Raw genomic sequence first — 55,166 nt, 5'->3', positions numbered from 1 at the left:
CAGCGGTCGGTTCGGCTTCCGTGACCCGGGCCGAAGTCGTGGCCGCGGTCCGGGCCGCGGTGAAATCACGGAGTTGGGCCGAGGCCTTCGTCGCCACTCAGGTCTGGGGGTACGGCCTCACGGGCTACGGCCCCCACCGCACGGGTCACGTGCTCGCCCGGGACGGTGCCGAGGCAGCCTTCGAGGAAGCCGTGTCCCTGCTCACCGCCGAAGGTGCGGCCGCATCCTACGAGCGGCTGAAGGAGCTGGACGGTCTGGGGCCGGCGTTCCTCACCAAGTTCCTCTACTTCGCAGGCCAGGCGTTGCCCGAGGTCAAGGGGCTGCGTCCGCTCATCCTCGACAGCGTGCTCGCCGGGGTTCTCCGCCGGCACGCCACGAAGGTCGGGGGCGCGGCCGGCTACGCATGGGCAGCTCCGATCGCCGACCGCATCTGGCGCGACGGCAACTGGACCTCCCACCGCTACCAGGTCTACCTCCAGTGGATGCACGCGGCCGATGAGCAGCTGACGGCTGCACCGATCGAGTGGCCCGCAGCGCCGGACGTCCTCGAACTGGCCCTCTTCAGCGCGGCCTGGCAACCCGAGTAGCCGGACCACCGGAGCCGTGGACGAGACGGGTCGACGCCGTCAACGCGTGCTCGCCGTGAACGGGCCCACGGCCGGGTCCCGGACGCGCATACTCGGAGCATGGCTGACACCACCACAGTCGAGGTCGACACCGATGTGCACGAGCGGCTCACCGCACTCGCCACGGCCCGCGGACTGAGCCTGCGCGCGTACCTCGCCGAACTCACCGCCGCCCAGGAGAACGAGGCCGCTCTCGTCCGTGCCGCGCACGCGTTCGAGCGGGCGGTCGAACGGCCCGGCTTCCGCGAGGGTTTCGAGCGGGACTTCGGCTCCGGCCGCGAGGGCACCCGGGTGGCGTAAGCCGGTTTCCCGTCGCCTCCGGCTCCCTGGGCGACCTCGGACTCCTGCCGCACCCGGGCCGGCACGACTCCGCGACCCGCCCGCCCCCGGGCTCGGACGGTCTCGTGAGGCTTGCGCGCAACGGGGCTCCGGAACGGCCTGACCGGGCGGTCCGGCCGCCCCGGAGGCCGGAGGCCCTCGCGGCCGAGAGGCCGCCCGGGCGGATCGTCCTTATGCTCGGAAGAGAGCCCTGACCCGACTCCTGGAGGGCGGCTGCGATGACCGAGTCGAACGACGCGGCCCAGGCCGACCGCGCACTCAAAGCCAAGCACCGCGCGATGTGGGCCATGGGCGACTATCCGTCCGTGGTCTCCCACGTCATTCCGGACCTGGGCGCCGTGCTCGTCCGGGAATGCGGAGTGAGCCGCGGGGACCGGGTACTCGATGTCGCCGCGGGCTCCGGCAACGCCTCCATTCCGGCCGCGCTGACCGGCGCCGACGTCGTTGCCTCCGACCTCACCCCCGACCTCCTGGAGGTCGGGCAGCACCTGGCCGCCGTACGCGGGGCCAAGCTGGAGTGGCGGGAGGCGGACGCCGAGGCGCTGCCGTTCGCGGACGGCGAGTTCGACACCGTGATGTCCTGCCTCGGCGTGATGTTCGCGCCGCACCACCAGACCGCCGCGGACGAGCTGCTGCGGGTCTGCCGGTCCGGGGGCACCATCGGGCTGCTCAACTGGACCCCGCAGGGCTTCATCGGTCGGATGTTCGCCACCATGAAGCCGTACGCTCCCCCTCCCCCGCCCGGGGCGCAGCCGCCGCCGCTGTGGGGCGACCCGGAGCACGTGCACGAGCTGCTGGGCGACGGTGTGACCGATCTGGTCGCCCGCCGCGAGACGGTCCGGGTGGACCGGTTCACCCAGCCCTCGGACTTCCGCGAGTTCTTCAAGGCCCTCTACGGGCCGACCGTCGCCGTCTACCGGTCGATCGCCGAGGACCCCGAGCGGGTCGCCGCACTGGACCGGGACCTCGACGCGCTCGCCGCCGAGCACACCGTGGACGGGGTCATGCAGTGGGAGTACCTGCTGCTGACGGCTCACCGCCGAGGCTGACCTGCAGCTCTGGGTGGGCGTCCCACCACGCCTTGTGGAAGCCGTTGTTCTCCACGTTCGCCAGATAGGCGCGGGCCGCGGCGCGGTAGAGCAGTTCCGCCCGGCCGGCCGAGACCGCCGAGCGGTTCCACGCGAGACGGATGCGCCCGGTGATCGGCGTGCCCGCGAGCGGGCGCATCACCGTACCGGCCACCTGCGGGGCCGTGGGCTGGCTGAGCGAGATGGCGCGGCCCGCGGCGATCAGGTCGTACTGCATCATGCGGTCGGTGATCCGGTAGCGCAGTGACGGGGTGAACCCGACGTTCGCGCAGGCCGCGATGAGCGCCTCGGGTCCGCCGTCGTCCTCCTCCACCAGGGTCAGCCAGGATTCACCGGCGAGGTCGGCGAGGTCGACGTGGTCCCGGCCGGCCAGGGGGTGCCCTGCCGGGAGGCGGATGCAGAACGGCTCCTTCGGTACGAGCGTCCGCGCGAGGACTCCCGTGGGGAGCGGCACCTCGTGGTCGTTGACCTCGCCGTAGACGATGGCGTCGTACCGTCCGGTGCCCAGCATCCGGGCCAGCGCGGTCACCGAGTGCTCCAGGTTGACCGTGATCTCCTGACCTGACATGAACAGGTCAGTCTGGGCGAGGAGTCCGTCGACCAGTACGAGCAGGATGCATCCGAGCCTGAGCGGGCCGCCGGTGCCGATCGCCCGCGCCTCCGCGCCCAGCGCGTCCATCTCGCTGAGCACCCGCCGCGCCTTGGCCAGTACGAAGTGACCCAGCGCGGTGGGTTCCACGCCGCTGCGGCCCCGCACGAAGAGCTCCCCGCCCGTGACCCGCTCGATCCGCCGCAGTTGCGCCGAAAGCGCCGGCTGGGACACCCCCAGCCGCCGCGCCGCGCCCCCCAGGCTGCCCGCCTCCGCTATCCGGCAGACGGCTTGCAGGTGCCTCAACTCCAGCTGCATCCGGGCAGCGTACGCAGCGCGCCGCCACCGCACCATAACGCGGACCTTATGTCCGCCGAGATGACCCAAAGCCGTCATGTACACGCTCATACTCGGCCGCGAACGAACACTCATCCATCCAACCCCCCACGATCGGAGTGGACGTTGCAGCCCACCAGATGGACGGCGGCCCTGGCAGCGATGGTGCTGACCGCGGGCCTCGCCGGAACCCTGGCCGCCGGAACGGCGTCGGCGCAGCAAGCACAACCCGCCCCGTCCCAGAAGGACACCCCGGCGGCGCGCGCGGTCGCCGCCGCCGACCAGGCCGTCGGCAGCGGTCTCGACACCCTGGTCAACTCCTCGCAGGAGCAGTACGAACGCCGCCAGGTCACCCCCTGGGTCAAGGACCTGTTCTCCGTGGCGTACGAGCGCAGCTACCGCGGCCTGCCCGTGGTCGGCGGCGACGCGGTGGTGCTCGCCGACGGCGCGGGCAAGGTCCGCGCCCTCCAGTCGGCCTCCTCCGTACGGATCGACGTCTCGACCCGGGCGACGGTCAGCGCCAAGGACGCCGAGTCCACGTCCCGTTCGAAGCTGGCCTCGGTCGACAAGGTCGACAGCAGCCGGCTCGTCGTCCGGCTGAAGGACGACAAGCCGGTACTGGCCTGGGAGACCGTCCTGATCGGCCGGACCAAGACGGCGCCCAGCAAGCTGCACGTCTTCGTGGACGCCCGCACGGGCGCCTTCGTCGACAGCTACGACGACGTGGTCGCGGGCACCGGCAACAGCAAGTGGAACGGGCCGAACCCGCTGACCATCGACACGACCAACTCGGGCGGCACGTACTCGCTGCGCGACCCGAACCGCACCGGCCTGAGCTGCGCGGACTACAGCAACGGCACGGTCTTCTCGAAGTCCTCCGACGCCTGGGGCACCGGCAACCCCACAGCCAAGGAGACCGGCTGCGTCGACCTGATGTTCGCCGCGCAGAAGCAGTGGGACATGCTGGGCCAGTGGCTGGGCCGCAACGGCGTCAGCGGGAACGGCCGCAGCTTCCCCGGCAAGGTCGGGCTGGGCGACCTCAACGCCTACTGGGACGGCAGTTCGGTCACCATCGGGCACAACCAGGCCAACGAGTGGATCTCCAGCCTGGACGTGGTGGCCCACGAGTACGGGCACGCCATCGACTCCAACACCCCCGGCGGCACCAGCGGCCAGGAAGCCGGGCTCGGCGAGGGCACGGGGGACATCTTCGGAGCACTGACCGAGGCGTTCGCCAACCAGTCTTCTCCGTACGACGCTCCGGACTACACCGTCGGCGAGACGATCAACCTGGTCGGTACCGGCCCGATCCGCAACATGTACAACCCGTCGGCCGTGGACAACGACCCGAACTGCTACAGCTCGTCGATACCGAACACCGAGGTCCACGCCGCGGCGGGCCCGCTGAACCACTGGTTCTACCTGCTCGCCGAGGGCAGCAACCCGGGCGGCGGCAAGCCGAACAGCCCCACCTGCAACTCGTCCACGGTGACCGGCGTGGGCGTCCAGAACGCCGGAAAGATCTTCTACGGCGGGATGCTGCTCAAGACGAGCAGCATGTCCTACAAGAAGTACCGGACGGCGACGCTCAGTTCCGCCAAGTCGCTCGACACCACCTGTGACCTCTTCAACAAGACCAAGGCCGCCTGGGACGCGATCAGCGTGCCCGCCCAGACCGCCGATCCGACCTGCACCCCGAGCGGTCAGAACAACGACTTCTCGATGTCGCTGAACCCCACGTCGGGCACCGTCCAGCCGGGCGGTACGGTCACCACCACGGTCGGCACCGCCGTCACGACCGGCACCGCCCAGTCGGTGACGCTGACCGCCACGGGCCTGCCGGCCGGGGTGAGCGCCTCCTTCAGCCCCGCCACCGTGCAGTCCGGCCAGTCCTCGACGCTGACCCTGAGCGCCACCGCGAGCGCCACGCCGGGCGCGGCCACCGTGGTCGTCAAGGGCCAGGGCAGCACCCTCTCGCACACCGTCGACTTCGCGCTCAACGTCGGCGGCACCCAGCCGCCGAACGACCCGCCGAACATCGACGTGGCCAACGTGCAGGCGCACCTGGCCCAGCTGAACACCATCGCCTCCCAGAACGGCGGCAACCGCCGCGCGGGCAGCGCCGGTTACACCGGGTCGGTGGCGTACATCAAGGGCAAGCTCCAGGCCGCCGGCTACACGGTCACCGAGCAGAACTGCACCTCCTGCACCTACCCGTCCAACAACCTGATCGCCGACTGGCCGGGCGGCCCCGCCGACCAGGTCGTCATGTTCGGCGCGCACCTCGACAGCGTCTCGGCCGGCCCCGGCATCAACGACAACGGCTCGGGCTCCGCGACCCTGCTGGAGAACGCGCTCGCACTCGCCCAGAAGAACCCGACGATGACCAAGCACGTGCGCTTCGCCTGGTGGACCGACGAGGAGCAGGGCCTCAACGGCTCCGAGTACTACGTGGGCCAGCTGAGCAGCACGCAGAAGGCGGCCATCAAGGGCTACTACAACTTCGACATGGTCGGCTCCACCAACGGCGGCTACTTCATCAACAACATCAACTCCACGACCGCCGCGCCGCTCAAGGCGTACTGGACCTCCCTGAACCTCGCTCCCGAGGAGAACACCGAGGGCCAGGGCCGCAGCGACGACTACTCCTTCCAGCAGGGCGGCATCCCGACCTCCGGCTACGCGGCCGGAGCCAGCGCCCGCAAGACCTCGGCGCAGGCCGCCAAGTGGGGCGGCACCGCGAACGCCGCCTACGACTCCTGCTACCACAGCTCCTGCGACACCACGAACAACATCAGCGCCACGGTCCTGGACCGCAGCGCCGACGGTGTCGCCTACGCCGTGTGGAAGACGGCGGTCGGCGGTGAGACGCCCGCGCAGGACTTCTCCATCGGCGTCAGCCCGACCGCGGGCAGCGCGGCCCAGGGCGGCTCCACCTCCGCCACGGTGAACACCTCCACCGTCAGCGGCGCCGCCCAGACCGTCTCCCTCTCCGTCTCCGGCGCGCCCGCCGGGGTGAGCGCCACGCTCAGCCCGACGTCCGTGCAGTCGGGCAGCTCGTCGACGCTGTCCGTCCAGGTCGGGGCGAGCACCGCGCCCGGCACCTACACCCTGACGATCACCGGCTCGGGCACCGTCAGCCACAGCACCACCTACACCCTGACCGTGACCGGCACCGGTGGCTGCACTCCGCGCCAGCTCGTGGTCAACGGAGGCTTCGAGAACGGCTCCTCCCCGTGGACCGCGACGGCGGGCGTCGTCACGAACCAGTCCGGCCAGGTCCCGCACGGCGGCGGCTACTTCGCGTGGCTGAACGGGTACGGCTCCAGCCACACGGACAGCGCCTCGCAGTCGCTGGCCATCCCGTCGGGCTGCGCTTCGTACCAGCTCTCGTTCTTCCTGCACATCGACACGGACGAGACGGACCCCGTGGTCTACGACAAGTTCACCGTCTCGGTGGGCGGCCAGACCCTGGAGACCTTCTCCAACCGGACCCCGACGTCCGGCTACGTCCAGAAGACCTACAACCTGGCGCAGTTCGCCGGCCAGACCGTCACCCTGAAGTTCAACGGCGTGGAGGACCAGTCCCTGCAGACCTCCTTCGTCGTGGACGACGTCACGGTCCAGGTGAGCTGACGCCGAACCACCGCATGAGCACGTGAAGTCCGGCCCGGTCCCCGCCTGCGCGGGGACCGGGCCGGACCCATGTGGCCGAGGTCAGGGCCGGACGGCCAGGGCCTCGACCTCGAACAGCACGTCGGGCGCGGCCAGGCTCGCGACACCGATGAGGGTCTGCGTGGGCGGCTCCTTGCCCCAGATCTCCTGCACGGCTCCGGCGATCGGCCCGAGCTTGCCGACGTCGTGGTTGACCACGTACGTCCTGAGCTGGACGACGTGGCCGAGGTCGAGCCCGTGGGCGGCGAGGGCGACGGAGATGTTGCGGAACGTCCGCTCCACCTGCTCGGCGAAGTCGTCCGAGACGACCCGGCCGTCCGGGCCCGATCCGTACTGCCCCGAGACGAGCACCAGTTCCGCACCGGCGGGTACGGTGACGGTGTGGCTGTAGCCGAACGGGACCGGGTCGTGCAGGCCGTCCGGATTGACGATGGCGTGTGCCATGTGGATCACCCTTCGCGTGCGATGGAGCCTGTATCTGTGTGCCGCTCACAAGCCTCGCAACCAATCACGACATCCTCTGTCGTGTATTCCCGTAGGGTTTTGGCATGCGCGCCGACCGGTTGGTATCGCTGGTGCTGCTGCTGAGGCAGCACGGCCGGCTGTCCGCGGCCGCGCTCGCCCGGGAGTTGGAGGTGTCCACCCGTACCGTGCTGCGCGACATCGAGGCGCTGTCCGCGGCCGGGGTCCCCGTGTACGCCGAACGCGGTCGGCACGGCGGTTTCGAGTTGCTGCCCGGTTTCCAGACCGAGCTGACCGGGCTGAACCACGACGAGGCACTCGCCCTGCTGATCGCCGGTTCACGGCGCGGCGCGCAGGCGTTCGGACTCGGCTCGGCCCTCGCCTCGGCCATGCTGAAGGTGGTCGACGCGCTGCCCGGTGGCCAGCGGGCCATCGCGGCCGGTGCGGTCGAGCGGTTGCTGATCGATCCCGAGACCGACCTCCTGTCCCGCCGGCAGGCCACCGAGGAGGTGCCCGACGCGGTCGTGGCCGAGGTCCGGCGCGCGGTGCTCGCCGGGCACAGGCTGCGCATCCGCTACGCGGCCGTGGAACAGGCCCCGAAGTGGCGCACGGTGGATCCGATCGGCCTGGTCACCGTGCGCGACCAGGGCTATCTGCTGGCCACCCGGTCCGGCGCGGACCGCACCTACCGGCTGTCCCGCATCCTGACCGCCGAGGAACTCGCCGAACCGGCAGAGCGACCGGACCGCGTCGACCTGGAACGGACCTGGCGGGAACACGGCACGCGGTTCCGGACCGGCGGCGACCAAGTCACCGTGCTGGTACGGCTGGACCCGGCACGGCGGGAGGAACTGATGGGCACGGCGCTGGCCGTCCGCTCCGAGGAGCCCATCGCTGACGGCCGGCTCCAGCTGGAGGTGACCTTCCAGGACCGGCGGCACGCCGAATGGGCGCTGTGGCGGCTCGCGACGCACGCGGAAGCCCTGTCCCCGCGATGGCTGCGCGACTCCCTGCACGACCGCGCCACCACGATCGCCAACCGCTACGGAGCGTCCCCCTGAGAGCAGTGGGACCCGCTCGCCGGAGTCCGGTCTCACCCCGCGGCGCGCCGGCCGCGGCCGGGCTCCGTCCGCGTGGCGCCGACCGCCGCCACCGCCCAGGCCGCGACCCACACCGCGCCGACGGCAAGTGCCGCGAGGGCGGCCCCCATCGCGGGAGGCGTGGCGCCCAGGCCGGGGGCCAGACCGGCCGCCCGCGCGCCGAAGCCTAAGACCCCGGCCCCGACCATCAGGATCCCGGCCCAGGAGACGAGGACCGTGCCCCGCCGGAGCCACCCGGCGGCCGGCGGGCGGACCAGCAGCAGCGCGACCACCGCCATCAGGAGGCCCAGACCCGCGTTGCCCAGTTGGGCGGTCGTGACGTCGCTGATCGACGCGTACGCCTCGGGCGGGGCCGGAAAGCCCGGCATGCCCAGTTCGCCGTCCCGCGCGAGGTCGACCTTGCTGATGGTGTAGGCCAGGGCACCGGCACAAGCCGTGAGCGCGGCGGCCCGCTGCGTCCTCGCCCTCGCCGTCGTCCTCGCCGTCGCCCTCGCCGTCGTCCTCGTCCGCGTCGCTGAGTTCATGGCTTCATCCTGGTGCGGAGCCTGCCGCGCCACGTCCTCCGAACGTACCGGCCTCCTCCCCCACCCGGGGGAGGAGGCCGCAGGACCGGGTCGACGGATCGCGCTACGGGCGCCCCTGGGCCCGCCCGGAGCGTTTGCCTCCCTCCGGGGCGACCATGGCGGTCAGTCCGAGGTCCAGTTCCGCACCGTCGACGAGCAGTGCCTCGATCGCGCGCGTGCGCGGGTCGATGTCGGCCTCCACGCCCTGACCGCGGTAGCGGGGGTAGCCGGAGGCTCCGGTCTCGCCGGTCGCCTCCACCAGGGCCACGCGCAGGGCCCGGTCGGCTGCCGAGCCGCCGCGCAGGTTCTCGATGTGCTCGGGTACCAGCAGGATCTCGAAGCTCTGCGGCTCAGGGGTCATGTCCCGAAACTACCCGATATGCCGCCCCGGGGCAGGCGGGCGCGCGCCCGCTCTCGTACCCTCTGCGGGAGCCCCACCAGCGGAAGCAGAGGAACACGATGAGCGGCGATTCCCCGAGCAGGATCCTCCTTGTGGCGAAGGACGGCACCCTCCGCAGCCTGCTGGAGCGCCTCCTCGTGGCCCGGGGGCATGTCGTGATCGACGGCGGGAGCGGGAGGGACACCGTCGCCCTGCTGGGCAGCGAGGGCCCGGTGGATCTGGTGGTGTGCGAGCGCACCGGGCCCGGCCTGGACGAGGTGGCGCTGTTCGAGGAGATCCGCCGCCACCCCGACCACGGCCCCGTACCGATCCTCGCCCTGCCGCCGGCCGACCCCGAGTGCACGGCCCGTGCGCTGGAGGCCGGGGTGAACGACTGCCTCGCCAAGCCGTTCCACCCGACCGAGTTCCTGACCCGCGTCGAGCGCTTGGCCGCCCGCCGGGAGCCATAGGCAGGCGATCCCCCGCCCTTGCACACCACAGAGCCTCCGGCCCGGTCTGCGGGCCCGGAGGCTCTGTCCTGCCGTTACGGATCCGTACCCACCCCGGCGACCTCAGGGCCGACGCGCGCCTGTGGCGTGCGGGTGAAGCCGGGGCCCCGTGGGCACTCGCGCAGGCATCGGAGGCCCCGGCTCGAAAAAGGGGACTGCGTCAGCTGCCGGCCGAGAGGTTGCCCGAGAGGACCGGGATGTTGTCCAGGATGTGCGAGAGCGGCTCGTCGCCCTTGGCCTGGGTGGAGTTCTCGGTGCACTGCTGGTTCTGCGGGTTGGACAGGACGTTGATGTCCTGGACGCCGATGTTGACCGCGGCAAGGATCGACTGCGCGTTGAGCTTGGCGGGCAGGCCGATGCAGGGCTTGTTCAGGGTGCCCTGGACCACCCCGAGCTGCGGGCTCAGGTCGCCGTGGGTCTTCTGGTTGCCGTAGATCTGCTGGGAACCGTTGCCGTTGACGGTGTTGATCCCGTTGTCGTTGCCGATGGCCATGGCCGGGGCTGCGACGGCGGCGCCCGCGCCGAGGATGGACGCGGTGGCGGCGGCGGTGGCCATCATCTTCTTGATCATCATTGGTCCTCGCTGTTGCACAAGTGCATGGGGGTGAGCACCTTGATCAACGGCCGCGATCACTCCAGGTTCCTCTGCTTCACCCGATCAGCTCCGCATGAACTCCGGGCGAGGCCTACGCCGCCGGTACGACCGAGGCCCGGATGGCCTGCGCCCACTCCTGCAACAGCGAGGCGTGCCGGACGCGCTCCGCGTCGGTCAGTCGACCCTCGGCGCGGGCGAACAGGCCGCGGATGTCGGCGTTGATCTCGGAGAGGGGGCGCTCGGGGACCGGGCGGGCGTCACTTTCGGGGGTCGGGCTCACGTGATCAAGAGTAGGCGGAGGGTCTGACAACGGTGTGCGACGTCCGGCATGCGGACATTCTCCTACTGGTCCGACCGTCCGAAAATCCTTGACGGCTCGACCACGGAACCCGGCGCACCGACCCCACCCACCTGACGGAGCATCGGGCAGGCCACTTTCCCGCAATTGGCCTTGCCCCGGCGAACATTGGCCTCGATACGTTCTCGGCATGCGTATCCAGATAGTCGACGCCTTCACCACCCGTCCCTTCGCCGGGAACCCGGCCGGCGTGTGCCTCCTGCCCGCCGGCGCCTGGCCGCAGGACTCCTGGTTGCGGCAGGTCGCAGCCGAGCTGAACCACCCCGAGACGGCCTTCGCGCTGCCGCTTCCCGCCGGGGAGGAGGCCGACTGGGAGATCCGTTGGTTCACCCCGTTGGTCGAGGCCGATCTGTGCGGGCACGCCACATTGGCCACGGCGCACACGCTGCGCCGCGAGGGATTGCTGACCGGTGGCTCCGTGCGGTTCCGCAGCCGCTCCCACGGGCTGCTCATCGCGCACGCCGGGGCGGACGGGGAGTTCACCCTGGACTTCCCCGCAGCCCCGGCGGACGAGGTACCCGTCCCCACGGGTCTCGCCGAGGCGCTCGGCGTCCGGCCCGAGAGCACGTTCCGCACCGGCGCACTGGGCGATCTGCTCACCGTGCTGCCCGACGCCGCCACCGTCCGGACCCTGCGTCCCGATCTCGCGGCGATCGCCGCGCTGACCGTGCGGGAGGGGCTGCGCGGGATCATCGTCACCGCGGCCGCGGAGGGGACCGGACGGGGTTACGACTTCGTCTCCCGCTTCTTCGCGCCCGCCAACGGCATTCCCGAGGACCCGGTCACCGGCAGCGCCCACACCTCGCTCGCCCCCTTCTGGTCGGCGCGGCTGGGCGGCCGCGACGGGCTCGTGGGGCTCCAGGCCTCGGCGCGTACCGGTGTGGTCAGGACCGCCGTGCGCGGGGACCGCGTTCTGCTCAGCGGGCATGCGGTCACCGTGCTCGACGCGACCCTGACCGTCTGAGCGCCCCGGTCCGCCGCCGGCGGTCGGCCGCGGTCCGTGACCGAAACGTCGCCTGCCCGAGTCCCTCCCGGGCTCGTGGGGGTGGGTTCCGGTTGTTAGGTTCCGGCGAAACGACTTCGGGGGAGCGCGATCACATGCCCACATCCGGGGGATCCGGCCGGATCCTCACCGCCACGGCCGTGGCCGCAGTCCTGCTGGCGGGCGCCGCCGGGTGCGCGGACAAGGGCGGCGGGTCGTCGGCGGGCACGGCCGCCTCGGCCACCGCGTCCGCCTCCGCGTCCGTGCCGGTTTCCCCCGCGGTGACGGCGACGGCACCGGCGACGACCACCGCCTCCGGGGCGCCGTCGGTCTCGGCTTCCCCCTCCGCTTCTCCCACTCGTACGCCGGCTCCGCCCCCGGCGGCTCCGACCCGGCTGTCGGTCTCCGTCGACACCCGGGGCGGCGCCCTCTCCCTCGTGCGCGGCGGGGCCGGGCAGGAGTTCACGGTCACCCTGCGGAACGGGAACTCCGCCGAGTACCGGCACGTGCTGGTCGCCTTCCAGATGGAGTTCCTCGTCGGCGAACCCGGGGACCGTCCGGGGAGCGGACCGGGCTTCCTGCTGGAGCGCCTCGACGTCGCTTCGGGCACCTGGCGCCCGGCGGACCTGCGCATCGCCAACGACGTCAAGCCGCTCTCGCTGTTCACGGGCGGTGCGCCGCTCGCCCGCGAGGCCGTGCGCGTCGAGCGTTACCGGATGCGCGCGACCTCCGGCGGGCCCACGGGCAGCAGTCCGGTGGTCGTGTCCTTCGTCGACACGGACGCCGACCGGGAGGTCGCGGCCCACGTAGTCCTCAAGCACAGCACGCGCTGAGTCCCCGCCAAGGCCGTCATCCGGCCACCGACAGCACGATCTTCCCCCGGTTTCCGCGCTGTTCCAGGCGCTCGTGGGCCTCGGCCGCCCGCTCCAGCGGGAACCGCGCCTCGACCGGGACCCGGTAGGTGCCCGCCGCCACCCGGGCGGCGATCTCGCCCAGGTCCTCTCGGGGGTCGTAGCCGTGCTCCAGCAGGTTGGTGAGCTGGAAGCCGTGGACGGAGGCGTTCTTCGGGTAGAAGTCGCGGGTGTCGACCGTGCTCGGCTCCAGTGCGACGTTGGCCAGGGCGACCACCCGACCCGCGTACGCCGCCATGCGCAGGCTCTGCCCGAACACCCGCCCGCCGACGGTGTCGAGGACCACGTCGGCGCCGAGGCCGTCCGTCAGCCGAGCCACCTCCTCGACCGGGTCCCCGGCCGACAGTGCGGACAGGTCGACCGTGTGGTGCGCTCCGAGCCCGGTGGCCCAGGCCGCCTTGGCCGCCGAGCTCGCGACGGCGATGACCCGCGCCCCGGCGTCGGCCGCGATCTGCACCGCCGCGCTGCCGACCCCGCTCGCCGCCGCGTGCACCACCACCGTCTCCCCCTCGGCCACGCGGGCCAGTCGGCGCAGGGTGTACCAGGCCGTGAGCCAGGCCACGGGGAGCGCGGCGGCCTCGGCCGCGGCGACCCCCTCGGGCAGCGCGACCAACTGCCCGACGGGCACGGCCGCCAGCTCCGCGTAGAAGCCGGGGGCGCCCGCGGCGCCCAGGGCCATGACCCGGTCGCCCACGCCGATGCCGCTCACCCCCGGTCCCGTCGCCACGACCCTGCCGGACGCCTCCAGACCGGGGAGGATCGGTGGGCGACCGGCCCTGTGGTAGCTGCCGGCGCGGGTGAGGGCATCGGCCCGGTTCACCCCCGCGGCTTCGACCCGTACGAGCACCTCGCCCGGTCCGGGTGCGGGGTCCGGCAGCTCCACGGGGACCAACACCTCGGGACCGCCGAACTCCTCGATCCGCACTGCGCGCATCCTGTTCCTCCCTCTCATCGCGACACCTGTTGAACCGGTTGAAGTGGTGTCACCTTGCGACACCACACGAACAGGTGTCAAGGGAGTAGAGTCGGTCCATGACCCTCACCCCGGCCGACCCGTTGCTCGCGTTCCCGTTCATCGGTGGGCGCCCGTGCCTCGATTTCGTCGCCACGCTCGGCAAGCGGTACACCGCTCCGTTCGAGCGCCTCACCGATCCGGACGCGCTGGGGCGATGGATCGGCGAGGCGGGGCTGCGGGTGGAGCGGGCCGGTGGGGAAGGCGTGCGGGTCACGGCGGCGGAGCTCGGCGCCGCGCGGGAGTTGCGGGAGTCGATCCACCGGGTCCTGCGGGCGGCGATGGGCGGGGGCGAGCCGGGGGCGGCGACGCCGGATGCGGGGGATCTCGTACGGATCAACGAGGCGGCGGCGCGGCCGGATCTCGCGCCGCGGCTCGCCCTCGCGGGGGCAGGCGCCGGGTGGGCCGTACGGAACGACGCGGGCGGCGCCTCGGCCCGCCACGACGCGCGGGCCGCGATGGCCACGGTGGCGCGCGACGCGGTGCTCCTGATCGGCGGGTCGCTGGTGGCGCGGGTGAAGGAGTGCGAGAACCCGGACTGTTCACTGCTGTTCCTCGACGACTCCCAGGCCCGGCGGCGGCGTTGGTGCTCGATGGAGCGCTGCGGCAACCTGGCGAAGGTCGCGGGCTACCGGGCGCGTTCGCGCACCGGAGGGCGCTCCTGAGCCGCCGTCGGTGTTCCGGCGCGCCGGAACGAATATGACCGAACGGTCACAGGATCGGCCGCGGGGAACGGCTGGGCCACCGCGCACATCTAGGCATGCGGCGAGGGCCCGTCGGGGGACTCGCCTCACGGTATCGGCAAGGACCGGCCGGCCCCCGGGCACCGCGTGTGCGCCGGGCGGGGACCGGGTGCGAGCGGCAAGGCGGGGCTGGGATGAAGGCAGTGACGGCGGCGGGCGATTCCTCGGACGGCGAGGAGATGGAACGGACCACCGTTCTGCGGATACCCGAAACGACCCCGGAGCCGGGGGCCGCCCCCGACCGGGAACCGGGCCGCGAGGCCGGGACGGAGCCCGGCGAGACGTCCGGCGCCGACGCCGAGGCCTCGGCCGAGCCCGAGCGCGCGTCCGAGCCCGGGCGTGAGTCCGGAGCGGAGCCCAACACCGGGGCGGGGTCCGAGGACGATACCGGGACCGAGGATGCGGCGGCGAGCGCGGCTCCCGCGGAGCACGGAGCTGAGGGCGAGGTCGAGCCTTCGGCCTCGGGCGAGGCCGAGTCACGCACCGAACCGGAGTCCGGGGCCGTCCAGGCCGGACCCTCGGGCGGCGGAGCGGACGTTCCCGACTCGGCGGGCCGGGTGGTGGGAGCCCCGGACAGCAGCGCGACTGCCGAGCGGCGGAACGATGGTGACACCGAGGCGGACGCGGACGCAGAAGCCGGCCACCCGGCAGATCGGGCGGACGGGGCGGCACCGGACCGGGAGGCGAGCGCCGGCGAGGCGGCAGACGCCGGATCAGTCACGGACGCGGGAGCAGACACCGAGGCTGCTCCGGCTGCGGAAGCAGACACGGACGAAGGGGATGGTCACCGCTCCGGCCCGGCGACAGCAGCAGACACCGAGGCGGACGCGGACACGGAGGCCGGTCACGAGCCGGGCCCGGACGCAGGCGAAGGCACTGGCGCGGACGCGAGCACGAGCACCGACGCGGACGCGGGCGCGGGTGCGGGCGCGGACGCGGACGCGGACGCAAGCGCGGACGCGAGCGCAGGCGCAGGCGCGGACGAAGGCACCAACGCGGGCGCGAGCACGAGCACCGGCACGAGCATCGACGCGGGCGCGGTCGGGGGCGAAGGCGCCGACGCGGGCGCGAGCACGAGCACAAGCACCGACGGGGGCGAAGGCACCGACGGGGGCGCGAGCACGGGCACGAGCACCGGCACGAGCACCGACGCGGACACCGACACCGACGCGGGCGCGGGCGCGGGCGAAGGCACCGACGCGGGCGCGGGCGCGAAGGACGGTCACCCGGCGAACGCCGATGCAGAGGCACGCACCAAATCGGTAGCCGACGCAGAGGTAAGCCACCGCGCCGGCTCCGGCCGCGGGGCGACCCCCGGCGCGGAAGCGGGCCTCCAGGGAGACCCGGAGGCCGGGCCCGGCGCGGAGGGTGGGGCGGTCGCGGGGGCCGCCCCCCGGACGCGCCGCGACGCCGCGCCGGGCGCCGGGGCGACGGCCGGCGCGGGAGCGGGCCTCCGGGGAGACCGGGGTGCCGGGGCGAGCGCCGGTGTGGCGCCGGGCGGAGAGGACGGGCCGGCGGCGGAGCCTCAGGGGCGCCCGGGCGGGCCAGTGGGCTTCGGATCAACGCCGGCCGGCGGGGCGGCGGTTGGTGGGGAGGCCGGGGCGGCTGTGCCGCCGCTCGAGTTGTTGGCCTCGCTCACCAATACCGCTCCGGCCCCCGAGACCCCCCGCCGGACCATCGTGCGGCGCGTCAAGGTATGGACGCCGTTGCTCCTGCTGCTCGGCGGTGCCTTCGTCGGCGCGCAGATGCTGCGGCCCCTCCCCGCACCGGTGTTCGTCGCCGCCGAGCCCGACCACGCCCTCGACGGGCAGTTCACCGTGCCCTGGCCTGCCAAGGGGCAGGCGGCCGTCCGTGTCTCCGGATCCGGTGACGTCGGTACCTTCGGGGAGCAGAAGCCCGTCCCGACGGCCAGTGTCGCCAAAATAATGACGGCCTACGTGATCCTCAAGAGCCACCCGCTCCGGAACAAGAACGACGCCGGTCCCGATGTCCAGGTCGACGCCAGGGCCGCTGCGGAGGGCAACTCCGACAGTGAGTCGCGCGTCGAGGGGCTCACGGCCGGTACGAAGTTCAGCGAGCAGGACATGCTCAAGATGATGATGATCCCGTCCGCCAACAACATCGCCCGCCTGCTCGCGCGGTGGGACACCGGCAGCAGCGACGAGACGGCGTTCGTCGCGAAGATGAACGCCGCGGCCAAGGAACTCGGGATGAAGGACACCACGTACACGGACCCCAGCGGCCTGGACGCGGGCACCGTCAGCACCGCCGTCGACCAGCTCAAGCTCGCCGAGGCCGTCATGAAGGACGAGACGTTCCGCGCGATCGTCGCCATGCCCAACGCCACCATCAAGGGCCTGCCCAAGCCGATCTACAACAACAACGGCGACCTGCTCACCGCAACGGGCCTCAGCATCAGGGGCATCAAGACCGGTTCGAGCACTCCCGCCGGCGGGACGCTGGTGTGGGCGGCGTACAAGTCCGTCGGCGACGAGACGCCACTGGTCCTGGGCACGATGATGGACCAGCACGTGGACGGCCCGGACCCCTTTGCCTCCAACAGCCTGGCCCTGGTGCTGCAGAACAGCCGGAAGGTGATCGAAGCGGTGCGGGGCGCGCTGGCCTCCGCGCCGGTCGTGCGCAAGGGTCAGCAGGTCGGTTACGTGGACGACGGGCTCGGCGGCCGCACCCCGCTCGTGGCGACGAAGGACCTGAACATGGTCGGCGTACCGGGCCAGCGGCTGCGGCTCTCGCTCACCGCCGGCTCCGCGGGCACGCCCCGTACCGCCAAGGACGGTACGGAGGTCGGCGTGCTCACGGTCGGCGACGGGGCCGGGGCCAAGAGCGTGCCCGTGGCGGTGCGCGGGGACCTGGCCGAGCCCTCGTTCAAGGCCCGGCTCACCCGTCTGGGCTAGGAGGGCGGGCGGGCGGCCCTCAGTCCTTGCGGGCCGCGCCGCGCCGGACCCCGCCCGCCACGTCCCTTCCGTGAGGTCGCGCCCACCCTGGAGGCACGAACGCGGCCGGGGCCGTACGGGCGTCCCGTACGGCCCCGGCCCGCTGCCCGGTCAGGCCCGCGGCGGGACCCCGGGCGGGCGGCCCGAACCGCGCGTCAGGGAGTACCCGTACAGGCCCGCGAGGGCCGCGAGGACTCCGCCCGCGGCGGTCCAGAGCCAGCGGTCCGACCACCAGCCGCCGGACCAGCCGCCCTCCGGCGCGCGCCGGGTGCCGGTGACGGTCGCGGGGACCAGGGGCGTGGAGAGGGATCCGTCGACGGCGTGGGCGCCGCCCGTCTCCTTCACCTCGGCCTCCACCGAGGCCCGGACCGGCAGGCCCTTGTCCTCGTCCGGCACGTCGAGGACGGTCAGGCGGACGTAGTAGCTGCCGGGCAGCGGGTCGTTGGCCCACTGCTCGGCCGAGGCGCGGACGGTGCGCAGGGTGCAGGACAGTTCGACCGTGGCCGCCTCCTTGGCGGCGGCGCGGGTCTGGTTGCCGTACGCGCACGCCTGGCGGCGGCGCAGTCCGTCGTACACGTCGAGCTGCCAGGTGGCGGCGCCGTGCCGGCTCGCGGACTCGGGGAGCGTGACGGTGGCCTTCACCGTGGCGCGCTGCTGTGCGTCGACGGGGACGACCCAGTACAGGTAGTCGCCGGTGGACGCCCCGGCCGTGGCCTTCTCTCCCGGGCGGAAGGCGGTGGCGGTGCGGAAGCTGGTGCCCGCCTCGGTCGGCGGCCCCTCGGTCTTGCCCACGTTCTTGTCGGGGATCGCCGTTGCCGACGCGGACGGCGACGCGGAGGCCGACGAGCCGTCCGCCTCGGCCGAGCAGCCCGCCACCCCGAGGGCGGCGGCGCCGGCCAGCAGGGCGGCGGTCAGTGTGCGTACGGTACGCATCAGTTGGTCCTCCAGACGGAGATGCGCCAGCGCGAGATCCAACCCCACACCAGTCCGGCCAGCAGGCCGACGATCGTGAGGGCGGCCAGCAGCCACCAGCCGCGCCCGAGGCCGAACGCGGCGGCGTCGGAGGCCCCGTCGGGTCCGTCCACCACCTCGACCGTGAGCTCGACGGGCATACCGGGCGTCGTCTTGACGGAGGCGGGCGCGGAGAAGGAGTTGCTGACCTGGAGGCAGACGGTCTCGGCCGCCGGCTTCGCGTCCGAGTCGGACCCGTCGATCTCGGCCTTCGGGTAGCGCAGGCCGGTGGACATCGCGTCGGTACGACCGTCACCGGCTTCCGCGCCTCGGACGATCTCGCGGCCGTGGACGGTCGTGGCGCGCAGCAGGACTCCGTAGTCCCTGTTGACCGCGCGGTCGGAGGCGATGCTCACCGAGGCGCGCAGTTCCTGGCCGGGCAGGACCTCGACGCGGTACCAGCGGTGCTCGCCGAAGGTCTCGCGGTCGCTGTACAGGCCGGGCTTCAGCAGCGGGGCGCCCTCGCACTGCTTCGCGCCCTCGGTCGCGACCGGGTTGACGACGGGATCGGCCGCCCGGTCGACGAGTTGGCGGACCCTGCCGGAGAGTTCCGCCTTGTGCTGTACCGACGTGTAGGTGCCGCCGGTGGCCTCGGCGATGCAGGTGAGCTGGGCGCGGGTCTTGGCGTCCGGGACCAGGCCGAGGGTGTCGATGGTCAGGTGGATGCCCTTGGCGGCGATGTCGCGCGCCACTTCGCAGGGGTCGAGCGGGGCGCAGGTGTCCTCGCCGTCGGTGATGAGGACGATCCGCTTGGTGGCGTCGCCGCCGTCCAGGTCCTGGGCCGCGGCCAGCAGGGCCGGGCCGATCGGCGTCCAGCCGGTGGGGGCGAGGGTCGCCACGGCGGTCTTCGCCTCGGTCCGGTTGAGCGGGCCGACCGGGTACAGCTGCTTGGTGTCCTTGCAGCCGAGGGCCTTGTCCTCGCCGGGGTAGGTGGCCCCCAGGGTGCGTATGCCGAGCCGTACTTCATTGGGCACGGCGTCGATGACCTCGTTGAAGGCCTGCTTCGCGGCGGCCATACGGGACTGGCCGTCGATGTCGGTCGCCCTCATGGAGCCGCTGACGTCGAGGACGAGATCGACCTTGGGGGGTTCCTTCGCCGTCGTTCCGTCGGCGGCGCTGACGCTAGCCGGGAAGAGCCCGACGGCGAGGGCGGCGAGCAGTCCGCACGCCCCTGCCGCAAGCCGTTTTCTAGTGATCATCGCCGGATCGTATTGAGGATCGTCCGTCAATCCAAAACGTGATCCGCGGACCGGTTTTCACGGTGCCGCGGCCGTTATGCGGACGGAAATCCCGGTGCGTGGGGCTCGGCGCCCGATCTAGGCTGCCCGGATGAGTTCCCGTACCTTCCGAATCACCGTCCGAGGTTCCTTCGACGGCCTCACCGACGAGCAGCGGGCGGAGCTGCTCGCGGCCGCGCCCGAGCACGACGTGCTGCGCGCCGCCTTCACCGCCGAGGGTCACCTCACCTACGACCTCGCGGCCCGGCCGTTCTTCACGTTCCGTTTCCTGGACTCGGGCGAGGCGGAGGAGGACGTCCTCGACGCGACGGCCCGCGCGGAGCTGGCGGCGGAGAGCTGGCTGACCGAGCGGGGATACGGCTTCAAGCAGCTCAAGTCGACGGCCGAGGACCTGTCGCAGGCGCCGCTGGGCAAGCGGCAGCGCCGGGAGGCCGCGAAGGGGGAAGGCCGGTCGTGACGGGTCCGGCGCCCGGTGGGACTATCCCTGGCCGGTGGGGGCGAAGGTGCGTGCCAGGTGGGTGCGCAGTGCCTCCGGGGTGGGTGGGGTGAGACGGGCGCCGAGGTAGCCGTCCGGGCGGATCACGAAGGCCGTGGGGCCGTCCGTCTCGTAGAGGCGGGCGAACTGGCCGGCGGTGTCCGTGTAGACGGGCAGCCCGTCGGAAGCGTCGTGCGGGGCGCCGGCGGTGAGGACCACGAAGGTCTCCACCCGGCCGCCGGAGGCCTCCCGGGCCGTGCGGGCGAGCGCGCCGGGGTCCTGGGCCGCGCCGTAGAGCAGCAGTACGTGGTCGCGGTCGCGCAGCAGGTCGTACAGGCGCAGCGGGTAGGCGGCGATCTCGCCGCTGAGGCCGACGCAGTCGGGAGCCCGGTCGCCCGGGCGGGGGCCCTGCCCCTCCCCCGGCGGGTCGGTGATCGGGCTGCCCCGGTAGCCGACGAGGAGTTGGGCCTCGCGCAGCATCAGCGTCGCCGGGTCCTCCGGGTCCGCCTGGACACCGTGGGCGGCGTGCCGCAGGGTGCGGCCCACGACTTCCTCGCCGATGGGCCGGCGCTCGGCGTCGTAGCCGGCCAGCAGGTCGGGGTGGGCGCGGCCGTCGACCGCGAGGGCGAGCTTCCAGGCCAGGTTCCAGGCGTCCTGGATGCCGGTGTTCATGCCCTGGGCGCCGGTGGGCGGGTGGATGTGCGCGGCGTCCCCGGCGACGAAGACCCGGCCGTCTCCGTACCTGTCGACGATCCGGTGGCTGATGCGGAACACGGAGGTCCAGCGGATGGCGGAGGCGGTGGTCGGCTGTGGTGACAGCCGGTCCAGGACGGCCTGGATGTCGGACAGTTCGGGGGCGCGGCCGGCGGTCTGCAGGCCGTGCGCCACGCCGTCGGGGGCCTGCCCCGTCTGCGAGGTGGCGGAGAGCTCGGGCGGGACCGTCATCGACACGCGGTAGCGGCCCGCGCCGGGCAGCGGGATGCACACCAGTACGTCGTCCACGGTGCCGGAGGCGTCCTGGTGCATGGCGCGCACGGTGTGGTCGTGGGGCAGGTCCCAGTCGAGGGCCACGTCGGCCAGCATGAACTCGTCGGGCAGGGCGCCGCCTTCGAAGGTGAGGCCGAGCCCCTTGCGGACGGCGCTGTGGGCGCCGTCGCAGCCCACCAGGAACCGGGTCCGTACCTCCTCCTCCGCTCCGGAGGGGGTACGGACCCGGCTGGTCACTCCGTCGGCGTCCTGGGTGAACGACACCAGCTCGACGCCGCGTTCGATGCCGGTTCCGAAGCGGGCCAGGAACTCGGCGAGGACCCGTTCGGTCTCGTACTGCGGCAGGGCCGCGAATCCGTACGGGACTTCGGGCGGCATGGCCATCTCGAAGCGGAGCTGTTCGACGCCGTTGACGTACACCAGCTGGCCGCGCAGCGGGACGGCCGCTTCCAGGGCGGTGCGCACCAGCCCCATGCGGTCCCAGAGTTCCAGGGTGCGGGGCTGGATGCCGACGGCCTTCGCGAACGGCAGTCGTTCGGGCAGCCGGTCGACGATCCGGCAGGACACCCCGCGTCTGCGCAGCTCCACGGCTGCGGTCAGCCCGACCGGGCCGGCGCCGACGACCAGTACGTCGGTTGCGTAGGTGTGCGCCATGAGCCTCTCCCGGCGTGCGGCCCCCGTTGGAGTCGGTGCTCCTCCATGGTCGCCGCGCGCCGGGCGTCCGGCATCTTCGCCGGATCGCTCCCGTGCGGGATGCCCCTTACTCGATTTACTCGATGACGAGGTCCACCTCGATGTTGCCGCGCGTGGCACGGGAGTACGGGCAGACCTCGTGGGCCTGCTTGACCAGCAGGGTGCCCGTCTCGCCGGCCAGGGACTCGGGGAGCTCGACGCGCAGGACGACGCCCAGGCCGAAGCCCTCGCCGTCCTTGCCGATGGAGACCTCGGCGGTGACGGAGACCTCGCTGGTGTCGGCCTTGGCCTGGCGGCCGACCAGGCCGAGGGCGCTGGCGAAGCAGGCGGCGTAGCCGGCCGCGAAGAGCTGCTCGGGGTTGGTGCCCTGTCCGTTGCCGCCGAGTGCCGGGGGCATGGCGAGGGCGAGGTCGAGCTGCCCGTCGGAGCTGACGGTGCGGCCCTCGCGGCCGTTGGCGGTGGCTACAGCGGTGTACAGCGCGTCCATCGGGGTTCCTCTCGCAGAAATCAACCGTTTCGGCGGCCGGTGTCCGGCGCCGCTCCATGAGTAGAGCACACAATTCAGTTGTGCACAATTAAATGCCTCGCAAGCCCGCCCGGGTACACTGGCCGTCATGACCGAGCAGCCGACCGACTTCCACCCCGACCAGGACTTCCTTCGCCTGGACGGCCAGATCTGCTTCGCGCTGAACGCCGCGAGCCGCGCCTTCGGCGGGCTCTACCGCGTCGTCCTCAAGGACCTCGGGCTCACCTACCCGCAGTACCTGGTGATGCTGGTGCTGTGGGAGCACGGCGAGATGCCGGTGAAGCAGATCGGTCAGCACCTGCGGCTGGACTCGGGGACGCTGTCCCCGCTGCTCAAGCGGCTGGAGGCGGCGGGCCTGGTGCGCCGTGAGCGCAGCGCCGAGGACGAACGCTCCGTGCACGCGCACCTCACCGAGGAGGGCGCCGCACTGCGCGCCCGGGCCGTGGAGGTGCCGCGCCGGATCGCGACCGCCACCGGGTTCGAGCTCGGCGAGATCCTCGACCTCCAGACCCGCCTGAACCGGCTCACCGCCGCCCTCGACGCCGCCGTCCCGGCCGAGGAGGCGCGGGCGGAGGTCCGGGAGGCGTAGGACGCGCGACAGGCGAGAGCGCGTGCCCCGCCGGACACTGGGTCCGGGAGTCAGGAGGTGCGCGATGGACCCGGTTGCGGCGCTGGACCGGATCGCCTTCCTCCTGGAGCGCGCCCAGGCCCCCACCTACCGGGTACGGGCCTTCCGGACGGCGGCGGCCACGCTCGGACGGATGGACGGCCGGGAAGTGGCCGACCGCGCCGCGGCGGGCTCCCTGGAGCAGGTCAAGGGCATCGGGCCCAAGACCGCCCAGGTCGTACGCGAGGCACTCGCCGGGGCGGTACCCGCCTACCTCCGGAACCTGGAGGACGAGGCGGCCGCGCTCCCGGAGGCTCCCCCGGTCACGCCCGCCGGCACCGCCCTGCGCGCGGCACTGCGCGGCGACTGCCACATGCACTCGGACTGGTCGGACGGCGGGAGCCCGATCGAGGCCATGGGTCGGGCCGCCGCCGCGCTGGGCCACGAGTGGGCCGTCCTCACCGACCACTCGCCGCGGCTGACGATCGCCCGCGGGCTCTCCCCGGAGCGGCTGCGTGAGCAGTTGGGGGTGGTGGCGGAGCTCAACGAGACGTGGGCGCCGTTCCGGCTGCTCACGGGCATCGAGTGCGACATCCTCGACGACGGTTCGCTGGACCAGGAGCCGGAGCTGTTGGAGCGGCTGGACCTGGTGGTCGGCTCGGTGCACTCGAAGCTGCGGATGGACGCGCCCGCGATGACCCGCCGACTGCTGGCTGCGGTGCGCGATCCGCTGATGGACGTACTGGGCCACTGCACGGGGCGGCTGGTCACGGGGCGGACCCGGCCGGAGTCGCGGTTCGACGCCGAGGCCGTCTTCGCGGCCTGCGCGGAGGCGGGCACCGCCGTCGAGATCAACAGCCGCCCCGACCGGCTGGACCCGCCGAGGCGGCTGCTGCGGCTCGCCGTGGCGGCCGGGACGTTCTTCGCCGTCGACACCGACGCGCACGCCCCGGGCCAGCTGGACTGGCAGCCACTGGGCTGCGAACGGGCCGCGGAGTGCGGGGTCCCCACCGGGAAGGTGATCAACACCTGGTCCGCGGACCAGGTGCTGGAGTGGACCCGCACCCGACGGACGCCCTGACACCCCGGGGGTCTGTCCGCGGATGGCCGCTCCCGCGGGGCGGTCGGGCCTGGGGTCAGATCGTGACCGGGCCGTGCGCGGTGGCGAACTCGACCGAGACCAGGCCCGGTTCCTCATCCTGGACCCAGGTGACGTCGATCTGGTCGAGGGGGTGGTCGGCCGGTTCGCCGAGGAATTCGGCGATGGAGGCGGAGTCGCCGGCGATCGAGACCCCGTGGATGGTGCTGGAGGTGCGCGGGTCGGCGCTCGGGCGCTCCTCGATGGGGACCAACCACTCCAAGAAATAGGGCAGTTGCGGGTCCTCCAGCAGTTCCAGCAGGCCGATCTGCTTCCACCTCAGGTCGAACCCGTCGGGGCGGACACGGTGACCCTCGGCCGCGGTGCGGCCGAGGCGGGCCTCGACCGGGGCGATGTCGTCGACGGAGACCACCCAACCGAGCCAGCCGCCGCCCTCGGCGGCGCGACGCGCGACGGCCTGGCCGAAGGGCGCGCGGTCGGCGGCGGGGTGGTCGAGCGTGGTGACGACCTCGACGTAGGTGCCACCGCTCAGCGGGAGAATGAAATTGCGGGTGCCGAACCGCGGGTGCACGCCCCCGTCGACGAAACCGGCGCCGAGGGCCGATCCGATCCACTGGACGGTCGAGACGAAGCTGTCGCGGGCCACCGCATAGGACACGTGATCAAGTCGCACCGCGCCATCATCACCCGACGACCCGCACAAATCCCGACGCCACGCCCTGCAGCACCATGCGCACCGCACTTCCAGGAGACGGGCTCTAGCCGGCCGCCAGGTCCGCGGCGAGGTCGTCGCGCCAGCGTGCGGACAGGCGCCGGCTCAGGACCGTCTCCGCCGCGGCCGGCAGGGGCAGCAGCAGGAACTCGCGCAGTGCCCCCGCCGCCGAGTCCCGCCTGGCCCACGCGGAGCGGTCGGCCTCGGTGACGGGCGCCGGGTCCGATTGGCACCGGGCCGCGTCGTCCAGCAGTCCGCATGCCGCCCGGACCTCCGCCGAGAGGCTCCTCATCCGCAGGTCGAGGGGCCCGTCGGCCGGTAGGTCCACCGGCTCGTCCCGGCGGATCAGCTCCAGCGCCCGAGCGATCTCCGGGTAGGTGTCGATGCCGGTCTCGGACGCCAGCCTGGCGAGCTGCGCCGCCATCGCGGAGCGCAGCCGCCGCGGCGGCGTGCGCTCGACGAGGGCGCCGAGGTCGAAGTCCCGGACCGAGGTGACCGGATGCCGTGTCGCCGGCACGTCGGCGAGGACCGGCAGCAGGAGCGCGCTCAGCAGCGGATCGTCGCCGTCGCGCCGCGGATCCCAGGTGATGCCGTATTCGCTTTCGAGCCCGGCCTGCAGCCTGGTGTACGCGGCCGTCGAGCCGGGCCGGGTATCGACGCCGCCGCGCTGCCACTCCCGCCCTCCGGGTCCGGTCACGTAGTCCTCGTGGGACGAATCGACCCGGTGGGCCGCCTCGGTCCGCTCCGTGCCGTCCTCGATGAGGGTGAGGCACACCTGGTCACCCTGCCGCGCCAGCACCAGGGCCCGGGTCCCACGGGACAGCCTGCGCATCACCTCCGGTCGGCCGAACTGCGCGTCGCCGCCCTCCTGGGTGGCGTACGACCACCCATCACCGCAGGTCCCGGCCCGGACCATCGGGCGGTACGCCGCCCAGGGCGCGGCGGCGGACAGCCGTGCCTGCTCCCGGCTGCGGGGCCGGGCGGTCGACGGCACGGAGCCCAGCCGGTCGAGCAGTTCCTCGGGCGTGACGCCCTCCACGAACACGACGTCCGGCTGCTCGGGCGGTGGCGGCGCGGCCGGGTCGCCGAAGGAGATGACGGCGTACGCTCCGCCGGGCTGCGGGACGACGGGCCGGAGCGGCTCGGCCGCGGGCCGCACGAGCGGCTCGGCGGCCTCGGCGGCCAGACCGAGGGGGGAGAGCGGATCGGGGAGGGTGGTGATGTCGTGGTCCCAGATCAGCCGGCCCTCGAAGGCGATCGGCGTCCTGCCGTTGAAGGCCGTGCCGTTCTCGAGGGCCGTGGCGAAGTCGGCGAGGAGGTGCCGGAGTCCCGGCCAGTCGGTGAAGGACGCCCCGATCTCGTCGAAGTACCGGCCCACACGCCCGTGGTGCGGGCCGGGGCGGGTGACCAGGAAGAGCCCGTCGGAGGTTTGCCAGGCGATGCCCAGGCTGATCAGCAGCCGTTCGTGCGGCCAGAACGCGAGCTCGTCGCGTTCGTCCTCCTCGAGGTCGGCCTCGTCCTCGGCGATGTCCTCGCCGATCTCCCGAAGGAGCTCGGCGCTCCGGACGATGTCCGCCACGCGGGACAGCGGTCCGTAGTAGCCCAGCGTCGTCGTTCCCTCCTCGAGTCGCACGCCGTCGTGGCGCAGCAGCGACTCCCGCAGATCGGACGGGAACGTCACCCCGAGCCGGAGTTCGGCCGCCGCGATCTCCTCCGGGAGGGCCGGCGGTCGGAGCAGGCCGTGGCTGACGGGAGCGTGTCGGGCGAGCCAGGCCTCGATACGGGCCCAGGACTGTTCGACGGTGAGCGTGGTCATGTCCGCACCCTAGGCGTGGGGACTGACACTCCGTGAGGCCCGCAACGTGAAGCGGCACCCCGCGCCTCGGGGCGCCGGGTGCCGCTTCGTACCGGGTCGGCCGCGGGTCAGGCCGAGCTCTCCTGGCGGGTCCGCAGGGCCAGGCCCGCGAGGACGGCGCCGGCCGCCGCGCACAGGACCACCGTGACACCCGCCCAGGCCTGCGAGCCTCCCACCGCTCCGGCCAGCGGGTCGAAGCCCGCCGTGCCACCGGCCACGTGCAGGGCGACGACGCCGAGGGCGGCGACCGCCCCGGCCCGCCACACCGCGGCGGTGTCCCGCAGCGCCAGCAGCGCGCCGAGCCCCAGGCACACCACGGTGACCAGCAGCGGCAGGTACCGCTCGGGCGGCGCGGACTGCAGTGCCGTCAGATCCGCGGGGAGGTGGAGCACCCCGCTGACCAGCAGGGCCATCGCCACGGGCCAGCGCAGCACGTGCCGCAGCACCTGTCCCCCGGCGCCGGCCGGGGCCGGGATGGGGGCGGGGGCGGGGGCCGCCGCCCGGGTGCGCTGCGGCCGCTCCTGGTACGGGGCGTCGTAGAGCTCGGCGTAGCCGGGGTCGTACGGCTCCTGCGCGAACGGCTCCTCGTGGACCGGGACGGGGTCCTCCGGCTCGGCGGCCAGCGGAGCGCGCTGCTGGTCCGCGACGTGGTGCTCGTGCTCCTCGTGGCCGAGGATGGTCGCCAGCAGGGCGACGTCCTCGATCGGGCGCCCCACGGCGGCGGCGCGCAGGGTGATGTCGGCCTCGACCGTCTCGTGCGGAGGCGCGCCGAGGAGGGCGACCATCCGCCGGACGTCCTGCACGGGCCGGGTCACGGCGGCCGTGCGCAGCGCCTCGTGTCCGGCGTCGGGGAGGCGGCCGTCCTCCTTGAGGAGGCTCACCAGAGCGGTGACCTCTTCGAGCGGACGGCAGGTGACCGCCGTCTCCAGCAGCGTGCGTATCGGCCGGTCGTCCGGCGCTTCGGGCACTTCCGGCACGTCCGGAGGCGGTGGGGTGTCGGGGGTCCCGGGGCGGTCGTCGTGGTCCGTCGCCGCGAGGGTGATGGGGTCATTCATGGAAAGCTCCGTTCGCCGACGCGCGGGTCTACACATCGCACGGCGGTCATCGTGCGTCATGGGAAGCGCACGCTTTGTTACATTTACGGGCGAATCCGCTCGCTGCGCCATTCGGGGCGGGCAAACGGGGGCCCTCCCGGCCCCCACGGGGAAAGGGCGTCAACCGTGCCCGACACGGGTGTCCCGCGCCGGGGGCGGTCCGCTCCGCTCCTCGCGCTCGCATGGGCCGTCGTCCTGCTCCTGACCGGCGCGGCGCCCGCGCCCTCCGTCCCGACGTCACCCGGGCCGCTGCTGGTGGAGACCGACCGGGGGCTGGTGCGGGGCCGGGCGCACGACGGGTTCCGGACCTTCGAGGGGATCCCGTACGCCGCTCCCCCGACGGGCGCGCTGCGCTGGCGGCCGCCGCAGCCGGCTCCCCGCTGGAAGGGCGTGCGCGATGCCGGGGCCGGGGGAGCGCGTTGCGTGCAACTGCCGCCCGTCGGGCCGGGTGGGCCGAGCGGCGCGGAGGACTGCCTGTTCCTCAACGTCACGGCGCCGGCGGGAGCCGACCTGCGGGGCGGCGGCCCGCGCCCGCTGCCCGTCATGGTGTGGTTCCACGGCGGCGGGTTCGTCAACGGCGCGGGCGACTTCTACCGGCCGGAGCGGCTCGTCGTCGAGGGCGGGGTGGTGGTCGTGACGGTCAATTACCGACTGGGCGTGTTCGGGCTGTTCGGCCACCCCGAGCTCGGCGGGGCTCCCGCGCTCGCCCTCGCGGACCAGCAGGCGGCGCTGCGGTGGGTGCGGGCCAACGCGGCGCGCTTCGGGGCGGATCCGCACGACGTCACCGTGTTCGGCGAATCGGCGGGCGCCCTCAGCGTGTGCGCCCACCTCGCCTCACCCGCCTCGGCGGGCCTCTTCCACCGGGCGATCGTGCAGAGCGGCTCGTGTTCGACCACGATTCCGGCGGGCGCGCTGCTGCCCGAACTCGACACGTACGAGCCCTTCGTGCCCGAGGCCCGGACCGTCGCGGACGGGGCCCGGGCGGCCCGCCGGCTCGGCTGCGACGGGCCGGCGGGCGGAGTGCTGGACTGCCTGCGCCGACTGGACGCCCGTACGCTCGCGGTCCCCGAGCTGATGCAGCGGTTCTCGCTCGTGCCGTACGGCAACGGCCTGCTGCCGGTGGAGCCGCGGCGGGCCCTGGAGACCGGGCGGTTCCTCCGGGTGCCGGTGCTCCAGGGCACCACCCGCGACGAGATGCGGATCTTCGTCGCGCAGACCCTGGCGGCGCATCCGGTCGACGACGCGGCCGCGTACCGGGCGCGGCTGGAGCGGTCGTTCGGCGCCGCCGCGCGGGCCGTCGAGGCGGCGTATCCGGTGTCGGGCCATCCGACGGCGGCCGCGGCCTGGGCCGCGGTGCTGTCCGACGCCTCGTTCACCTGCCCGACGCTGCGGGACAGCGGGGCGCTGGCCCGGCACGTGGCGACGTACGGCTACCGGTTCGGCGACCGGGACGCGCCGAACTTCACGGGGCTGCCGGAGCCGGCCGGACTCCCGTACGGGGCTTCGCACGGTTTCGAGCTGCCCTACCTGTTCACGATGGCGCCGCTGGCCGGACCGCAGCGGGAGCTGGCGGACCACATGGTCCGGTACTGGGCGGCGTTCGCCCGGACCGGGAGCCCGGACGGCGCGGGCGGCCCGCGGTGGCCCCTCTACCGTGGGCCGGACTCGGTGCTGTCGCTGGCGCCGGGCGCGGAGGGGCTCCGTACGGTGGACGCGCGGGCCGAGCACCACTGCGCGCTGTGGGACGCGTGGTGGCCCGGGACTCGGGTCACCAGGGCTCGGTGATGACGATTCCGTCGCTCGTGCGGAGGACGAGCGTGCCGTGGTCCCCGTACACCTCGTGCCGCCAGGAGGAGAACAGCTCGGCGATGCGCCGGGCCACGTCCCCCCGGCCTTTGCCCACCTCTCGGGTGCTGAAGAGGATGTTCGCCTCGCCGACGGTGTCGACCTTGCGGACGCGGGTCTGCCGGACGAGGAACTCGTCGTGTTCGGCTCGGTGCTCGGCGGCGTAGCCGGTGAAGTCCCGGGTCATGTCGAACCAGTCCGCCGGGCCGCAGGGGCCGCCGCCGTTGCCGATGTCGGTGTCCGTGTCGCCGTCGGTGGGCGGGCCCGCGTAACCGCCGGTCTCCTGGTCGGTGGGCGGGCCCGCGTAACCGCCGGTCTCCTGGTCGGTGGGCGGGCCCGCGTAGGCACCCGTCTCCTGGTCGGTCGGCGGGCCCGCGTAGGCACCCGTCTCCTGGTCGGTCGGCGGGCCCGCGTAGCCGCCCGTCTGCTCCTCCGTCGGTACGTCGAGCGCGCACTTCTCCGGTGTCAGGCTGGGGACCGGGGCGGGCCCGGAGGCCTGTCCGGACCCTCCGGTCCCGCAGGCCGCCAGTACGGCGCACAACAGCCCCGCCGCCAGGACCCGGCCCGTCGTCTTCCTCTTCCGCTTCGTCATGGTGCTCCCCCTTGGCTCCGAAGAGGGGAAAACACCGGGCCCGGTTCCCAGGCGTACGGTGCGGACATGACCGTTTCCGCGGCCCGCCCGCTCCTCTACCTCGACGTCGACGGACCCCTCATCCCGTTCGGGGCCGGCCCGTACCCGCAGGGGGACGACGCCAATCCCCTGCTCGCCAGGGTCGATCCCACGCTCGGGCCCCGGCTCGCGGCGCTGGAGTGCGAGCTGGTGTGGGCCACGACCTGGATGGAGGAGGCCAACGAGTGCCTCGCTCCCCGGCTCGGCCTGCCGCCGCTGCCCGTGGTGGAGTGGCCCGAGCCCTCCGACGAGGGCGGTCGCCGTGGGCTGAGCCGGGTCCACTGGAAGACCCCCGCCCTCGTCGGGCACGCGGCCGGGCGCCCCTTCGTCTGGGTCGACGACGAGATCACCGCCGCCGACCGCGCCTGGGTCGCCGCCCACCACCCCGGCCGGGCCCTCCTGCACCGCGTCGATCCCGGCCGGGGTCTCACCGACGCGGACCTGGAGGCGCTGCGGGCGTGGCTCCTCACCGAGTAGCCGCCCAGGAGGCGGCGATCAGCAGGCGTTCCGCCGCGGCGAGGTGGGTGGCCGCGGCCAGCCAGGCCCGGGCGTAGCCGTCGGCCGAGGGGTCCGAGAGGCGGCCGAAGGCGTCGCGGGGGCGCCGGTCGGCCTCGGTGGCGAGGGCGGTGGCCAGTTCCGCGGCCGCGGTCAGCCCGGCCCGGCGCAGCGGGCCGTACGCGGCCGGGGGCCCGTCGGCGCGGGCGGCCTCGGCGACGGCCCGGCGGCCTCCCGCGATCCCCGTCTCCAGGAGGCGGCGCGTACGCCACAACGGGGAGTCGGAGAGCGGGTCCGGGAGGTCGGGGGCGGCCACCGGGGCGGGGACGGGCTTCGTGGACCCGGCCGGGAAGTGGGCGCCCTGGAGGCGGTCGTAGCCGAGGTCGGCGCGGCCGAGCCATTCCTCGGGCAGCCTCAGGGTGTACTGCTCGCCGGGCACGGGACCGACGGCGAGGGGGCGCAGGGTGGCCGCGCGGTCCAGGTCCGGGCGGCCCAGCACGCGGAGGGCGAGTCCGGGGTACGAGGCCAGTCGGCGCAGGTTCTCCGTGTGCGGCAGCTCGGGGTGGGGGTGCGCGGGCAGCAGCCGCAGCAGCGGCGCGTCCTCGCGCAGCTCGCGGACCACGAGGTGCTCCCCCGCCGCGCCGACCACCGTGACGTCGCAGCCGAGCAGTGCGGGCGCGCCGGGCGTTTCGGGTGAGCCGGGTGCGTCGGGTGCGTCGGCCAGTTGCCCTGCGACGGCCTCCGCGGCCGGCCGGGCGAAGAGCGCGGCGGCGGGCTGCCCGGTCCAGGGCGTGCCGCGCAGCGGGGTCGCCCTGACCGAGCGTCCGGCGCCCAGGCGGCCGTCCGGGGATACGGTCGCGCCGACGATGCGCAGGCCGCCGCGGGCGAGACCGGCATGGTCGAGGGTGGCACCGCCGAGGGCCACGGAGGCGGACCCGGCTCCGCGGGCGCGGGCGAGGCCGCCGGGGCGTACGTCGGCGACGGAGTAGTGGGCGCCGTCCGGGGCGAGCAGGTGGGTCACCACTCCCCCGTAGCCGGTGGCGGACAGGACGGGTTCCCGGCACAGCCCGTACACCTGGAGGCTGCCGCCCGGGGTGTAGGCGCGGCGGGAGGTGCCGGTGAGCGCGGGATCGGCGGAACCCGCGGCGAGCAGCGCGGTGGTGTACAGGAGTGCGCGGAACGCTCCGGTGAGGTCGGCGAGCCGCTGGCCGGCCCGGCGCTCGCGGGCCGCGCGCAGTCCGCGTACGACCCGGAGCGCGGCCGCCTCGGCGCCGGGCAGCCCGGCGAGGCGGGCGGTGTGCGCGGCGCGCAGCAACTCGGCCTGGACCACGGCTCCCCCGGCCGTCACTCCGGCGGCCAGCGCCTCGGCGGCAGCCTGCCAGAGCGCTCCGGCCGCGCTGGTCTGGGCCGCGGTGAGCGGCTTCAGGGACACGGCGGGCTCGGGCGGCTCGGGGGCACCCGGGGCCTCGAGGACCGCCGGAGCCTGATGCGACCGCGCGGGCCGGACCGGTCCGGCGTCCGGAGAGCCGCCGGCCGCCACCATCGCCTGACCGCCTGGCGGGGCCCGGAGCGGTTCCGGCTCCGCGGGGGCCACGGGGGTCTGGGTCTCGGCCGCCGGCACGGGCTGCGAGGCTTCCGGGGACGGGGCGGGCTCCAGGGGGGCGTCCGCCAGGGGGGCCGCGCCGAGGACCGCGGTGCGGTGGAGGCAGCGGGGTGCCAGCAGGCAGCTGCACACGGCCTGTTCGGGCCGGGTCACCGTGCCCTCGGGCCCCGGGGTCAGGGTGACCAGGGCGTCCTCGCCGAAGCGGACGGTGACGCTGCCGTCGGCCTCCCGGGCGGCGCCCGCACCGCAGCTCTCGATGGCGGCGTCCAGCTTCTTGCGCAGCCGCGCCGTGAGGCTGTCGACGGCTTCGGCGAGCACCTCGGGCGCGACGGCGGGCAGTTCGGTGCTCAACTGGCTTCTCCACGGAGGCGGTCCCCCACCCAGCGGGCGAGGGCGAGGGGGCTGAGGGCGGCCACCGGCATGCCGGCCGCGACGAGTTGCCGGGCCACGGGCACGCTGTAGCGGGGCGAGCCGGTGTCGTCGAGCGCGGCGCAGCCCAGCAGGTGCGCGCCGGAAGCGGCCAGCGCGCGGACCTCGCCGAGGAGCCCGCCGATGGGGGCGCCCTCCTCGAAGTCGCTGACCACCACGACGAGGGTGCGGCTCGGGACGGTGATCAGGGAGCGGGCGTGGGCGAGCCCGGCGGCGATGTGCGTACCGCCGCCGACCCGCACCTCCAGCAGCAGCGACAACGGGTCGTCCACCCGGTCGGTGAGGTCCACCACCTGGGTGGAGAAGGCGAGGAAGTGGGTGGACAGGGTCGGTACGCCGCCCAGGACGGCCGCGGTGAGCGCCGACCAGACGACGGAGGCCTCCATGGAGCCGGACACGTCGACGACGAGGACCAGCCGCCAGTCCGCCTCGCGGCCGGCCCGGGTGCTGAACACGGGCCGCTCGGGCACGACGACCACGCTGCCGTCCTGGCGGCGGCTGGTGTGCGCCAGGTTGGCGCGCAGGGTGCGGGCCAGGTCGAGGGTGCCTCCGGGGCGGCGGGTGGGGCGCGGGGTGGCGAGGCCGGAGAGGGCCGGTCGCAGCCGGGTCGCCAGCTCCCTGGCGAGTTCGTCCACGAGCCGCCGCACCAGCGGGCGCAGGCGCGCGAGTTGGGCTTCCGGCATGCCGCCCGCGAGGGAGAGCACGGAGCTCAGGAGCTCCACGGAGGGCCGTACGGTCGCCGGGTCGAGCTGGGTGAGCACGTCGGTGCGGCCCGCCTCGGCGGCCCCGGCGAGCACCTCTTCCCGTACGTCGGTGCCGAAGAGGGCCTCCAGTTCCTCGGACCACTCCCGGGCCGTGGGGAAGGAGGCCTCCTGGCCGCCGCCCCGGCCTGCGCCGCCCGCGCCGCCGGCGCCTTCGCCGCGTCCGGCGCCGTACAGCTCGTCCAGGGCGTGGGCGTAGCGACGGGCGTCGGCGGGCAGGCGGTCGCGTTCGCGGCCGAGGAGCAGCCGCCAGCGGTCGGCGGGGGTCAGCCGGGCGGGCCGTCGCGGGGGCCGGGCGGCGGGTTCCCGCTCGGGGATGGGTTCCTGCGCGGCCTGCGGGTTCTCGGCTGTCTCGGTGGTCTCGGCGGTCTCCGGCCCCGGCGCCTGCGGGAGGGCGCGGACGGCGGCGAGCCCGGCCGCGTCGGCCGCCGCCCACAGGGCGAGGAGGGCGGGCGGGGCGTCGAGGCCGAGGTCGATCCGGTCGCCGAGGCGTTCGGTCACGGTGTCCAGGAGCCGGTCGCGGGCGGCCGGGGACAGGGCGTCGAAGCCTCCTCGCAGTGCGGGGAGGCGGTCGAGGAAGAGGTCGTCGTCGAGGTGCTCGACGCGGTCGAGGAGGGGTGTCAGGGCGGCCGGGGAGGCCTGGAGCAGCGGCCCGGCCGCGGTGAGGAGCCCGCCGAGCCGGCGGGTCAGCGCGCGCCGGCCGTCGGGGGTGGCCGCGCCGTCGATCCATCCGGCGGCGCGGGAGCCGAGCAGGGTGGCCGGGTCGAGGTCGAGGAGGACCCGTACGGCCAGGGCCGCGCCCTGCATCAGCGGGGAGGCCGTGGCGGCCAGGGCGGCGAGCGCCTCGTCCGTACGCAGGCCCAGCCGGTGTGCGGCTGCCCGGTCGGCCAGGGCCACGAGGGCCGCCGCGTCGGCGGGGTCCTCGCTGCCGGCGAGGCCGGGCAGGGAGCGTACGGCCGCTTCGAGGAGATCGGCGGTGAGGGCGTTCGCGGTGGCCCGGGACCCGGCGGTGGTGCCGGGGAGGTGGCCGCGGTGGAGGGCCTCCAGGAGGTCGAGGGCTTCGAGGAGTTCGGGCAGGGTGGCGGTCTGCGGCAGGGCGGTGGCCGCTTCGTGCAGCCGTACGTCGACCAGGGCGGGCAGGTCGCACCGCGCGGCGGCGCCGAGCCCGGCGAGGATCTGCGCCGGGGTCGGCCCGCCGTCGGCGGCGGCCCGGCGGGCCGTGTCGCGGAGGGTGCCGGCGGCGGCCTGGGCCGCGGTGACGCCGCGGACCCCTGCGAGGTCCAGCCGGGCCGGGACGGACGGCGTCCAGGACAGCCGCCACTTGGTGCCGAGGGCGGTGCCGTCGCCGGTGGCGGCCACGGGGGCGGGCTCGCCGTAGGAGGCTCCGCAGACGAGGAGCCGCTGCAGCAGCACCTCGCGGCGGGCGTCGAGGGCGGAGCGGAGCGGGTCGAGGCGGATGTCTTTGGGGGCGGGGTCGTCGGGGCCGGGCAGCCGCAGCTCCGCCAGCTCGGCCTCGACGGCGGGGCCGAGGCCGGAACGGGGGGCGTGCGGGGTGACCCGGCCGCGGGCGGTGCCGACGAGGACGGTCTCCAGGGCGCGGGCCAGCGCCCGCCCCCGGCCGAGGGGTTCGCCCTGGCCGAGCACGGTGGTGACGGCTTCCAGGAGCTCGCCGCGGCCGGGCGCGGGGAGCCCGCGCAGCACGGCCAGGTCGCAGGCGAGCCGCAGGGTTTCCGCGGCCTCGCCCGTACCGGCGGTGTGCCCGGCCCGGCGCAGCTCCCGGCAGAGTCGGACGACGGCCCCGGAGGCCGCTTCCCGCACCAGGCCCGGATCGCCGCCGGCCTCCAGCACGGCCTGCTGCCAGAGCGGGTCCCGTATCCCGGCGGGGTACCCGGAGCGGGAGTCGAGCAGATCGAAGGAGTACGCCACGAGCGAGGTGACGGCCTCCGCGTCTGCGCTCGGCGCCGGTGAGCTTGCCGCTGTGGCCTGACCGGGATCGTGCGTGCCGCCGGCGGCCGCCGGTCCGGAGCCCACGACGCCGGCCGTGTGCCTTTCGGCCACGGCGCCGAAGCCACCCGGGCCCCCGCTGGAGGGACCGTCGGCGTCGGCTTGCCGGGGAGCGCACGGGGTGTCCGCCCCGCCCCTGGCGGCCGGCGCCGGGTCGTCGGGTGCCGTGCCACGGGTGGCTTCCCCGGCCGTCGTCGGCGGAGCCGGGTCCGCGTCCGAGGAGGTCCCGTCAGGAGCCATCGGCAGCAGGGCCGGGGCGTGGAAGGCGCCGATCACGGCGGCCACCCGGTGGCCCCGGGCGAGGGCGCCCTCGATCACCTCGCGCATGTGGGCCTCACGGGCCAGGTCCGTCGGCGCGACGGTCGCGGTGTCCTCGCGCAGCGCCCAGCCGACGCCGAGCGCGGCGCGGCGTACGGCTTCGGGAGCACAGCCGGGTGCGAGCACCTCGACGGCCCGGTCCCACATGTCGTCCCCGTCCCGCCCGGTGCCTGCGGCGGCGAGCCCGTCGGCGAACCGAGGCCCGCGCCCGAAGCCCGAGTCCGGGTCCGAGTCCGGGTCCGGGTCCGGGTCGGAAGGCGAGCAGGAACCCGAGGCGGGAACCGGGCCCGAGTCGGAACCCGAGGCCGGGCTGGGGGCGGGTGGCGTCGGGCCCGGGACCGTGCCCGGGACGGAGCCTGCGGCCGGATCCCGCGGGGTCCGGGCGGCGGCCCCGAGAGGGAGGTCGCAGCACAGGACCGTCGCGCCGGTCGCCGCGGCCCAGCGGATCGCCGCCAGTTCCGGGGAGAAGTCCGCGAAGGGGTAGAAGGCGAGGCGGCCGTCGCCGGAGGTGCCCGCCAGCGCGATCGGGGACACGGTCTCCGGGTCGGCCAGGTGGGCCACCCACGGCTGGAAGTCCGCCGGGAGCTCCACGCACACCACGTCCGCGCCGGAGGCGTCCAGCAGGGCGGGGACCATCGCCGCCAGCGCGGGGCTGTGGTGGCGCACGCCGAGGAGGTACGGCGTGCGGGAGGCCGCCAGGGCGTTCAGGGCGGACCGCGGCTCGGGCGTCACCGCAGGCTCCCGCGCAGGTCCCACAGGCGGCGCCACATCGCGGAGCCGTCCTCGGCCCGGCGGCGGACCGGGCCGTCCCAGTAGCCGAGGAGGCGGGCGTGGTCGGCGGGGTCGTCCTTGCGGACCACGCCCAGCAGGTGCCCCGGCAGCAGGTCGAGCACGTCCCCGCCGGGCAGGTACGCCGCGGAGACCCCCAGCGAGGCCGCGACCTGCACGGCTTCGGCGGTGGACATGACCGTACCGGGGCGTTCCACGTCCCAGCCCTCGGCGGAGCGGCCGAACCTCAGGTCCCGGAAGACGGTGACGAGCGCGTCGAGCACGGCGTCGTCCACGCCGAAGGGGGCCCCGGCCCGCTGGACGGCGGCGACGGCCTGACGGCGGATCAGGGTGGCCTCGGCGTCGGCGTCGGCGATCGGGGCGACGGTCTCGAAGTTGAACCGGCGCTTGAGCGCGGCGGACATCTCGCTGACGCCGCGGTCGCGCAGGTTGGCGGTGGCGATGACCGTGAAGCCGGGGGCCGCGCTGACGACGGCGTCCTCGGTGGCGGTGAGTTCGGGGACGCTGATCCGCCGGTCGGACAGGATCGAGACGAGGGCGTCCTGTACCTCGGGCAGGCAGCGGGTGATCTCCTCGACGCGGACCACCCGCCCGGTCCGCATGGCGGAGAGCACCGGCGAGTCGACCAGGGCCCCCGCGCTCGGCCCCTGGGCGAGGAGCAGTGCGTAGTTCCAGCCGTAGCGGAAGGCGTCCTCGGTGGTGCCGGCGGTGCCCTGGACGGTGAGCGCGCTGGTCCCGCAGACGGCGGCGGCCAGCAGCTCGGACAGCATCGACTTGGCGGTGCCGGGCTCGCCGGTGAGCAGCAGGCCGCGCTCTCCGGCGAGGGTGACCACGCAGCGTTCGACCAGGGCGCGTTCGCCGACGAACTTGGGGGCGATGGCCATCTTGGTGCCGCCGCCGGGCAGGGCGAGTTCGGTTCCGTCGCTTCCGCACACGAAGGTGACGACGGCGCGCGGGGTCAGGGCCCAGCCGGGCGGGCGGGGGCCGGGGTCCTGAGCGGCGAGGAAGGCCAGTTCGGCGGCGTACCGCTCCTCGGCCGGGAGTACCTGGCGTGCGGGCGCCGCCGGGGCGGGCTGCTCGGTGAGGGTCATGGGGTTCGCGGTTCCTTGGAGAAGAGGGGAAGGGAGGAGGGGGCGGCGCGCCCCGCGCGGGGGCGCGCCGCGCGGCGTCAGCGGCGGCGGGCGCGGGTGCGCTTGACCTTGAGTTCCTCGAAGCGGGGGACGTCGCCGTCGAGGACCCGCTGCCAGGCCCGGCGGTACAGGTCCGCGACGGGCTGTGCGGGCACCATCTGCCCCACGGCGGCGGCCTCGTACATCGGGAGCTTCCACTGCTCCACCGGCAGTACCGGTGAGTTCTGCTCCGACCATCCGCCGGGCAGGAACAGCGAGCGTCCGGCCCTGCTCCGGGCGGCTTCCACCACCAGGTCGGAGGCGGCGAGTTCGGCGCGGGCCGCCTTGAGACGGGCGGGCTTCCAGCCGGTCCAGCGGGCCGTGTTGCGGTCGGTGGGGTCGGGCATGGCGAGCAGCATCAGGTACAGGGTGGCCGCGTCCGCGCCGAGGCCGTGGGCGGCTGCCGCCTCGGCCACCAGGTCGGGCACGGAGCGGCCCGGGTCCTGCGGCCACCAGGTGCCGTCGGCGTCGACGGTGCCCGCCGCCGGGGCGCCGGGGTCGGCGAGCAGCGCGGCGAACGCCGGGTCGTGGACGAGCCGCAGGGCGCTCTCGTTCCGGCTGGGCTGCTGGTCGGCGCCGCGCAGCAGCGGCAGGTACGGGTCACGGCCGGTGGAGTCCAGCAGCGTCGGTCGCAGCACGGGCATGGGTCGGTCGTCGTGCGTGGGCAGGATGACCGCGCCGTAGCGTTCGTAGCCGTCGGGGCCCTCCACGGTCTCGGTGGGGGTGCCGGCCGCCTTCCGGAATTCGGCGATGTCGGTGTAGTACCCGATGAGGAGGAGCAGTTCGGGTGCGGCCAGCCGCTGGCGCAGGGCGGTCAGCACGGGCGGCAGGGCCGCTCGTACCGGGTCGCCGGCGGGCAGCCGGTGGGCCATCCAGGCGGCCATGGCGAGTGCGCCGGTCAGCACGGTCGTGGTGAAGGGCGCGGCGGTCGGCTCGGAGGGCTCGGCGCGGTCGCCCTTGACCCGCCAGGGCACGTCGGCGGAGAGCTCCGGCGAGGCCGTGGGGTCGAGGACCGCGGGCAGGGCCCGGTGCGGGGACCAGCCGGTGCGCAGGGCGCGCGCGGCCTCGGTGAGCAGCCAGTCGGGTACGGGCGTACGTCGTCCCACGCGCCGGTTCCACACCTGCGCGGCGGCGGCCACGTCGGGGCCGTCGCTCCACAGACGCTCTGGGTCGGCGGGCAGCAGGGCGGCGACCACCTCGCGCCGGACCTCGGCGTCGAGGTCCTGGAGCTCGTCGCGGGCGTGGTCGGCGTCGGCGGACTTGACGCCGAGGGCGGTGCGCAGCGGCGCGGGCAGGAAGTGGTGCTGCCGGTTGTCGATGTGCGGGAGGCCCGCGACGACCAGCTTGGCGAGGGTGCCGGAGACTCCCGTGAGGTGGGCGAACTCCTCTGCGGCCTCGGGGCGGAAGGGCGCCGGGCCCTGGTCCTCGGCCGTGTCAAGGAAGGTGCGCAGCCAGCCGGCGGCGCGCTCTCGGTCGCCCAGTGGCGCGTCCCCGCGCAGGGTGTAGGGGCCGGGTGCGGCGAACCGACCGGTGGGGTCGTGGAACAGGGCGCCGAACTCGTGCCCGTCGGGGACGGAGGCGTTGTGCTCGGTGAGGGCGATGACGGCGCCGCCGCCGAGCGGGACCAGACTGCGGTGGTACACGCTCCGTTCGAAGCCGTCGGGGGTGCGCAGGTGGCGCTGGTCGAGGTGGAGCAGGACCCGGCGCCAGTGGCCGGCGGAGCCGGCGGCCGAGTCGAGGCCGAGCGCGTCCACGGATTCGAGCAGGGAACGCAGGGCGGCCCGCTGTTCGTCGGTGGCGCTGCAGCCCACTGCGCGGTAGGCGAGGGCTGCGGGCTGGTCGAGCCAGGGCGTCCACGCGAAGTTGGAGTGCTCCAGGGCGGGCAGGTCCCAGTGGAGGCGTCCGGGCACCTCGGGTGCGTCGCTGTCGGCGCCGGCCGCGGCGAGGCCGCGCAGGAGCCGGTGGGCTCCGTCGTGGTCGGGGCCCCAGTAGTAGTGCGCGGTGCCGACGAGGCCGCTCAGTGCCTCGCCGAGCAGGCGGTCGGCGGGACCGGTCTCTTCCTGCCGGGCCGCGTCCTCGTCCGGGTGGAGCCGTGCGGCGACCGCGTCCAGGGCCTTCTGCTGGGTGAGGGCGAAGCGCAAGGCCTCGATGACGCCGCCGAGCAGCTCGGGGGCGGTGATCTGCGGGAAGGCGGCGCCGACCACGCCGGGCAGGTCGGACGCCTTCTCGACTGCGGCCGCCGCCTCCAACAGGGTGGCGACCGTGTCCCGGTCGGCGGCGCGCAGGGCGGTGGAGCCCTCGGGGTCGCGGGGGCGCAGGGCGTACCAGAAGGGCAGCGGCGGGAGGTCGACGCTGCCGGTGGCGAAGCCCTCGTTGCGGTGGTCTCCGCTGGTCTTCGCGGTGACGATGCCCTCGGTGTCGCCGATGCTCAGCTCGCGCCAGTTGCGGACCAGGTACCGCGGGCGGTCGTCACCGGGGAAGGCGAGGGCCGCGACCGGCATGTTGCTGCCGTCGGGAGTGCGGACGGTACGCCCGGCGGTGTCGCGGCCCTGCCAGCCCTGGTCGCGGACGTGTACCGGCTGCCAGCCGAGGAGCCCGTCCACGACCGGGCCGAGGGCCGAGCCGTCGACGGCGGGGGTGGGCCGCAGCCAGGCGGAGGCTGCGTAGAGGGTGGCGTTCGCGGGGTGGTCGCGCAGCGCGTCGGCGAGGAAGGCCGGCTGGGAGAAGCGGCCGTGGGTGCCGTCGGCGGGGTTGTACTCGCACCAGCCGGCGCCGCCCCCCTCCTTCTCGCGGGACCGCCACACCCAGTACGAGGTGCCGTCGCACAGCAGGGATCGTTCGGCGGGCAGTTCGGTGTCGCCGGCGTGCAGGACGCCGCCGCCGACGGTGCGGCCGCCACCGGGCAGGGGCAGGCTGATGTCTTCGGAGCGCAGCGACCAGTGCGCGCGGTCGGTCTTGAGGGTGAAGACGTTCTGTGGGTCGGTGTGCCAGTAGCCCTGGACGTCGCTGCCCCACGTGGACCAGAACACGAGGAGCGCGCCGTCGACGTAGTGGAATCCGTGCCGGTAGGAGCGGCCGGTCGGCACGCGCAGGTCGTGGGTGAGCACGGTGGAGTCGGCGTCGATGACTCGGGCCTGGATGCCGTTGGCCACGATGAGGTGGGGCCAGGCCTCGACGACGGTCAGGTTGGTGCGGTGCAGGGCCTTGCGGTCGGCGAGTTCGACCAGTGCTTCCTCGAACGCCGGCCAGACGAACTCCTCGAAGAGGCCCGCGCGCAGGGTCCGGGCGAGGATCGCGCCGAGGTCGGCGGCGGCCGCGTCGGCCACCTCCTCGCGGGCGAGTTCGAGGGCCTCGGCGGGCAGCCAGGTCAGCCGGCTGATCGCGTCGGGCAGCCCGGGGAGGCCCGCGGCCTTGGAGTTGCGGGCGACTTCCCGCATCCATTCGGTGAGCATGGGGCGGCCGCCGGGCGAGGCCGCGAGGCGGCGCATGACGTCGCCGCCCGTGGTGGCGTCGCCGAAGGAGTTCAGGGCTCGGCCGAACGCGGGCCGGAACCGCTGGTCGGCGGCGAGGGCGAGCAGCTCGCGGCGCTGGTCGGCGCGTGCCCAGTCGGCCACGTTCAGCTGGCTGTGGCGGTGGTACGTGTGGGAGTCCTCCTCGGGGTCGGCGACGGGGATCCCGAGGGTGAGGACCAGGTCGAGCAGGTCGACGTCCTGGACGCCGATGCGCAGGCCGGGCTCGTGGCCGGGCTCGGCGAGTTCGGCGCGCAGCCGGTCGGCGGCGCGGGTGACGAGGTCGAGGAGGGCGGGCGGGGTCGGGCGCTGACCCCAGCCGCTGTGGCGGGCGGTGTGGTAGCGCTCCAGCCAGCCGGCGGCTCCGTCGGCGCAGCGCTGCTCGGCGGGCAGGCCGGCGTCGACGAGCCCGGCGGTGGCGCCGGATTCCTCCAGGATGCCCAGCCAGAGGTCGGACAGTTCGACGTCGCCGCCGGGCGGCATCAGTCCGAGGAGGGTGCCCCGCACGGCCGGTTCGCGGCGGGCCAGCGCGATGAGCGCGCTGCGGTGGGTCTTCCACCAGCCGGTCGCGGCGCGCAGGGTCGCGGGCAGTGGCAGCAGTTCGGCGAGGTAGTCCTGCTCGGCCTCGTTGCCCTTCTGGCCGGCGGCGCGGGCGAGGCGGCGCAGCTCGGTGGCGGCCTGCGCGGAGGGCGGCAGTCCGCCCGCGGTGCGGCGCACGCACAGGCGGCGGAAGCGGTCGTACGCCTCGGCGGGGGTGACGCGGGCGGCGAGGTCCTTGCCGTAGCCGGTGAGCACCTTGACCGGCAGGGCGCCGGCCAGGGCGAATTCGAGGAAGACGGAGTCGAGGCGGTCCTCGTCGACGCTCAGCCCGTGCTGGGCCTCGGCGGTCCTGGCTCGGCCGAACAACTGGGAGGCGTACGTGGTGTTCTCGACGGCGAGGAAGATCCGGGCGGCCTGCTCGTAGAAGACGGGCAGGAAGTGCGGGACGGAGGCGGCGAGCCGGCCGGCGAGTTCGTTGCAGGCGTCGAGGGCGGCCTTGGGCTTGGTCTTGGCCTGCGGGGCGATGCGGTCGAGTTCGGGGACGACGGCGAGGGCGTGGTGGCCGTCCTCGGGGTGGTGCACGAGGACCCATTCGGGGAAGCCGAGTGCCTGGCGGCGGCTCAGGCCGACGACGGGCGGCTCGGCCTGGTGGGGTACGAGGCCCAGGAACCCGGCGGCGAGGTCCTCGGCCGCGCCCAGTTCGGCGGGGGCGAGCCGGACGACGACGCGGTCGTCGCCGAGGGCGGGGTGGTGGTAGGAGCGCGCGGTCAGCTCGACGGCGGTGGGTCCGGCCCCGGGGGTGCCGGGCGGGAGCACCGCGCCCGCCTTGAGCAGCAGTTCGGCCTCGCCGCCGGCGGCGCCGTTGTCGTCCGCGTCGTGCTGGTCGTGCTGGTCGTTCTTCAGGTCCGTGCTCATGCTCCCGTGCCCTCCTCGATCTTGCGCCCGGCGTACAGCGCCGCGGCCATTCGCATGCCTTCGGACCAGGCCACCGGTCCGACGTCGGGCAGGCTCACCGCCCGGCCGTTCTCGTCGTGCCAGCTCAGGGCGCCGGTGGTGGTCTCGTCCTCGTAGTAGGGCTCGCCGATCCACACCGCCGCCTCCGTGCCGCGGCCCGAGTCGCGGACCTTGCAGGTGGCGTAGCCGCCGGAGACGCGGTAGCCGAGGCTCGTGGCCCGGGCGGCGAGGCTGAAGCGGGTGGGGAACTTCCCGCCCGCGTAGTCGCGGACCTCGGTGGCGTTGCCGGCGAGCCCGTCGGGCTTCTGCCAGGTGGCCCGGTGGATCTGCTCGACCCCCTGCGCGATGCCCAGTTCGGCGGCGAACTCCCGTACGTCGTCCAGGTCGGGCAGCAGCACGGGGTGCGGGAGGGTGACCGTGCGCGGGGAGAGCCTCACGGTCTCGCCGTCGAGGTTGACCACCTTCAGCTCGCCGGACTCGGTGGCGTCCCGCAGGAAGCCGACCTCGTCCGGGTCGTCGCCGACGACGGCCACGTCACGCAGCGCGCGCTGCCAGGCCTCGTCCGGCCAGACCCGGGCGAGCAGTTCGGTGGGGACCGGGAGCGAGGAGACCATCCAGGTGTCGACCTGGGCGGCGCAGGCCGCGGCGTGCCGGTCGAGCCATTCGGAGAGCCGGCGCAGCCGGTCCACCTCGGGGTGTTCCCTGAGGGCCTTGGGCAGTGACTTCAACTGCCGTCCCGCCGCCCGGCCGGTGGTGGACCGCGCCGCCACCCGCCCTTCCACGAGGGAGATCTCGTACCCCTCGCCCGCCGCCAGCCATGCCATCAGACCGTGCCCCTCGCTTGCCTGTCCCGAACGGATCCGCGCAGCCCTGACAGGGGGGACGAATCCCCCCTGAGCTGCGGTATGTCGGGAGACTAGCGAGCGGCACTGACAACGCCCACCGGAGGGTCCCCGGCCGGTTTTATGTCCGGTTCTGGGTAGTCTTCTGGGGTCGGTTGTGGAGCGGGGCCTGCTCGGGGTGGGGTTATGGGACGTCATACGAGGGTGCGCGGTGCGGTGGTGGCGGCCGCGCTGCTGCTGACGGTGGCCGGCTGTTCGGGAACGGCGGGTTCCGGTGCCCCGGACGCGAAGCCGTCCGGAGCGGCGTCGTCGGCGCCCGCCGACGCGAAGCCCGCCGGCGGTGAGGTACTGCCGGGAATGGTCACCGTCGCCGTCGCCCGCACCCAGTTGGCGGGGCTGAAGGTGGCGCCGGTGGGCAGCATGGCCGGCTACAGCCGGGACAAGTTCACGCACTGGGCCCAGCAGGGGAACAAGTGCGACACCCGTGAGGTGATCCTGAAGCGCGACGGCACGGAGGTCACGCAGGACGCCGAGTGCCGGGCGGTGTCCGGCACCTGGAAGAGCCTGTACGACGGGGTGGTCGTCACCGACGCCGCGAAGATGGACATCGACCACATGGTCCCGCTCGCGGAGGGCTGGCGCTCCGGCGCGGCCGGCTGGGACGCCGCCAGGCGCAAGGCCTTCGCCAACGACCTGACCCACCCTCAGCTGCTGGCCGTGACCGCGGCCTCGAACCGTTCCAAGGGCGACCAGAGCCCGGACCTGTGGCAGCCGCCGGACAAGTCGAGCTGGTGCCAGTACGGGCGGGCCTGGACCACCGTGAAGTCCACGTACGGGCTGACCGTCACCGAACCGGAGAAGAAGATGCTCACCACGATGCTGGACACCTGCGCCTCATGACGGACGCGCTCCGCTGGCAGGACGACGTGACCGCCGGCCCGGGCGGCGCCATGACCGACGAGGTCGGCGTCGTCACCGGGCCGCTCACCCTGCGCACCACGATGCTGCCCGGGGACCGGGTCCGGTTCGACGTCCAGTACAAGGACGCCGACGAGTGGTACACCCTCACGGGCAGCCCACTCCCCCACCACGGCGCCCCGGAGTCCCTGCACACCGCGGCCCTCGCCGAGATCCGCACGGGCCGCGCCGCCCAGGCCCCGGGCACGAGACCCGCCTGAGCGGGAACGTCCGGGGATCGCGGTGACGTCTCACGGTCGCTCCTCGTACGAGTCGGCGCGGCTCGGCTTCCTCATGGCCCCGTCCATGCATCCGGACCAGGACGCGAGCCGAACGGATTCGGGCTCGTCACCACCGCGCTTGCCCGCACACAGCGCGAGGGCGGTCGGCCCGTCCTTCCCCGGAGCTTCCCGGCCGTCGAACCCCTCGTTCAGGTGCCGCGCGTGTTCGTATGCCTTCTCGTACGCCTTGCGGGAATCCGGCTCCTCGCCGCAGCCCGTCAGCAGAACGCCGGCCGCCAGGACGAACATCGTGGCCTTCTTCAAGGTTCCCTCCCCAGGGTCGTGCCGCGCCGCGGGGAGGCTAGGGGAACGTGCGCCAGATGTATGCAGAAGTGACGCGAGAAGTTCCGAAGAATGAGAGGAGCCCCGGCCGGCCGCCTCCCAGGAGGCCGCGCCGCGCCGCTGGTTCCGGCGCGGCCGGTCCGTCTGAGCGGGGCCCGGTTCAGAGGACGGCGATGCCCAGGGGCCGGTTGCCCGCCGGGAGGCGGTGGGTGGTGCCCGTGGTGAGGTCGACCGTGGTGATGCCGTTCCAGTAGCCGTCGCGGGTGTAGCCGCCCGTGACGTAGGCGGTGCGGCCGTCGCGGGAGACCGCCACCGTCTCGTGCGGGCCGTCCAGCGGGTACACGCGCTCCGTGCCGTCCGGGGAACGGACCGTCAGGGAGGGGCCCTTGCCCTTGCCGGGCTCCACCGCCCCGGTGCCGACCACCAGGAGGCGGCCGTCGGGCGTGAGCTCGACCCCGTGCTGGTGGGTGTCCGCGGTCATCGGCTCGATGGCCGTGCGGCCGGTGCGCGGGTCGACCACCGCGAGCCGCTCGCCCTCGAAGGGGAGCAGCAGCATGCCGTCGGAGGGCCGGACGGCCGTGTAGTGCGGCTTGAGCCAGGAGCCCAGCCCGCCCTCCGTTCCGTAGGGGGCGACCTCGATGCGTCGCGGCCGCAGCGAGGCGGTGTCGACCACGGTGACGTCGAAGGAGTCGTGGCCGGTGGCGTAGACCTCGGAGCCGTCGGGCGACACGTCCACGTCGAAGGGGCGCCGCCCCACCGGTACGACGGCGGTGACCGTGCTCGTGGCCGTGTCGACGACTTCCAGGACGCCGTTCCCGCCGGGGACGTTGACCCCGACGTAGGCGTGCGCGCCGTCGGGTGAGAGCGCGATGCCCATGCCGCCGCCTCGGTACTCCCCGTCGCCGACCGGGCCGGTGGCGGTGCGGTACGGGATGTCCGCCACCCGGCTCCGGGTGCGGGTGTCGACCACGGCGACGCCCTCGGCCGTGGCCACCCAGGCGCGGCCGTCCGCGCCGACGGCCAGCCCGTACGGGGCCCGGCCGACGGTGACGGAGGCGACCGCGCCGCGCCGCGGGTCGACGAAGGTGACGGTGTCGGCCCCGAAGTCGGCGGTCAGCAGCAGCCCTTGCGGGGTCGGCGCGCCGGCCGGCAGCGGGGAGGCCGCGGACGGTGCCGGGGCGGGTGCCGAGGTGGCGGCCTGCGTGCACGCGCCGAGCAGCAGGGCCGCGGCGAGCGAGGCGAAGGCCGTACGGGCGGCACGTGCGCGGCCGTTCACCGGCCGGTCTCCCGCTCCGCCGCGGCCGCGCGCAGGAGGCGGGCCATGCCGTCGAAGCCCCGGCGGGCGGCGTGCTCGTAGGGGGTCACGCCGTCGTGGTCGCCCAGTGCGGGGTCGGCGCCCGCCGCGAGCAGCAGGCCGACGATCTCCTCGTGGCGCGGGCCGCCGTCGCCGAGGATCACCGCCTCCAGCAGTGCGGTCCAGCCGAGCCGGTTGACGTGGTCCACGTCGATGGCGGTCTCGTCGAGCACGGCGCGCACGTACGCGGTGTGCCCGCGCTCGGCGGCGGGGATGAGGGAGATCCCGCCGAAGCGGTTGCGCTGCTTGAGGTCGGGCCCGGCGGGCAGCAGCAGCCGCATCATCCGCACGCTGCCGGTGACGCCGGTGACCAGCCAGGGGCTGTCCTCGCGCGAGTCGGGGGCGTTGGGGTCGGCTCCGGCGGCGATCAGCAGCTCGGCGACGGCCAGGTGGTCTCCGAGCGCGGCCAGCAGCAGAGCGGTGCGCAGCTGGTCGTCGCGGGCCTCGACGGCGGCGCCCGCGGCGAGTGCGGCGCCCACCGCCGCCGGGTCGCCGCGCCGGGCGCCGTCGAGCAGCTGTCGGTCGTGCGTCTTCATGGTGTCCCTCTCGGCTCCGGGGCCGGACGGAGGGTCCTGATCAGCCCTCCCGCTGCCCCGGTCCATCGTCGCCCGGCCGGGGCGCCGGCCCGGTCCGCCCGCAGGCCGGAGCCCGCGAGCGGTCCGGAGGATCCCCGGGTCATCCGATCGGCTGATGCGGCCGGGCGGCGCGTGGTGCGTGGGATCAGGCCTCGTACTCGGTGAGGTCGATGCCGTGGATCTGCAGGAGGTGGTGGTGTTCGGGGTCGGTGGTGTCGCGCTCGTGCTCCATGCCGAGCTTGCGGATGACGTTCTCGGACTCCTCGTTGCCGGCCCGGTTCACGGCGATCACCCGGTCGAGTCCGCGGTCCTGGAGGGCGAACTCCAGCGAGGCCTGGGCGGCCTCGGAGGCGTAGCCCTGGCCCCAGTACTGGCGGCCGAGGCGCCAGGTGATCGCGATGTCCGCGAGGACCTCCGGCGGGCCGTCCGGCACCGTGAGGCCGACGACGCCGATCAGTTCGCCCGAGGCGAGGAGTTCGACGGCGAAGAGCCCGAAGCCCTCCTCGTCCCACTCCTCCTCCATGCGCTCGATCTCCTCGGCGGTCTGGTCGAGGTCGAGCGTGGAACCGTCGCCGATCCAGCGCATCACCTCCCGGTCGGCGTTGATCTCCGACAGGGGGACGAGGTCGTCGTCGGTCCAGCGGCGGAGGAGGAGTCGGGGGGTGCGGATCTCGGTCATGGCCCCATCCTGCCGAAGTTCGGCGGATCGGCGTAATCGGCCCCCGCCATGGCCCCGGGGGTGGCTGCCGCGGCCGGCCCGGCCCTGGTCAGGGGGTGTGGAAGCGGACTTCCGGGGCGTCGGCGGTCGGCCCGTCGAGGAGGGGTTGCGGGGTGCCCCGCAGGTGCAGGTCGAGGAAGGCGGTGACGTAGCGGCGGGTCAGTTCGACGGAGCGGGTGCCGGGGAGCGGGGCGTTCGGGTCGACCGGCAGGCCCAGCCGTTCGCCGATCGCCGGGAAGTCGGAGAAGGTGAAGTGGCCGGAGCCGGTGAAGGTGATCCAGCGCTTCCATCCGTCGAGCAGGGGCCAGTTGTCGTCCCAGGTCTTGTTGCCGCCGGGGCCCCGCTCCTGCGCGCCGACCAGCATGACGGGGCGCCCGCCGAGCCCGGCCGCGGGGACGGGCGTCGCGAGTCCGCCGTCCAGGTTGATCCCGGCGCGGATCCTCGGGTCGGTCGCCATGGCGGCGACGGCGGAGGCGCCGCCGATGGAGTGGCCCGCCATGGCGATGCGCTGCGCGTCGATGACTCCGGAGTGGCGCCAGAGGGGGTCGCGTCCGGTCAGCCGGTCCAGGAGGAACGACACGTCCCGGGCGCGGTTGTCGCTGACCGCCTTCATCGGGGTCCCCGCCTCGACCCGCTCGCAGGCCAGGCACTCCAGCACCCGCCCGCCGGGGAAGGCGGTCCCCACGCTCTCGTACGCGTGGTCCACGGAGGCGACCACGTAGCCGCGGGAGGCCAGCTCCTCGGCGAGCGCGGTGAGCGTGGAGCGGTGCACGGTGAAGCCCGGGGAGAGGACGACCAGCGGGTACTTGCCTGCGATGGGGCGTGCGCCCGGCCGGGAATGGGTGACGGTGCCGGCCAGCGTCTCGACCGGGATCACCTTGTCGAGCCCCCGGTCGACCAGCAGCAGCCGGGCCTCCTCCCTGGTGAGGTAGCGCGCGGTGCCGCCGGTGTCACGGCGGGCGGGGTAGCGCATCGTGACCATCAGCTCCCTCGGCCCGGACCGCGCCCAGGGATCGGTACGGCTGCGGTCGACGAGGTGGAGGGTGTCCTGTCCGACGGCGAAACGGCCCGTGGGACGCGGGAGTTCCGGTGCGCCGCGCCGGCTGTCGGTCGCGGCGGCCGGCGCGTCGGCGGCCGCGGCCGTCCCGGCGGCGGCCGTCCCGGCGGCGGCCAGCGGGACGGGCAGGAGGAGGGCCAGTAACGTGGCGGCGGCGGCTGTTCGATGACGGTTCATCCGGTTTCGGTTCACACGCCGAACCTACGGACCGACGCTCGCCGGAGCGTCAACTCCCGGGACGATCCCTGGATCCCACCACAGGAGGGCTCCCCCGGGCGTGGTCATTCAGAAGTCGCAGGCACGCTGATCGCGTCCAGTTGTCCCCGCAGGTACACGTGGGAGTCGACGGGGTCGTGCGCGATCCGGCCGATGGGGGCGGGCAGGGACTCCACACGGGTGTGCGCGTCGCATTCGTAGAAGTAGACCAGGGAGATCAGTTCCTCGGCCGGGCTGTGGACGGGCGGCGGCAGCACCCGGTGGCGGCCCGCCCGCCAGCGGTCGCCCGTCCAGCGGGCCATGAGGTCGCCGATGTTCACGGTGAGCGCCGCCGGGTCGAAGGGCGCGTCCTGCCAGCCGCCGGCGTCGGTGTGGATCTGGAGTCCGCCCGAGCCGAGCTGGCGGTCGAGGACCGTGACGGTGCCGAAGTCGGTGTGGGCGCCGATGCGGAACTGGCCGGGCAGCGGCGGGCCGACGGTGTCGGCGCCGGGGTACCAGTTGAGGTTGAACCCCCAGGTGGGGTGTGAGGTGTGGCGGGTGAAGTGGTCCTCGGCGAGCCCGAGTGCCGTGGCCAGCAGTTCCAGCAGTTCGTCGGAGAGGGCCCGCATCAGGCCCAGGTACTCCTCGACCAGCGGCCGCAGCTCGGGAACCTCGGCCGGCCAGGTGTTGGGGCGGAACCATTCGTCGTCCACGGAGGGGATCCCGGTGGGCTCGTCGGCCGCGAAGGACCAGGATTCCTTGAGGTCGGGCGGAGAGGGCTCCCCCTCCGCGTAGCTGTTGGCCTCGGCACCCGGCCCGAGCCAGCCCCGCCCGCCGACCGTGACCGCGTACGGCTGTTTCGCGGCGGCCGGGAGCCGGAAGAACGATGCCGCGGCCTCCCGGATCCGGGCGGGCAGCGCGGGGTCCACGCCGTGCCCGGTGACGAGCAGGAATCCGGCCGCGCGCAGGGCCTCGTCGACACGCGCGGCCGTACGGGCCCGGGCGTCGGGATCGCCGGACCGCCACGGCCCGAGGTCGATCACGGGGACCACGGGGTTCGCGGGGGTGGAGGGAGTGGCGGGATTCGCGGGAACCGGGGAACCGGCCATGGGAGACCTGCCTTCCGAGGGTGCGGGTGCGCGTCCGGTACCGAGGCTAGCGGCGCGGGATCACCACGGAGCGTGATTTCGGGCCACTTCTCGTATACGAAGGAGTCGGTCGACCGGGTGGGTCGTCCCCAAAAGGACCAGAATGGGACAGGGGGTGCGCGAGGGATGGAGCGAGCGGTGGAGATTTCGACGCGGGAGGTCTTCGGGGCGCCGTGCTGGGTGAGCCTGATGGCCCGCGACCTCGACACGGCCCAGCGCTTCTACGGTGCGGTCGCGGGCTGGAGGTTCCGCCCGGCCCGCCTCGGCGAGGCCTTCTCGGTGGCACTGCTGGACCGTGTCCCGGTGGCGGGCATCGGCGCCCTCGCCGGGGACCTCGCGGTCCCGGTGGCCTGGACCCCGTACTTCGCCGTCGACGACGCCGACGTGGCGGTGGACCGCATCCGGGAGCGGACCGGCACGATCGCCGTCGGTCCGGTCTCCTTCGAGTCGGGTGGCCGGGGGGCCCTGGTGGCCGACCCCGACGGCGCGGTCTTCGGGATCTGGGAGGGCGACGTGGCCGCGGACTGGCGGGTGGGCAAGGGCCCGGCGCCGGCCTGGCTGGAGTTGCGCACGCGCAATGCCCTGGACGCGGCGATGTTCTACGGAGCGGTGCTGGAGTGGGCCACCGAGCGCCCCGGCTGCTGCGAGGTCAGCTACGAGGAGGACCAGGTGGTGCTGCGGCAGGACGGCGTGCCCGTCGCCCGGCTCAACAGCGGCCCGGTCGAGCTGGCCTCCTACTCTTCCCACACCCGGCCGCGCTGGCACGTCCACTTCCGGGTGCCGAAGCTGCGGCCCGCGATCGAGGCGGCCGTCGCGCTCGGCGGGCGGACCGTCTCGGACATCGTCTCGAACGCCGAGGAGCGGTGGGTGACGCTCCGCGACCCGGACGGGGCCCTGTTCACCCTCACCACCGCCCTCGGGGCGGACACGGACTGAGGTCAGCCGAGGACGGCCGACATCCGGTCGGGGGTGAGGGGCAGGCCGCGCAGCCGGTGTCCGGTGGCGTGGGCGACGGCGTTGCCGATCGCGGCGGCCACCCCGACGATGCCGATCTCGCCGATGCCCTTGGCGCCGAGCGGGCCCACGTGTTCGTCGTGCTCCTCGATCCAGTGCGCCTCGATGTCGGGTACGTCCGCGTGCACGGGCACGTGGTAGGCGGCCAGGTCGCTCTCGGCGAAGTCCCCGTAGGCCGCGTCGACCGAGCCGTGTTCGGTCAGGGCCATGCCAAGGCCCATGACCATGCCCCCGACGAACTGGGAGCGGGCGGTGGCCGGGTTCAGGATGCGCCCGGCCGCGTAGACCCCGAGCAGGCGGTGTACGCGTACCTCGCCGGTGACGGTGTCGACCCGGACCTCGGCGAAGTGGGCGCCGAAGGAGTGCCGGGCGTACGGGGGCTTCGCCTTGGCCGCCGCGGTGGTGTCGGCCGTCGCGGAGAGCCCTTCGGGCGGTAGCGGCCCCTGGTGGCGGGCGAGGCGTGAGGCGAGTGCGGTGCAGGCCTCGTGGACGGCCCAGCCCCAGGAGGCGGTGCCGGCGGAGCCACCGGCCAGGGGGGCCGCCGGGAGGCCGGTGCTGCCGATGGCGATGGCGACGGAGCCGGCCGGGACCCCGAGGGCGTCGGCGGCCACCTGGATCAGGACGGTGCGGGCGCCGGTGCCGAGGTCGGTGGCGTTGAGCTCGACGAGGTAGTCGCCGCCCGGCCTGGCCCGGGCGCGTGCCGTGGAGGGGGCGATCCAGACGGGGTAGGTGGCGCAGGCCACGCCCACCCCGCACAGCAGCGGCCCCTCCCGCCGCGGTGTGCGCAGGGCGGTCCAGCCGAACCGGTCCGCGCCCTCGCGCAGGCATTCGACGAGGTGGCGGCTGCTGAAGGGGCGGCCGCTGTCCGGGTCGACGGCGGGCTCGTTGCGGATGCGCAGCTCGACCGGGTCCATGCCCAGGGCGTCGGCGAGTTCGTCCATGGCCGATTCCAGGGCGTACATGCCGGGGGTCTCACCGGGAGCCCGCATCCAGGAGGGGGTGGGGACGTCCAGGGGGACGACGCGGTGGCGGGTGCGGATGTCCGGTACGGCGTACATGATCCGGCTGGGCACGGCGGACTGCTCGACGAACTCCCGCACCCGGGAGGTGTGGCTGGTGACGGTGTGGGTGAGGGCCGTGAGGGTGCCGTCGCGGCGGGCGCCCAGCGCGATCCGGTGCAGGCTGGGCGCGCGGTGCCCGACCGTGGCGGGCAGGTGGCGCCGGGGCAGGGCGAGGGTGACGGGGCGGCCGGTGCGCAGGGCGGCCATGACGGCCAGGACGACGTGGGGGCGCGGGGTGCCCTTGCTGCCGAAGCCGCCGCCGACGTGTTCCGCGTGGACCTCGACCTGGTCCTCGGGCAGACCGAAGAGCGCGGAGAGCGTCTTGCGGACCAGGCCCGTGCCCTGGCTTGAGTCGTACACGGTGAGCCTGCCCCGGGCGGCGTCCCAGACGGCGGTGGCGGCGTGCGGCTCCATGGGGTGGTTGTGCAGCGGCGGCACGGCGTACGCGCAGTCGATCCGTACGGGTGCGGCGGCGAGCGCCGCGTCCGGGTCGCCCTGCTCACGGAGGGCGGGGTAGCCGCCGTTGACCTCCTCGGGGGTGTGGGCGGCCGGGTGGTCCTCGTACAGGACGGCGTCGTGCGGCTCGGGCGCGTACTCGATGCGCACCGCTTCGGCGGCGGCGCGGGCGCCTTCCGGGGTGTCGGCGACGGCGAGGGCCACGTACCAGCCGCGGTGCGGGACGGCCGGGTCCTGGAGGACGTGGAGGGTGGGGTCCTCCCAGGGCCCCAGGCGCGGCGCGTCGTACGGGGTGAGGATGGCGAGCACGCCGGGCAGGGCCAGGGCCGCGGCCGTGTCGACGGCGGTGACGCGTCCGCGCGGGATCGTGGCGGGGACGGGCCAGGCGTGGGCGCGTCCGGGCGGGCTGTGGTCGGCGGCGTAGCGGGCGGCGCCCGTGACCTTCTCCGGGCCCTCGGCGCGGACGGTGGGGGTGCCGAGTGCGGGGTGCGGGGGCATGGGGGCTGCTCCTCTTCGAGGCTGCGGAGGTCAAGCGGTGGTGTTCAAGCGGTGGCGTCCCGGGCGAGGGCGCCGAGCACGTCGCAGGCGAGGTTGCGGGCCAGTACGACCTTGAAGGCGTTGTCCCGCAGCGGCCGGGCCTCGGCCAGTTCCGCCTCGACCGCCCGTCGGAAGGTCTCCGGGGTCGGCGCGGCCCCGGACAGCGCCCGCTCGGCCGCGGTGGCGCGCCAGGGCCGGTGGGCGAGCCCGCCGAAGGCGAGGGCGGCGCGGCGGACGAGGCCGGATCCGGCGTCGATGTCGAGGACGGCGGCGACGGAGGCCAGCGCGAAGGCGTACGAGGCCCGGTCGCGGGCCTTGCGGTAGCGGGAGCGGGCTCCGGGCACGGCTGCGGGCAGCAGCACCCCGGTGATGATCTCGCCGTCCCGGATCGCGGTGTCCCGCTCGGGGTGGTCCCCGGGCAGGCGGTGGAAGGCGGTGGCCGGCACGGTGCGGGTGCCGTGCAGGCCGTAGAGCTCGATCCCGGCGTCGAAGGCCGCGAGGGCGACGGCCAGGTCCGAGGGGTGCGTGGCGACGCAGTGGGTGGAGTGACCGAGCACGGCGTGGTCGCGGTGGACCCCGTCGAGCGCGGAGCAGCCGGTGCCGGGCTCCCGCTTGTTGCACGCCTTGGAGAGGTCCTGGAAGTACGTGCAGCGGGTGCGCTGGAGGAGGTTGCCTCCGGTGGTGGCGACGTTGCGCAGCTGCGCGGACGCTCCGGCGAGCAGGGCCTCGGCGAGGGCCGGGTAGCGGGTTCGTACGAGGGGGTGCGCGGCCACGTCGCTGCCCCGGGCGGTGGCTCCGACGAGCAGGGCGCCGCCGGGGCGCTCCTCGATGGCGTCGAGCGGGAGACGGGAGATGTCGACGAGGGTGCCGGGGGTCTCGACGCCCAGTTTCATGAGGTCCACGAGGTTGGTGCCGCCGGCGAGGTAGCGGGAGCCGGGGTGGGCGGCGTGGGCCTCGGCGGCTTCCCGGAGGGTGGCGGCGCGCACGTAGCCGAAGGGCTTCACCGGGCGACGTCCAGGACGGCGCGGACGATGGCCGGGTAGGCCCCGCAGCGGCAGAGGTTGCCGCTGAGCCGTTCCCTGGTCTCCTGCTCGGTGAGGGTGAGCGGGCCGTCGGGGTCGGCGGCCGCTTCGGCGAGGGCGCCGACGGCGGAGCAGAGCTGGCCGGGTGTGCAGAAGCCGCACTGGAAGGCGTCGCGGGCGGCGAACGCCCGCTGGAGCTCGGCGCCGGTCGTGGTCGCGGAGAGCCCCTCCACCGTGGTGATGTCGGCGCCGTCCTGGGCGACCGCGAGCAGCAGGCAGCCGCAGACCCGCCGCCCGTCGAGGAGGACGGTGCAGGCGCCGCACTGGCCGTGGTCGCAGCCCTTCTTCGCCCCGGTGAGGCCGAGGTGGTCGCGGAGGGCGTCGAGGAGGGTGACGCGGTGGTCGATCTCCAGGGCGTACTCGGCGCCGTTGACCCGCAGCGTGATGCGGGTGCCGGCGCTGGGGCCGGGGGCGGCGCTGGCGCCGGGGGCGGCGCTGGCGCCGGGGGCGGCGACGGGGCCGGCGTGCTCGTCCGGGTCGGTTCGGCTCACCCCCACAGGTTCGCCGAGGGGCCGGGCTCCGGCATCCGCGGTCGGCCATTCGCGCGCGGTCGGCGCCCCGCCGCAGCGGCCCCGGATCACGCTCGGTGACGGTTCGAGATGCGTGCGCGCGGCGGTGCTGATTCGCTGAATCCGCCCGCTCTCCCCCACTGATCCAAGGAGCGATCATGAGCGTTTCAGGCGAGTCCCGCGGCCGGTCCCAGCAGATGCGCATGAAGGCCAAGGAGCTGAACGACGCGGCCGAGCGTTCGACCGACCCGGAAGAGCGCCGCCGGCTGAAGGAGAAGGCGCGCCGCCTCCAGGAGCAGAGCGAGCAGGAGGGCCGTATGGACGACCGGGGCATGGACCCCATGTAGTCCGTCCCCTCCCACGTGCCGTACCCCGGCCGGGGGGGGGGCCGCCCCCCCCCCCCCCCGCCCCCCCCCCCCCCCGGGGCGCCCCCCCCCCCCCCCCCCCCCCGAAACCCCAAAAAACACCCCGGGGCCCGGCGGGGGCGACCCGTG

The 55,166-nt window shown here is 74.4% G+C and carries 48 protein-coding genes (1 of these 48 running past the window's edge); 19 read left to right on the top strand and 29 right to left on the bottom strand.

The annotated features are described in order from the left end of the window. The 3 genes from ACIQ5Y_RS20575 to ACIQ5Y_RS20565 all read left to right on the top strand — a co-directional run. Window positions 1–587, top strand: the 3' portion of a protein-coding gene (locus ACIQ5Y_RS20575; protein ID WP_403882045.1) for a hypothetical protein. 211 nt of this gene lie to the left of the window's left edge; only the last 587 of its 798 coding nucleotides appear in the window; its start codon lies off the left edge, out of view; its stop codon occupies window positions 585–587. Between the two features lie 99 nt (window positions 588–686). After that, on the top strand, window positions 687–926 hold the full coding sequence (locus tag ACIQ5Y_RS20570; protein ID WP_403882042.1) for an antitoxin MazE7: 240 nt from the start codon (window positions 687–689) through the stop codon (window positions 924–926). A gap of 257 nt (window positions 927–1,183) precedes the next feature. Further along, a complete protein-coding gene (locus ACIQ5Y_RS20565) occupies window positions 1,184–2,014 on the top strand; it encodes a class I SAM-dependent methyltransferase (protein ID WP_403882039.1) in 831 nt (276 codons plus the stop codon). On the opposite strand, the gene ACIQ5Y_RS20560 is transcribed toward ACIQ5Y_RS20565, so the two are convergent. Further along, complete coding sequence (locus ACIQ5Y_RS20560) at window positions 1,968–2,960, bottom strand: LysR substrate-binding domain-containing protein (RefSeq protein ID WP_403882036.1); 993 nt, start codon at window positions 2,958–2,960, stop codon at window positions 1,968–1,970. The two genes, ACIQ5Y_RS20565 and ACIQ5Y_RS20560, sit on opposite strands and share 47 nt — an antisense overlap. Before the next feature lie 180 nt (window positions 2,961–3,140). On the opposite strand from ACIQ5Y_RS20560, the gene ACIQ5Y_RS20555 reads away from it, so the two are divergent. After that, window positions 3,141–6,614: a M28 family peptidase gene (locus ACIQ5Y_RS20555; RefSeq protein WP_403882287.1), complete on the top strand. Its 3,474-nt coding sequence runs from the start codon at window positions 3,141–3,143 to the stop codon at window positions 6,612–6,614. A gap of 81 nt (window positions 6,615–6,695) precedes the next feature. On the opposite strand, the gene ACIQ5Y_RS20550 is transcribed toward ACIQ5Y_RS20555, so the two are convergent. Next, window positions 6,696–7,097 (bottom strand): RidA family protein, encoded by a 402-nt coding sequence (locus tag ACIQ5Y_RS20550; RefSeq protein ID WP_403882033.1) that lies wholly within the window; start codon window positions 7,095–7,097, stop codon window positions 6,696–6,698. Window positions 7,098–7,201: 104 nt separating this feature from the next. Here ACIQ5Y_RS20550 and ACIQ5Y_RS20545 point away from each other — a divergent pair, with 104 nt between their 5' ends. Then, window positions 7,202–8,176: a helix-turn-helix transcriptional regulator gene (locus tag ACIQ5Y_RS20545; protein WP_403882030.1), complete on the top strand. Its 975-nt coding sequence runs from the start codon at window positions 7,202–7,204 to the stop codon at window positions 8,174–8,176. A 32-nt stretch (window positions 8,177–8,208) separates the two neighbouring features. On the opposite strand, the gene ACIQ5Y_RS20540 is transcribed toward ACIQ5Y_RS20545, so the two are convergent. Both ACIQ5Y_RS20540 and ACIQ5Y_RS20535 read right to left on the bottom strand, forming a co-directional pair. Then, window positions 8,209–8,739: a hypothetical protein gene (locus tag ACIQ5Y_RS20540; RefSeq protein ID WP_403882027.1), complete on the bottom strand. Its 531-nt coding sequence runs from the start codon at window positions 8,737–8,739 to the stop codon at window positions 8,209–8,211. A gap of 103 nt (window positions 8,740–8,842) precedes the next feature. Beyond that, entirely contained in the window at window positions 8,843–9,139 is a 297-nt protein-coding gene (locus ACIQ5Y_RS20535) for a hypothetical protein (protein ID WP_403882024.1), read from the bottom strand. Window positions 9,140–9,237: 98 nt separating this feature from the next. Between ACIQ5Y_RS20535 and ACIQ5Y_RS20530 the strand changes: the two genes are divergently transcribed. Continuing rightward, window positions 9,238–9,627 carry a PleD family two-component system response regulator gene (locus tag ACIQ5Y_RS20530; protein ID WP_403882022.1) on the top strand — a complete coding sequence of 130 codons (390 nt, stop codon included), beginning with the start codon at window positions 9,238–9,240 and terminating at the stop codon, window positions 9,625–9,627. A gap of 199 nt (window positions 9,628–9,826) precedes the next feature. Here the strand turns inward: ACIQ5Y_RS20530 and ACIQ5Y_RS20525 are convergent, their stop codons facing one another. Further along, entirely contained in the window at window positions 9,827–10,237 is a 411-nt protein-coding gene (locus ACIQ5Y_RS20525) for a rodlin (protein WP_403882284.1), read from the bottom strand. 115 nt (window positions 10,238–10,352) lie between these two features. Next, complete coding sequence (locus tag ACIQ5Y_RS20520; RefSeq protein ID WP_384578972.1) at window positions 10,353–10,541, bottom strand: hypothetical protein; 189 nt, start codon at window positions 10,539–10,541, stop codon at window positions 10,353–10,355. Between the two features lie 208 nt (window positions 10,542–10,749). Between ACIQ5Y_RS20520 and ACIQ5Y_RS20515 the strand changes: the two genes are divergently transcribed. Continuing rightward, window positions 10,750–11,583 carry a PhzF family phenazine biosynthesis protein gene (locus ACIQ5Y_RS20515; protein ID WP_403882019.1) on the top strand — a complete coding sequence of 278 codons (834 nt, stop codon included), beginning with the start codon at window positions 10,750–10,752 and terminating at the stop codon, window positions 11,581–11,583. Between the two features lie 134 nt (window positions 11,584–11,717). Continuing rightward, window positions 11,718–12,434 carry a hypothetical protein gene (locus tag ACIQ5Y_RS20510; RefSeq protein ID WP_403882016.1) on the top strand — a complete coding sequence of 239 codons (717 nt, stop codon included), beginning with the start codon at window positions 11,718–11,720 and terminating at the stop codon, window positions 12,432–12,434. A 16-nt stretch (window positions 12,435–12,450) separates the two neighbouring features. On the opposite strand, the gene ACIQ5Y_RS20505 is transcribed toward ACIQ5Y_RS20510, so the two are convergent. Next, on the bottom strand, window positions 12,451–13,446 hold the full coding sequence (locus ACIQ5Y_RS20505; protein WP_403882013.1) for a zinc-binding alcohol dehydrogenase family protein: 996 nt from the start codon (window positions 13,444–13,446) through the stop codon (window positions 12,451–12,453). A 98-nt stretch (window positions 13,447–13,544) separates the two neighbouring features. Here ACIQ5Y_RS20505 and ACIQ5Y_RS20500 point away from each other — a divergent pair, with 98 nt between their 5' ends. Next, window positions 13,545–14,189, top strand: coding sequence for a CGNR zinc finger domain-containing protein (locus ACIQ5Y_RS20500; RefSeq protein ID WP_403882010.1), 645 nt, complete (start codon window positions 13,545–13,547; stop codon window positions 14,187–14,189). A gap of 212 nt (window positions 14,190–14,401) precedes the next feature. After that, window positions 14,402–17,182, top strand: a complete 2,781-nt coding sequence (locus ACIQ5Y_RS20495) for a D-alanyl-D-alanine carboxypeptidase (RefSeq protein ID WP_403882007.1) — start codon at window positions 14,402–14,404, stop codon at window positions 17,180–17,182. 150 nt (window positions 17,183–17,332) lie between these two features. Here ACIQ5Y_RS20495 and ACIQ5Y_RS20490 read toward each other — a convergent pair whose 3' ends face one another. Together ACIQ5Y_RS20490 and ACIQ5Y_RS20485 are read right to left on the bottom strand one after the other, a co-directional pair. Continuing rightward, complete coding sequence (locus ACIQ5Y_RS20490; protein ID WP_403882005.1) at window positions 17,333–18,154, bottom strand: hypothetical protein; 822 nt, start codon at window positions 18,152–18,154, stop codon at window positions 17,333–17,335. After that, window positions 18,154–19,431, bottom strand: coding sequence for a VWA domain-containing protein (locus tag ACIQ5Y_RS20485; RefSeq protein ID WP_403882002.1), 1,278 nt, complete (start codon window positions 19,429–19,431; stop codon window positions 18,154–18,156). The genes ACIQ5Y_RS20490 and ACIQ5Y_RS20485 overlap by 1 nt, the downstream gene beginning before the upstream one ends. A gap of 130 nt (window positions 19,432–19,561) precedes the next feature. Between ACIQ5Y_RS20485 and ACIQ5Y_RS20480 the strand changes: the two genes are divergently transcribed. Next, a complete protein-coding gene (locus ACIQ5Y_RS20480) occupies window positions 19,562–19,927 on the top strand; it encodes a DUF6204 family protein (RefSeq protein WP_403881999.1) in 366 nt (121 codons plus the stop codon). 21 nt (window positions 19,928–19,948) lie between these two features. Here the strand turns inward: ACIQ5Y_RS20480 and ACIQ5Y_RS20475 are convergent, their stop codons facing one another. Both ACIQ5Y_RS20475 and ACIQ5Y_RS20470 read right to left on the bottom strand, forming a co-directional pair. Next, entirely contained in the window at window positions 19,949–21,586 is a 1,638-nt protein-coding gene (locus ACIQ5Y_RS20475) for an FAD-dependent monooxygenase (protein WP_403881996.1), read from the bottom strand. 115 nt (window positions 21,587–21,701) lie between these two features. After that, complete coding sequence (locus ACIQ5Y_RS20470; RefSeq protein ID WP_385130388.1) at window positions 21,702–22,112, bottom strand: organic hydroperoxide resistance protein; 411 nt, start codon at window positions 22,110–22,112, stop codon at window positions 21,702–21,704. Between the two features lie 127 nt (window positions 22,113–22,239). Here ACIQ5Y_RS20470 and ACIQ5Y_RS20465 point away from each other — a divergent pair, with 127 nt between their 5' ends. Together ACIQ5Y_RS20465 and ACIQ5Y_RS20460 are read left to right on the top strand one after the other, a co-directional pair. Next, complete coding sequence (locus ACIQ5Y_RS20465; RefSeq protein WP_403881993.1) at window positions 22,240–22,740, top strand: MarR family winged helix-turn-helix transcriptional regulator; 501 nt, start codon at window positions 22,240–22,242, stop codon at window positions 22,738–22,740. Between the two features lie 64 nt (window positions 22,741–22,804). Further along, complete coding sequence (locus ACIQ5Y_RS20460; RefSeq protein WP_403881990.1) at window positions 22,805–23,839, top strand: PHP domain-containing protein; 1,035 nt, start codon at window positions 22,805–22,807, stop codon at window positions 23,837–23,839. 55 nt (window positions 23,840–23,894) lie between these two features. On the opposite strand, the gene ACIQ5Y_RS20455 is transcribed toward ACIQ5Y_RS20460, so the two are convergent. From ACIQ5Y_RS20455 to ACIQ5Y_RS20445, 3 genes are all read right to left on the bottom strand, one after another. Continuing rightward, window positions 23,895–24,530: a VOC family protein gene (locus ACIQ5Y_RS20455; protein WP_403881987.1), complete on the bottom strand. Its 636-nt coding sequence runs from the start codon at window positions 24,528–24,530 to the stop codon at window positions 23,895–23,897. A gap of 85 nt (window positions 24,531–24,615) precedes the next feature. Then, on the bottom strand, window positions 24,616–26,385 hold the full coding sequence (locus ACIQ5Y_RS20450) for an SMI1/KNR4 family protein (RefSeq protein ID WP_403881984.1): 1,770 nt from the start codon (window positions 26,383–26,385) through the stop codon (window positions 24,616–24,618). 107 nt (window positions 26,386–26,492) lie between these two features. Then, window positions 26,493–27,479 (bottom strand): hypothetical protein, encoded by a 987-nt coding sequence (locus ACIQ5Y_RS20445; RefSeq protein ID WP_403881981.1) that lies wholly within the window; start codon window positions 27,477–27,479, stop codon window positions 26,493–26,495. Between the two features lie 165 nt (window positions 27,480–27,644). On the opposite strand from ACIQ5Y_RS20445, the gene ACIQ5Y_RS20440 reads away from it, so the two are divergent. Next, complete coding sequence (locus tag ACIQ5Y_RS20440; protein WP_403881978.1) at window positions 27,645–29,303, top strand: carboxylesterase/lipase family protein; 1,659 nt, start codon at window positions 27,645–27,647, stop codon at window positions 29,301–29,303. On the opposite strand, the gene ACIQ5Y_RS20435 is transcribed toward ACIQ5Y_RS20440, so the two are convergent. Then, a complete protein-coding gene (locus ACIQ5Y_RS20435; RefSeq protein WP_403881975.1) occupies window positions 29,287–29,955 on the bottom strand; it encodes a hypothetical protein in 669 nt (222 codons plus the stop codon). The two genes, ACIQ5Y_RS20440 and ACIQ5Y_RS20435, sit on opposite strands and share 17 nt — an antisense overlap. Before the next feature lie 66 nt (window positions 29,956–30,021). Here ACIQ5Y_RS20435 and ACIQ5Y_RS20430 point away from each other — a divergent pair, with 66 nt between their 5' ends. Next, window positions 30,022–30,510 carry an HAD domain-containing protein gene (locus tag ACIQ5Y_RS20430; RefSeq protein ID WP_403881972.1) on the top strand — a complete coding sequence of 163 codons (489 nt, stop codon included), beginning with the start codon at window positions 30,022–30,024 and terminating at the stop codon, window positions 30,508–30,510. Here the strand turns inward: ACIQ5Y_RS20430 and ACIQ5Y_RS20425 are convergent. The 5 genes from ACIQ5Y_RS20425 to ACIQ5Y_RS20405 all read right to left on the bottom strand — a co-directional run bounded on the left by ACIQ5Y_RS20425 (window position 30,500) and on the right by ACIQ5Y_RS20405 (window position 43,428). Next, entirely contained in the window at window positions 30,500–32,482 is a 1,983-nt protein-coding gene (locus tag ACIQ5Y_RS20425) for a hypothetical protein (protein ID WP_403881969.1), read from the bottom strand. The genes ACIQ5Y_RS20430 and ACIQ5Y_RS20425 overlap by 11 nt on opposite strands. Then, window positions 32,479–36,375: a DUF5682 family protein gene (locus ACIQ5Y_RS20420; protein ID WP_403881966.1), complete on the bottom strand. Its 3,897-nt coding sequence runs from the start codon at window positions 36,373–36,375 to the stop codon at window positions 32,479–32,481. The genes ACIQ5Y_RS20425 and ACIQ5Y_RS20420 overlap by 4 nt, the downstream gene beginning before the upstream one ends. Continuing rightward, complete coding sequence (locus ACIQ5Y_RS20415; RefSeq protein ID WP_403881963.1) at window positions 36,372–37,523, bottom strand: AAA family ATPase; 1,152 nt, start codon at window positions 37,521–37,523, stop codon at window positions 36,372–36,374. Before ACIQ5Y_RS20415 ends, ACIQ5Y_RS20420 begins: the two co-directional genes overlap by 4 nt. Before the next feature lie 77 nt (window positions 37,524–37,600). Continuing rightward, window positions 37,601–42,565 (bottom strand): DNA-binding protein, encoded by a 4,965-nt coding sequence (locus ACIQ5Y_RS20410; RefSeq protein ID WP_403881961.1) that lies wholly within the window; start codon window positions 42,563–42,565, stop codon window positions 37,601–37,603. Further along, window positions 42,562–43,428: a DUF4132 domain-containing protein gene (locus ACIQ5Y_RS20405; protein ID WP_403881958.1), complete on the bottom strand. Its 867-nt coding sequence runs from the start codon at window positions 43,426–43,428 to the stop codon at window positions 42,562–42,564. Before ACIQ5Y_RS20405 ends, ACIQ5Y_RS20410 begins: the two co-directional genes overlap by 4 nt. Window positions 43,429–43,632: 204 nt before the next feature. Between ACIQ5Y_RS20405 and ACIQ5Y_RS20400 the strand changes: the two genes are divergently transcribed. Further along, a complete protein-coding gene (locus ACIQ5Y_RS20400) occupies window positions 43,633–44,346 on the top strand; it encodes an HNH endonuclease family protein (RefSeq protein ID WP_403881955.1) in 714 nt (237 codons plus the stop codon). Beyond that, window positions 44,343–44,624, top strand: a complete 282-nt coding sequence (locus tag ACIQ5Y_RS20395; protein WP_403881952.1) for a hypothetical protein — start codon at window positions 44,343–44,345, stop codon at window positions 44,622–44,624. The genes ACIQ5Y_RS20400 and ACIQ5Y_RS20395 overlap by 4 nt, the downstream gene beginning before the upstream one ends. A 30-nt stretch (window positions 44,625–44,654) precedes the next feature. Here the strand turns inward: ACIQ5Y_RS20395 and ACIQ5Y_RS20390 are convergent, their stop codons facing one another. The 6 genes from ACIQ5Y_RS20390 to ACIQ5Y_RS20365 all read right to left on the bottom strand — a co-directional run bounded on the left by ACIQ5Y_RS20390 (window position 44,655) and on the right by ACIQ5Y_RS20365 (window position 49,974). Further along, the gene (locus tag ACIQ5Y_RS20390) at window positions 44,655–44,948 is read right to left on the bottom strand and encodes a hypothetical protein (protein WP_403881949.1); all 294 of its coding nucleotides are present in this window, start codon (window positions 44,946–44,948) and stop codon (window positions 44,655–44,657) included. A 178-nt stretch (window positions 44,949–45,126) separates the two neighbouring features. Beyond that, window positions 45,127–46,242: a hypothetical protein gene (locus ACIQ5Y_RS20385; protein ID WP_403881946.1), complete on the bottom strand. Its 1,116-nt coding sequence runs from the start codon at window positions 46,240–46,242 to the stop codon at window positions 45,127–45,129. After that, window positions 46,239–46,856, bottom strand: a complete 618-nt coding sequence (locus ACIQ5Y_RS20380; protein ID WP_403881943.1) for an ankyrin repeat domain-containing protein — start codon at window positions 46,854–46,856, stop codon at window positions 46,239–46,241. Before ACIQ5Y_RS20380 ends, ACIQ5Y_RS20385 begins: the two co-directional genes overlap by 4 nt. Window positions 46,857–47,040: 184 nt before the next feature. Then, the gene (locus ACIQ5Y_RS20375) at window positions 47,041–47,574 is read right to left on the bottom strand and encodes a GNAT family N-acetyltransferase (RefSeq protein WP_403881941.1); all 534 of its coding nucleotides are present in this window, start codon (window positions 47,572–47,574) and stop codon (window positions 47,041–47,043) included. 88 nt (window positions 47,575–47,662) lie between these two features. Then, window positions 47,663–48,847 carry an alpha/beta hydrolase family protein gene (locus tag ACIQ5Y_RS20370; RefSeq protein WP_403881937.1) on the bottom strand — a complete coding sequence of 395 codons (1,185 nt, stop codon included), beginning with the start codon at window positions 48,845–48,847 and terminating at the stop codon, window positions 47,663–47,665. Window positions 48,848–48,951: 104 nt separating this feature from the next. Then, window positions 48,952–49,974 (bottom strand): isopenicillin N synthase family dioxygenase, encoded by a 1,023-nt coding sequence (locus tag ACIQ5Y_RS20365; protein WP_403881933.1) that lies wholly within the window; start codon window positions 49,972–49,974, stop codon window positions 48,952–48,954. A gap of 228 nt (window positions 49,975–50,202) precedes the next feature. Here ACIQ5Y_RS20365 and ACIQ5Y_RS20360 point away from each other — a divergent pair, with 228 nt between their 5' ends. Next, the gene (locus ACIQ5Y_RS20360; RefSeq protein ID WP_403882281.1) at window positions 50,203–50,949 is read left to right on the top strand and encodes a VOC family protein; all 747 of its coding nucleotides are present in this window, start codon (window positions 50,203–50,205) and stop codon (window positions 50,947–50,949) included. A 2-nt stretch (window positions 50,950–50,951) separates the two neighbouring features. Here ACIQ5Y_RS20360 and ACIQ5Y_RS20355 read toward each other — a convergent pair whose 3' ends face one another. The 3 genes from ACIQ5Y_RS20355 to ACIQ5Y_RS20345 are packed head-to-tail and all read right to left on the bottom strand — an operon-like array spanning window position 50,952 to window position 54,549. Next, window positions 50,952–53,042, bottom strand: a complete 2,091-nt coding sequence (locus ACIQ5Y_RS20355) for a xanthine dehydrogenase family protein molybdopterin-binding subunit (RefSeq protein ID WP_403881930.1) — start codon at window positions 53,040–53,042, stop codon at window positions 50,952–50,954. 44 nt (window positions 53,043–53,086) lie between these two features. Next, entirely contained in the window at window positions 53,087–54,085 is a 999-nt protein-coding gene (locus ACIQ5Y_RS20350) for an FAD binding domain-containing protein (protein ID WP_403881927.1), read from the bottom strand. After that, entirely contained in the window at window positions 54,082–54,549 is a 468-nt protein-coding gene (locus ACIQ5Y_RS20345) for a (2Fe-2S)-binding protein (protein ID WP_403882278.1), read from the bottom strand. The genes ACIQ5Y_RS20350 and ACIQ5Y_RS20345 overlap by 4 nt, the downstream gene beginning before the upstream one ends. A 281-nt stretch (window positions 54,550–54,830) precedes the next feature. On the opposite strand from ACIQ5Y_RS20345, the gene ACIQ5Y_RS20340 reads away from it, so the two are divergent. Then, entirely contained in the window at window positions 54,831–55,019 is a 189-nt protein-coding gene (locus ACIQ5Y_RS20340; RefSeq protein WP_376658165.1) for a DUF6381 family protein, read from the top strand. The last annotated feature ends 147 nt before the right edge of the window (window positions 55,020–55,166 follow it).

Origin of the sequence: Streptomyces sp. NPDC096339 (assembly GCF_044762985.1) — a bacterium.
Lineage (GTDB): Bacteria > Actinomycetota > Actinomycetes > Streptomycetales > Streptomycetaceae > Streptomyces.
Note: the sequence above shows the minus strand (reverse complement) of the source record. Positions and strands in the feature narration are given on the sequence as shown.

Coding starts and splice junctions, on each gene's coding strand:
- ACIQ5Y_RS20570 (WP_403882042.1), top strand. CDS start 687: ATGGCTGACACCACCACAGTCGAGGTCGACACCGATGTGCACGAGCGG.
- ACIQ5Y_RS20565 (WP_403882039.1), top strand. CDS start 1,184: ATGACCGAGTCGAACGACGCGGCCCAGGCCGACCGCGCACTCAAAGCC.
- ACIQ5Y_RS20560 (WP_403882036.1), bottom strand. CDS start 2,960: ATGCAGCTGGAGTTGAGGCACCTGCAAGCCGTCTGCCGGATAGCGGAG.
- ACIQ5Y_RS20555 (WP_403882287.1), top strand. CDS start 3,141: ATGGTGCTGACCGCGGGCCTCGCCGGAACCCTGGCCGCCGGAACGGCG.
- ACIQ5Y_RS20550 (WP_403882033.1), bottom strand. CDS start 7,097: ATGGCACACGCCATCGTCAATCCGGACGGCCTGCACGACCCGGTCCCG.
- ACIQ5Y_RS20545 (WP_403882030.1), top strand. CDS start 7,202: ATGCGCGCCGACCGGTTGGTATCGCTGGTGCTGCTGCTGAGGCAGCAC.
- ACIQ5Y_RS20540 (WP_403882027.1), bottom strand. CDS start 8,739: ATGAACTCAGCGACGCGGACGAGGACGACGGCGAGGGCGACGGCGAGG.
- ACIQ5Y_RS20535 (WP_403882024.1), bottom strand. CDS start 9,139: ATGACCCCTGAGCCGCAGAGCTTCGAGATCCTGCTGGTACCCGAGCAC.
- ACIQ5Y_RS20530 (WP_403882022.1), top strand. CDS start 9,238: ATGAGCGGCGATTCCCCGAGCAGGATCCTCCTTGTGGCGAAGGACGGC.
- ACIQ5Y_RS20525 (WP_403882284.1), bottom strand. CDS start 10,237: ATGATCAAGAAGATGATGGCCACCGCCGCCGCCACCGCGTCCATCCTC.
- ACIQ5Y_RS20515 (WP_403882019.1), top strand. CDS start 10,750: ATGCGTATCCAGATAGTCGACGCCTTCACCACCCGTCCCTTCGCCGGG.
- ACIQ5Y_RS20510 (WP_403882016.1), top strand. CDS start 11,718: ATGCCCACATCCGGGGGATCCGGCCGGATCCTCACCGCCACGGCCGTG.
- ACIQ5Y_RS20505 (WP_403882013.1), bottom strand. CDS start 13,446: ATGCGCGCAGTGCGGATCGAGGAGTTCGGCGGTCCCGAGGTGTTGGTC.
- ACIQ5Y_RS20500 (WP_403882010.1), top strand. CDS start 13,545: ATGACCCTCACCCCGGCCGACCCGTTGCTCGCGTTCCCGTTCATCGGT.
- ACIQ5Y_RS20495 (WP_403882007.1), top strand. CDS start 14,402: ATGAAGGCAGTGACGGCGGCGGGCGATTCCTCGGACGGCGAGGAGATG.
- ACIQ5Y_RS20490 (WP_403882005.1), bottom strand. CDS start 18,154: ATGCGTACCGTACGCACACTGACCGCCGCCCTGCTGGCCGGCGCCGCC.
- ACIQ5Y_RS20485 (WP_403882002.1), bottom strand. CDS start 19,431: ATGATCACTAGAAAACGGCTTGCGGCAGGGGCGTGCGGACTGCTCGCC.
- ACIQ5Y_RS20480 (WP_403881999.1), top strand. CDS start 19,562: ATGAGTTCCCGTACCTTCCGAATCACCGTCCGAGGTTCCTTCGACGGC.
- ACIQ5Y_RS20475 (WP_403881996.1), bottom strand. CDS start 21,586: ATGGCGCACACCTACGCAACCGACGTACTGGTCGTCGGCGCCGGCCCG.
- ACIQ5Y_RS20470 (WP_385130388.1), bottom strand. CDS start 22,112: ATGGACGCGCTGTACACCGCTGTAGCCACCGCCAACGGCCGCGAGGGC.
- ACIQ5Y_RS20465 (WP_403881993.1), top strand. CDS start 22,240: ATGACCGAGCAGCCGACCGACTTCCACCCCGACCAGGACTTCCTTCGC.
- ACIQ5Y_RS20460 (WP_403881990.1), top strand. CDS start 22,805: ATGGACCCGGTTGCGGCGCTGGACCGGATCGCCTTCCTCCTGGAGCGC.
- ACIQ5Y_RS20450 (WP_403881984.1), bottom strand. CDS start 26,385: ATGACCACGCTCACCGTCGAACAGTCCTGGGCCCGTATCGAGGCCTGG.
- ACIQ5Y_RS20445 (WP_403881981.1), bottom strand. CDS start 27,479: ATGAATGACCCCATCACCCTCGCGGCGACGGACCACGACGACCGCCCC.
- ACIQ5Y_RS20435 (WP_403881975.1), bottom strand. CDS start 29,955: ATGACGAAGCGGAAGAGGAAGACGACGGGCCGGGTCCTGGCGGCGGGG.
- ACIQ5Y_RS20430 (WP_403881972.1), top strand. CDS start 30,022: ATGACCGTTTCCGCGGCCCGCCCGCTCCTCTACCTCGACGTCGACGGA.
- ACIQ5Y_RS20415 (WP_403881963.1), bottom strand. CDS start 37,523: ATGACCCTCACCGAGCAGCCCGCCCCGGCGGCGCCCGCACGCCAGGTA.
- ACIQ5Y_RS20410 (WP_403881961.1), bottom strand. CDS start 42,565: ATGAGCACGGACCTGAAGAACGACCAGCACGACCAGCACGACGCGGAC.
- ACIQ5Y_RS20405 (WP_403881958.1), bottom strand. CDS start 43,428: ATGGCATGGCTGGCGGCGGGCGAGGGGTACGAGATCTCCCTCGTGGAA.
- ACIQ5Y_RS20400 (WP_403881955.1), top strand. CDS start 43,633: ATGGGACGTCATACGAGGGTGCGCGGTGCGGTGGTGGCGGCCGCGCTG.
- ACIQ5Y_RS20395 (WP_403881952.1), top strand. CDS start 44,343: ATGACGGACGCGCTCCGCTGGCAGGACGACGTGACCGCCGGCCCGGGC.
- ACIQ5Y_RS20380 (WP_403881943.1), bottom strand. CDS start 46,856: ATGAAGACGCACGACCGACAGCTGCTCGACGGCGCCCGGCGCGGCGAC.
- ACIQ5Y_RS20375 (WP_403881941.1), bottom strand. CDS start 47,574: ATGACCGAGATCCGCACCCCCCGACTCCTCCTCCGCCGCTGGACCGAC.
- ACIQ5Y_RS20370 (WP_403881937.1), bottom strand. CDS start 48,847: ATGAACCGTCATCGAACAGCCGCCGCCGCCACGTTACTGGCCCTCCTC.
- ACIQ5Y_RS20365 (WP_403881933.1), bottom strand. CDS start 49,974: ATGGCCGGTTCCCCGGTTCCCGCGAATCCCGCCACTCCCTCCACCCCC.
- ACIQ5Y_RS20360 (WP_403882281.1), top strand. CDS start 50,203: ATGGCCCGCGACCTCGACACGGCCCAGCGCTTCTACGGTGCGGTCGCG.
- ACIQ5Y_RS20355 (WP_403881930.1), bottom strand. CDS start 53,042: ATGCCCCCGCACCCCGCACTCGGCACCCCCACCGTCCGCGCCGAGGGC.
- ACIQ5Y_RS20340 (WP_376658165.1), top strand. CDS start 54,831: ATGAGCGTTTCAGGCGAGTCCCGCGGCCGGTCCCAGCAGATGCGCATG.